At 52.7% G+C, this 51,653-nt stretch carries 74 protein-coding genes, 1 tRNA gene and 1 pseudogene (2 of these 76 running past the window's edge); 37 read left to right on the top strand and 39 right to left on the bottom strand.

From position 1 onward, the window contains the following. The 7 genes from H3L93_RS07235 to tgt form a co-directional block, all read right to left on the bottom strand. On the bottom strand, positions 1–541 hold the 5' portion of the coding sequence (locus tag H3L93_RS07235) for a hypothetical protein (protein ID WP_003794748.1). It extends 323 nt beyond the left edge of the window; the window shows 541 of its 864 coding nt (coding positions 1–541); its start codon is at positions 539–541; its stop codon lies beyond the left edge, outside the window. Between the two features lie 454 nt (positions 542–995). Next, positions 996–1,355, bottom strand: coding sequence for a hypothetical protein (locus H3L93_RS07230; RefSeq protein ID WP_040558156.1), 360 nt, complete (start codon positions 1,353–1,355; stop codon positions 996–998). A 167-nt stretch (positions 1,356–1,522) separates the two neighbouring features. Then, positions 1,523–2,773, bottom strand: coding sequence for a serine hydroxymethyltransferase (gene glyA / locus H3L93_RS07225; protein ID WP_003794755.1), 1,251 nt, complete (start codon positions 2,771–2,773; stop codon positions 1,523–1,525). Between the two features lie 120 nt (positions 2,774–2,893). Beyond that, positions 2,894–3,505: a hypothetical protein gene (locus H3L93_RS07220; protein WP_003794756.1), complete on the bottom strand. Its 612-nt coding sequence runs from the start codon at positions 3,503–3,505 to the stop codon at positions 2,894–2,896. A 104-nt stretch (positions 3,506–3,609) separates the two neighbouring features. Then, positions 3,610–3,861, bottom strand: a complete 252-nt coding sequence (locus H3L93_RS07215) for a hypothetical protein (RefSeq protein WP_003794759.1) — start codon at positions 3,859–3,861, stop codon at positions 3,610–3,612. Positions 3,862–3,922: 61 nt separating this feature from the next. After that, positions 3,923–4,696 (bottom strand): SAM-dependent methyltransferase, encoded by a 774-nt coding sequence (locus tag H3L93_RS07210; protein ID WP_003794761.1) that lies wholly within the window; start codon positions 4,694–4,696, stop codon positions 3,923–3,925. A gap of 126 nt (positions 4,697–4,822) precedes the next feature. Beyond that, the gene (gene tgt / locus H3L93_RS07205; protein WP_003794763.1) at positions 4,823–5,938 is read right to left on the bottom strand and encodes a tRNA guanosine(34) transglycosylase Tgt; all 1,116 of its coding nucleotides are present in this window, start codon (positions 5,936–5,938) and stop codon (positions 4,823–4,825) included. Positions 5,939–6,152: 214 nt separating this feature from the next. Between tgt and thrS the strand changes: the two genes are divergently transcribed. The 6 genes from thrS (at position 6,153) to rpoH (ending at position 11,275) form a co-directional block, all read left to right on the top strand. Continuing rightward, positions 6,153–8,066, top strand: a complete 1,914-nt coding sequence (thrS, locus tag H3L93_RS07200; protein ID WP_003794767.1) for a threonine--tRNA ligase — start codon at positions 6,153–6,155, stop codon at positions 8,064–8,066. Positions 8,067–8,244: 178 nt separating this feature from the next. Further along, positions 8,245–8,766 carry a translation initiation factor IF-3 gene (infC, locus tag H3L93_RS07195; RefSeq protein ID WP_155803001.1) on the top strand — a complete coding sequence of 174 codons (522 nt, stop codon included), beginning with the start codon at positions 8,245–8,247 and terminating at the stop codon, positions 8,764–8,766. Positions 8,767–8,908: 142 nt separating this feature from the next. Then, positions 8,909–9,106, top strand: coding sequence for a 50S ribosomal protein L35 (gene rpmI / locus H3L93_RS07190; protein ID WP_040558375.1), 198 nt, complete (start codon positions 8,909–8,911; stop codon positions 9,104–9,106). Positions 9,107–9,118: 12 nt separating this feature from the next. Continuing rightward, positions 9,119–9,475 carry a 50S ribosomal protein L20 gene (gene rplT, locus H3L93_RS07185; protein ID WP_003794776.1) on the top strand — a complete coding sequence of 119 codons (357 nt, stop codon included), beginning with the start codon at positions 9,119–9,121 and terminating at the stop codon, positions 9,473–9,475. 66 nt (positions 9,476–9,541) lie between these two features. Continuing rightward, positions 9,542–10,258 carry a tRNA adenosine(34) deaminase TadA gene (gene tadA, locus H3L93_RS07180; protein WP_003794779.1) on the top strand — a complete coding sequence of 239 codons (717 nt, stop codon included), beginning with the start codon at positions 9,542–9,544 and terminating at the stop codon, positions 10,256–10,258. A gap of 144 nt (positions 10,259–10,402) precedes the next feature. Next, positions 10,403–11,275: an RNA polymerase sigma factor RpoH gene (gene rpoH, locus H3L93_RS07175; protein WP_003794782.1), complete on the top strand. Its 873-nt coding sequence runs from the start codon at positions 10,403–10,405 to the stop codon at positions 11,273–11,275. A gap of 376 nt (positions 11,276–11,651) precedes the next feature. Here rpoH and H3L93_RS07170 read toward each other — a convergent pair whose 3' ends face one another. The 5 genes from H3L93_RS07170 to H3L93_RS07150 all read right to left on the bottom strand — a co-directional run bounded on the left by H3L93_RS07170 (position 11,652) and on the right by H3L93_RS07150 (position 18,419). Then, positions 11,652–13,274: a sigma-54-dependent transcriptional regulator gene (locus H3L93_RS07170; protein WP_003794786.1), complete on the bottom strand. Its 1,623-nt coding sequence runs from the start codon at positions 13,272–13,274 to the stop codon at positions 11,652–11,654. Next, positions 13,271–14,902, bottom strand: coding sequence for a sensor histidine kinase (locus H3L93_RS07165; protein WP_003794787.1), 1,632 nt, complete (start codon positions 14,900–14,902; stop codon positions 13,271–13,273). The genes H3L93_RS07170 and H3L93_RS07165 overlap by 4 nt, the downstream gene beginning before the upstream one ends. Positions 14,903–15,055: 153 nt before the next feature. After that, positions 15,056–17,353 (bottom strand): DNA topoisomerase IV subunit A, encoded by a 2,298-nt coding sequence (gene parC / locus H3L93_RS07160; protein ID WP_003794790.1) that lies wholly within the window; start codon positions 17,351–17,353, stop codon positions 15,056–15,058. A gap of 114 nt (positions 17,354–17,467) precedes the next feature. Continuing rightward, complete coding sequence (locus tag H3L93_RS07155) at positions 17,468–18,217, bottom strand: class I SAM-dependent methyltransferase (RefSeq protein WP_003794795.1); 750 nt, start codon at positions 18,215–18,217, stop codon at positions 17,468–17,470. 43 nt (positions 18,218–18,260) lie between these two features. Beyond that, the gene (locus tag H3L93_RS07150) at positions 18,261–18,419 is read right to left on the bottom strand and encodes a hypothetical protein (RefSeq protein WP_182077682.1); all 159 of its coding nucleotides are present in this window, start codon (positions 18,417–18,419) and stop codon (positions 18,261–18,263) included. A 231-nt stretch (positions 18,420–18,650) separates the two neighbouring features. Here H3L93_RS07150 and H3L93_RS07145 point away from each other — a divergent pair, with 231 nt between their 5' ends. From H3L93_RS07145 to H3L93_RS07135, 3 genes are all read left to right on the top strand, one after another. Then, positions 18,651–19,451 carry an RNA methyltransferase gene (locus H3L93_RS07145; RefSeq protein WP_003794798.1) on the top strand — a complete coding sequence of 267 codons (801 nt, stop codon included), beginning with the start codon at positions 18,651–18,653 and terminating at the stop codon, positions 19,449–19,451. A gap of 88 nt (positions 19,452–19,539) precedes the next feature. Beyond that, positions 19,540–20,466 (top strand): GTPase Era, encoded by a 927-nt coding sequence (gene era / locus H3L93_RS07140; RefSeq protein WP_003794800.1) that lies wholly within the window; start codon positions 19,540–19,542, stop codon positions 20,464–20,466. Beyond that, positions 20,463–21,614 carry an acyltransferase family protein gene (locus H3L93_RS07135; protein ID WP_003794803.1) on the top strand — a complete coding sequence of 384 codons (1,152 nt, stop codon included), beginning with the start codon at positions 20,463–20,465 and terminating at the stop codon, positions 21,612–21,614. Before era ends, H3L93_RS07135 begins: the two co-directional genes overlap by 4 nt. Positions 21,615–21,697: 83 nt before the next feature. On the opposite strand, the gene H3L93_RS07130 is transcribed toward H3L93_RS07135, so the two are convergent. Then, positions 21,698–22,438 carry an SDR family oxidoreductase gene (locus tag H3L93_RS07130; protein WP_050755541.1) on the bottom strand — a complete coding sequence of 247 codons (741 nt, stop codon included), beginning with the start codon at positions 22,436–22,438 and terminating at the stop codon, positions 21,698–21,700. Between the two features lie 587 nt (positions 22,439–23,025). Here H3L93_RS07130 and H3L93_RS07125 point away from each other — a divergent pair. Genes H3L93_RS07125 through H3L93_RS07115 form a run of 3 tightly spaced genes read left to right on the top strand, consistent with a single transcriptional unit; the run spans position 23,026 to position 26,497 of the window. Beyond that, the gene (locus H3L93_RS07125) at positions 23,026–23,847 is read left to right on the top strand and encodes a uroporphyrinogen-III synthase (protein WP_246313963.1); all 822 of its coding nucleotides are present in this window, start codon (positions 23,026–23,028) and stop codon (positions 23,845–23,847) included. Then, a complete protein-coding gene (locus tag H3L93_RS07120; RefSeq protein WP_003794811.1) occupies positions 23,844–25,307 on the top strand; it encodes a uroporphyrinogen-III C-methyltransferase in 1,464 nt (487 codons plus the stop codon). Before H3L93_RS07125 ends, H3L93_RS07120 begins: the two co-directional genes overlap by 4 nt. Then, positions 25,304–26,497, top strand: coding sequence for a heme biosynthesis HemY N-terminal domain-containing protein (locus H3L93_RS07115; RefSeq protein ID WP_003794814.1), 1,194 nt, complete (start codon positions 25,304–25,306; stop codon positions 26,495–26,497). Before H3L93_RS07120 ends, H3L93_RS07115 begins: the two co-directional genes overlap by 4 nt. On the opposite strand, the gene H3L93_RS07110 is transcribed toward H3L93_RS07115, so the two are convergent. Further along, the gene (locus tag H3L93_RS07110) at positions 26,484–26,681 is read right to left on the bottom strand and encodes a hypothetical protein (RefSeq protein ID WP_003794816.1); all 198 of its coding nucleotides are present in this window, start codon (positions 26,679–26,681) and stop codon (positions 26,484–26,486) included. The two genes, H3L93_RS07115 and H3L93_RS07110, sit on opposite strands and share 14 nt — an antisense overlap. 227 nt (positions 26,682–26,908) lie before the next feature. Here H3L93_RS07110 and H3L93_RS07105 point away from each other — a divergent pair, with 227 nt between their 5' ends. Both H3L93_RS07105 and H3L93_RS07100 read left to right on the top strand, forming a co-directional pair. Then, a complete protein-coding gene (locus H3L93_RS07105) occupies positions 26,909–27,640 on the top strand; it encodes a pseudouridine synthase (protein WP_003794820.1) in 732 nt (243 codons plus the stop codon). Positions 27,641–27,725: 85 nt separating this feature from the next. Continuing rightward, positions 27,726–27,810: transfer RNA gene (locus H3L93_RS07100), tRNA-Leu, on the top strand. A gap of 101 nt (positions 27,811–27,911) precedes the next feature. On the opposite strand, the gene H3L93_RS07095 is transcribed toward H3L93_RS07100, so the two are convergent. From H3L93_RS07095 to recT, 9 genes are all read right to left on the bottom strand, one after another. Then, entirely contained in the window at positions 27,912–28,121 is a 210-nt protein-coding gene (locus H3L93_RS07095; protein ID WP_003794822.1) for a helix-turn-helix transcriptional regulator, read from the bottom strand. Continuing rightward, complete coding sequence (locus H3L93_RS07090; RefSeq protein WP_003794823.1) at positions 28,118–28,324, bottom strand: hypothetical protein; 207 nt, start codon at positions 28,322–28,324, stop codon at positions 28,118–28,120. The genes H3L93_RS07095 and H3L93_RS07090 overlap by 4 nt, the downstream gene beginning before the upstream one ends. 11 nt (positions 28,325–28,335) lie before the next feature. Continuing rightward, the gene (locus H3L93_RS07085) at positions 28,336–28,701 is read right to left on the bottom strand and encodes a DUF551 domain-containing protein (protein WP_003794826.1); all 366 of its coding nucleotides are present in this window, start codon (positions 28,699–28,701) and stop codon (positions 28,336–28,338) included. A gap of 178 nt (positions 28,702–28,879) precedes the next feature. Then, the gene (locus tag H3L93_RS07080; protein WP_003794830.1) at positions 28,880–29,242 is read right to left on the bottom strand and encodes a hypothetical protein; all 363 of its coding nucleotides are present in this window, start codon (positions 29,240–29,242) and stop codon (positions 28,880–28,882) included. Then, a complete protein-coding gene (locus tag H3L93_RS13340; protein ID WP_268884206.1) occupies positions 29,239–29,370 on the bottom strand; it encodes a hypothetical protein in 132 nt (43 codons plus the stop codon). Before H3L93_RS13340 ends, H3L93_RS07080 begins: the two co-directional genes overlap by 4 nt. Beyond that, the gene (locus H3L93_RS07075; RefSeq protein WP_003794832.1) at positions 29,340–29,756 is read right to left on the bottom strand and encodes an HNH endonuclease; all 417 of its coding nucleotides are present in this window, start codon (positions 29,754–29,756) and stop codon (positions 29,340–29,342) included. Before H3L93_RS07075 ends, H3L93_RS13340 begins: the two co-directional genes overlap by 31 nt. Further along, positions 29,753–29,971 carry a hypothetical protein gene (locus H3L93_RS07070; protein WP_003794833.1) on the bottom strand — a complete coding sequence of 73 codons (219 nt, stop codon included), beginning with the start codon at positions 29,969–29,971 and terminating at the stop codon, positions 29,753–29,755. Before H3L93_RS07070 ends, H3L93_RS07075 begins: the two co-directional genes overlap by 4 nt. After that, complete coding sequence (locus H3L93_RS07065) at positions 29,968–30,519, bottom strand: HNH endonuclease (RefSeq protein ID WP_003794836.1); 552 nt, start codon at positions 30,517–30,519, stop codon at positions 29,968–29,970. Before H3L93_RS07065 ends, H3L93_RS07070 begins: the two co-directional genes overlap by 4 nt. Before the next feature lie 43 nt (positions 30,520–30,562). Beyond that, a complete protein-coding gene (recT, locus tag H3L93_RS07060; RefSeq protein WP_003794838.1) occupies positions 30,563–31,513 on the bottom strand; it encodes a recombination protein RecT in 951 nt (316 codons plus the stop codon). Between the two features lie 257 nt (positions 31,514–31,770). On the opposite strand from recT, the gene H3L93_RS07055 reads away from it, so the two are divergent. Next, positions 31,771–32,532 (top strand): KilA-N domain-containing protein, encoded by a 762-nt coding sequence (locus tag H3L93_RS07055; RefSeq protein WP_003794840.1) that lies wholly within the window; start codon positions 31,771–31,773, stop codon positions 32,530–32,532. A 32-nt stretch (positions 32,533–32,564) separates the two neighbouring features. Here H3L93_RS07055 and H3L93_RS07050 read toward each other — a convergent pair whose 3' ends face one another. The 13 genes and pseudogenes from H3L93_RS07050 to H3L93_RS13160 all read right to left on the bottom strand — a co-directional run. After that, complete coding sequence (locus H3L93_RS07050) at positions 32,565–33,461, bottom strand: YqaJ viral recombinase family nuclease (protein WP_003794842.1); 897 nt, start codon at positions 33,459–33,461, stop codon at positions 32,565–32,567. A gap of 9 nt (positions 33,462–33,470) precedes the next feature. Beyond that, positions 33,471–33,710 (bottom strand): hypothetical protein, encoded by a 240-nt coding sequence (locus H3L93_RS07045; protein ID WP_003794845.1) that lies wholly within the window; start codon positions 33,708–33,710, stop codon positions 33,471–33,473. Further along, the gene (locus H3L93_RS07040; RefSeq protein ID WP_003794847.1) at positions 33,703–34,047 is read right to left on the bottom strand and encodes a hypothetical protein; all 345 of its coding nucleotides are present in this window, start codon (positions 34,045–34,047) and stop codon (positions 33,703–33,705) included. Before H3L93_RS07040 ends, H3L93_RS07045 begins: the two co-directional genes overlap by 8 nt. Before the next feature lie 4 nt (positions 34,048–34,051). Beyond that, positions 34,052–34,375, bottom strand: a complete 324-nt coding sequence (locus H3L93_RS07035; RefSeq protein ID WP_003794850.1) for a hypothetical protein — start codon at positions 34,373–34,375, stop codon at positions 34,052–34,054. 1 nt (position 34,376) lies between these two features. Continuing rightward, positions 34,377–34,949 (bottom strand): HNH endonuclease, encoded by a 573-nt coding sequence (locus H3L93_RS07030; RefSeq protein ID WP_003794853.1) that lies wholly within the window; start codon positions 34,947–34,949, stop codon positions 34,377–34,379. Continuing rightward, positions 34,946–35,308, bottom strand: a complete 363-nt coding sequence (locus H3L93_RS07025) for a hypothetical protein (RefSeq protein WP_003794855.1) — start codon at positions 35,306–35,308, stop codon at positions 34,946–34,948. Before H3L93_RS07025 ends, H3L93_RS07030 begins: the two co-directional genes overlap by 4 nt. Then, entirely contained in the window at positions 35,283–35,561 is a 279-nt protein-coding gene (locus H3L93_RS07020) for a hypothetical protein (RefSeq protein WP_003794856.1), read from the bottom strand. Before H3L93_RS07020 ends, H3L93_RS07025 begins: the two co-directional genes overlap by 26 nt. A 10-nt stretch (positions 35,562–35,571) precedes the next feature. Next, the gene (locus H3L93_RS07015) at positions 35,572–35,877 is read right to left on the bottom strand and encodes a hypothetical protein (protein WP_003794858.1); all 306 of its coding nucleotides are present in this window, start codon (positions 35,875–35,877) and stop codon (positions 35,572–35,574) included. A gap of 12 nt (positions 35,878–35,889) precedes the next feature. Beyond that, the gene (locus H3L93_RS07010; RefSeq protein ID WP_003794861.1) at positions 35,890–36,033 is read right to left on the bottom strand and encodes a hypothetical protein; all 144 of its coding nucleotides are present in this window, start codon (positions 36,031–36,033) and stop codon (positions 35,890–35,892) included. Positions 36,034–36,284: 251 nt separating this feature from the next. Next, positions 36,285–37,049: a hypothetical protein gene (locus tag H3L93_RS07005; RefSeq protein ID WP_003794864.1), complete on the bottom strand. Its 765-nt coding sequence runs from the start codon at positions 37,047–37,049 to the stop codon at positions 36,285–36,287. Further along, positions 37,046–37,498: a hypothetical protein gene (locus H3L93_RS07000; RefSeq protein WP_155803007.1), complete on the bottom strand. Its 453-nt coding sequence runs from the start codon at positions 37,496–37,498 to the stop codon at positions 37,046–37,048. Before H3L93_RS07000 ends, H3L93_RS07005 begins: the two co-directional genes overlap by 4 nt. 77 nt (positions 37,499–37,575) lie before the next feature. Then, on the bottom strand, positions 37,576–38,289 hold the full coding sequence (locus tag H3L93_RS06995; RefSeq protein ID WP_040558383.1) for an XRE family transcriptional regulator: 714 nt from the start codon (positions 38,287–38,289) through the stop codon (positions 37,576–37,578). A 117-nt stretch (positions 38,290–38,406) separates the two neighbouring features. Further along, positions 38,407–38,571 (bottom strand): annotated as a pseudogene (locus H3L93_RS13160) (helix-turn-helix domain-containing protein); the annotation flags it as partial. Between the two features lie 123 nt (positions 38,572–38,694). Between H3L93_RS13160 and H3L93_RS06990 the strand changes: the two are divergent. Further along, positions 38,695–38,877 (top strand): Cro/CI family transcriptional regulator, encoded by a 183-nt coding sequence (locus H3L93_RS06990; protein WP_050755542.1) that lies wholly within the window; start codon positions 38,695–38,697, stop codon positions 38,875–38,877. After that, complete coding sequence (locus H3L93_RS06985) at positions 38,874–39,161, top strand: CII family transcriptional regulator (protein WP_003794874.1); 288 nt, start codon at positions 38,874–38,876, stop codon at positions 39,159–39,161. Before H3L93_RS06990 ends, H3L93_RS06985 begins: the two co-directional genes overlap by 4 nt. On the opposite strand, the gene H3L93_RS06980 is transcribed toward H3L93_RS06985, so the two are convergent. Together H3L93_RS06980 and H3L93_RS06975 are read right to left on the bottom strand one after the other, a co-directional pair. Further along, a complete protein-coding gene (locus H3L93_RS06980) occupies positions 39,158–39,631 on the bottom strand; it encodes a hypothetical protein (protein WP_003794876.1) in 474 nt (157 codons plus the stop codon). The genes H3L93_RS06985 and H3L93_RS06980 overlap by 4 nt on opposite strands. Positions 39,632–39,788: 157 nt before the next feature. Next, positions 39,789–39,959, bottom strand: coding sequence for a YegP family protein (locus H3L93_RS06975; RefSeq protein ID WP_003794881.1), 171 nt, complete (start codon positions 39,957–39,959; stop codon positions 39,789–39,791). Between the two features lie 14 nt (positions 39,960–39,973). On the opposite strand from H3L93_RS06975, the gene H3L93_RS06970 reads away from it, so the two are divergent. The 14 genes from H3L93_RS06970 to H3L93_RS06905 all read left to right on the top strand — a co-directional run bounded on the left by H3L93_RS06970 (position 39,974) and on the right by H3L93_RS06905 (position 46,632). Beyond that, positions 39,974–40,177 carry a hypothetical protein gene (locus H3L93_RS06970; RefSeq protein WP_003794882.1) on the top strand — a complete coding sequence of 68 codons (204 nt, stop codon included), beginning with the start codon at positions 39,974–39,976 and terminating at the stop codon, positions 40,175–40,177. A gap of 71 nt (positions 40,178–40,248) precedes the next feature. Further along, positions 40,249–40,941: an antA/AntB antirepressor family protein gene (locus tag H3L93_RS06965; RefSeq protein WP_050755543.1), complete on the top strand. Its 693-nt coding sequence runs from the start codon at positions 40,249–40,251 to the stop codon at positions 40,939–40,941. Continuing rightward, the gene (locus H3L93_RS06960; protein ID WP_003794887.1) at positions 40,938–41,087 is read left to right on the top strand and encodes a hypothetical protein; all 150 of its coding nucleotides are present in this window, start codon (positions 40,938–40,940) and stop codon (positions 41,085–41,087) included. The genes H3L93_RS06965 and H3L93_RS06960 overlap by 4 nt, the downstream gene beginning before the upstream one ends. Beyond that, the gene (locus tag H3L93_RS06955; RefSeq protein WP_040558160.1) at positions 41,080–41,433 is read left to right on the top strand and encodes an HNH endonuclease; all 354 of its coding nucleotides are present in this window, start codon (positions 41,080–41,082) and stop codon (positions 41,431–41,433) included. Before H3L93_RS06960 ends, H3L93_RS06955 begins: the two co-directional genes overlap by 8 nt. A 3-nt stretch (positions 41,434–41,436) precedes the next feature. After that, positions 41,437–42,384 carry a hypothetical protein gene (locus H3L93_RS13155; RefSeq protein WP_003794891.1) on the top strand — a complete coding sequence of 316 codons (948 nt, stop codon included), beginning with the start codon at positions 41,437–41,439 and terminating at the stop codon, positions 42,382–42,384. Next, positions 42,381–43,733 (top strand): replicative DNA helicase, encoded by a 1,353-nt coding sequence (locus tag H3L93_RS06945; protein WP_050755544.1) that lies wholly within the window; start codon positions 42,381–42,383, stop codon positions 43,731–43,733. Before H3L93_RS13155 ends, H3L93_RS06945 begins: the two co-directional genes overlap by 4 nt. Further along, positions 43,723–43,938 carry a hypothetical protein gene (locus H3L93_RS06940; RefSeq protein WP_003794894.1) on the top strand — a complete coding sequence of 72 codons (216 nt, stop codon included), beginning with the start codon at positions 43,723–43,725 and terminating at the stop codon, positions 43,936–43,938. The genes H3L93_RS06945 and H3L93_RS06940 overlap by 11 nt, the downstream gene beginning before the upstream one ends. Then, a complete protein-coding gene (locus H3L93_RS06935) occupies positions 43,929–44,285 on the top strand; it encodes a transcriptional regulator (protein WP_003794895.1) in 357 nt (118 codons plus the stop codon). The genes H3L93_RS06940 and H3L93_RS06935 overlap by 10 nt, the downstream gene beginning before the upstream one ends. A 90-nt stretch (positions 44,286–44,375) precedes the next feature. Beyond that, the gene (locus tag H3L93_RS06930) at positions 44,376–44,741 is read left to right on the top strand and encodes a RusA family crossover junction endodeoxyribonuclease (RefSeq protein ID WP_050755545.1); all 366 of its coding nucleotides are present in this window, start codon (positions 44,376–44,378) and stop codon (positions 44,739–44,741) included. Further along, on the top strand, positions 44,734–45,135 hold the full coding sequence (locus H3L93_RS06925) for a recombination protein NinB (RefSeq protein ID WP_003794899.1): 402 nt from the start codon (positions 44,734–44,736) through the stop codon (positions 45,133–45,135). Before H3L93_RS06930 ends, H3L93_RS06925 begins: the two co-directional genes overlap by 8 nt. Continuing rightward, on the top strand, positions 45,125–45,445 hold the full coding sequence (locus H3L93_RS06920; protein ID WP_155803010.1) for a hypothetical protein: 321 nt from the start codon (positions 45,125–45,127) through the stop codon (positions 45,443–45,445). Before H3L93_RS06925 ends, H3L93_RS06920 begins: the two co-directional genes overlap by 11 nt. Then, positions 45,435–45,923 (top strand): hypothetical protein, encoded by a 489-nt coding sequence (locus H3L93_RS06915; protein ID WP_003794903.1) that lies wholly within the window; start codon positions 45,435–45,437, stop codon positions 45,921–45,923. The genes H3L93_RS06920 and H3L93_RS06915 overlap by 11 nt, the downstream gene beginning before the upstream one ends. 108 nt (positions 45,924–46,031) lie before the next feature. Further along, positions 46,032–46,364 carry a type II toxin-antitoxin system RelE/ParE family toxin gene (locus H3L93_RS06910; protein ID WP_003794905.1) on the top strand — a complete coding sequence of 111 codons (333 nt, stop codon included), beginning with the start codon at positions 46,032–46,034 and terminating at the stop codon, positions 46,362–46,364. Then, on the top strand, positions 46,357–46,632 hold the full coding sequence (locus tag H3L93_RS06905) for a helix-turn-helix domain-containing protein (protein ID WP_003794907.1): 276 nt from the start codon (positions 46,357–46,359) through the stop codon (positions 46,630–46,632). Before H3L93_RS06910 ends, H3L93_RS06905 begins: the two co-directional genes overlap by 8 nt. Positions 46,633–46,662: 30 nt before the next feature. Here H3L93_RS06905 and H3L93_RS06900 read toward each other — a convergent pair whose 3' ends face one another. Beyond that, positions 46,663–46,878 (bottom strand): hypothetical protein, encoded by a 216-nt coding sequence (locus H3L93_RS06900; protein ID WP_003794909.1) that lies wholly within the window; start codon positions 46,876–46,878, stop codon positions 46,663–46,665. Between the two features lie 54 nt (positions 46,879–46,932). Here H3L93_RS06900 and H3L93_RS06895 point away from each other — a divergent pair, with 54 nt between their 5' ends. The 6 genes from H3L93_RS06895 to H3L93_RS06870 form a co-directional block, all read left to right on the top strand. Continuing rightward, complete coding sequence (locus H3L93_RS06895) at positions 46,933–47,634, top strand: adenine nucleotide alpha hydrolase family protein (protein ID WP_040558163.1); 702 nt, start codon at positions 46,933–46,935, stop codon at positions 47,632–47,634. Then, the gene (locus H3L93_RS06890; protein WP_003794913.1) at positions 47,621–48,052 is read left to right on the top strand and encodes a hypothetical protein; all 432 of its coding nucleotides are present in this window, start codon (positions 47,621–47,623) and stop codon (positions 48,050–48,052) included. The genes H3L93_RS06895 and H3L93_RS06890 overlap by 14 nt, the downstream gene beginning before the upstream one ends. 256 nt (positions 48,053–48,308) lie before the next feature. Beyond that, positions 48,309–48,857: an HGGxSTG domain-containing protein gene (locus H3L93_RS06885; RefSeq protein WP_155803015.1), complete on the top strand. Its 549-nt coding sequence runs from the start codon at positions 48,309–48,311 to the stop codon at positions 48,855–48,857. Next, on the top strand, positions 48,838–50,064 hold the full coding sequence (locus H3L93_RS06880; RefSeq protein WP_003794919.1) for a PBSX family phage terminase large subunit: 1,227 nt from the start codon (positions 48,838–48,840) through the stop codon (positions 50,062–50,064). Before H3L93_RS06885 ends, H3L93_RS06880 begins: the two co-directional genes overlap by 20 nt. Then, positions 50,061–51,326, top strand: a complete 1,266-nt coding sequence (locus H3L93_RS06875; protein ID WP_003794920.1) for a phage portal protein — start codon at positions 50,061–50,063, stop codon at positions 51,324–51,326. Before H3L93_RS06880 ends, H3L93_RS06875 begins: the two co-directional genes overlap by 4 nt. A gap of 7 nt (positions 51,327–51,333) precedes the next feature. Beyond that, positions 51,334–51,653: the 5' portion of a phage head morphogenesis protein gene (locus H3L93_RS06870; protein WP_050755547.1), read on the top strand. It continues 451 nt past the right edge of the window; the window shows 320 of its 771 coding nt (coding positions 1–320); the start codon lies at positions 51,334–51,336; the stop codon falls past the right edge of the window.

The following is a 51,653-nucleotide window of genomic DNA, read 5'->3' as shown; positions in this document are numbered from 1 at the left end:
ACAGCTTATCCAGATCGTGGATAAGGGGAACGGGCGATTCGGCAAGCTGGCGGTTGCGCATGGTTTTAAACCAAAAGCCCAGCAGTTGTTGTTTCAGATAAATTTCGTTGATAAAGACTTTAACCGCGTTGGTGTGCAGCTTGCGGGCGTTTTCGGGCAGGATAAGCTCTTTTTTGCGGCGGATTTCATCGGCAGCGGCGTAGATAAACGCGCTGTGCAGCTTTTGTTTCCATTTTTGTTGTTCCAAATCGCCACGGGTGTTGGCTTCGGCGATTTGTTCCAAAATGTTTTCTAAAAAATCGGCAATTTTGACGGTTTCGGCATAGCCGCGCAGTTTTTCCATGCTGTTTTGGATGTTTACGCCCAAAATTTTGACGATTTTGAGCTTGGCGGGAATGCTGGCGACAAATTGCTCAAAGGTTTGCTCATTGGCATCTTGAAAAATAAATTTTTTGGCTTCGGCGTGCCATGTGATGCCCATGCGGCTTAATAGCTGCTGGATAACATTGCTGCGGTCTTGCGGCGAGAGCGTGGCGAACACTTCATGCAGGTGTTGTTGCCAAAAGACATCGAGTTTGGGGTCGATTTGGGTGATTTGGGCGCGGACGGGGTAGGGGATATAGTCAGCGGGATAGGCTATGCGCTGCGTTGGTTGGTTGGCACGATTATGTTCCTAATGGTGAAATCAAGTGATTTTACGGGATGCAAACAAAGATTTACGTTTCAGGCAGCCTGAAAACGGGAAGCCGGCGCATGAAAATTCGGGCATGGCTGCCCGATGGGTTGGTTGGCTGCTGCTTTGAACGTAAACGGATTTTAACAAAAAAGGCAGCCTGAAACGCTTTTTTAACGGTTTCAGGCTGCCTGATGTTTGATTATCACAACAGGGCTGGCAGGCATGATAAATAGATATGGTTGGCAAGGTTTGTGCCGGCGCGGCAAAAGGCAGCCTGAAACGGCTAAATGTGCGTTTCAGGCTGCCTTTTATCTGCGGGTTAATCGCGCCAAGGACTGGGCACGCGGATGTGCGTGTAGCCGCCGCGCTCGGAAGTGCGCTCTTGGTAGCCGAAGCGTTGCTCGGTGCGGTCGTTGCGCTCGAATTGGCGCGATCGTTGCCCCATTTGTTCGCGGTCGCGCTGCATGCGCTGTTCCAAGGTTTGCCCGTGTTCCATGCGCTGATGATGCTCTTGCATGCGCTGTTCTCCCTCGCGGTGCATATCGGCGTGTTCGCGGCGCATTTCGCCTGCGGAATAACGGGCGTGGAAGCCTGCGTTGCTCAAGCCTTCGCTTACCGCGCAGCCTGAAAGCAGGGTGGCGGCGATGCCGATGCTGATGATGTGTTTGCGGGAAATCATGTGTCGCTCCTTGCGGTGAAAAAGGCGGCGTTATACGAGATGGCGCGGGCGGCGTATAGCGGGTTTGTGCAAAAATGGGTGGGCGGCGGGTAAAGAATGGGTTAAGGCAGCCTGAAATTGGGAAAACCCGTTTTCAGGCTGCCTTACTATCTATACGCGCAATTCAATCACGCGCCGTAAACAGGGTTTTTCGCGCACAAGGCTTGGGCTTTGGCTGCCACGGCTGCCAAGTTCGCTTCATCGTTGGGGTTGTCCAACACGTCTGCCAGCAGGTTTGCCAATTCGCGCACATCGGCTTCGGTGAAGCCGCGGGTGGTGATGGCGGCTGCGCCCACGCGGATGCCGCTGGTTACGAAGGGTTTTTCGGGGTCGTTGGGGATGGCGTTTTTGTTGATGGTGATGTGCGCCTTGCCCAAGGCTTCTTCGGCGGCTTTGCCGGTGATGTTTTTGGGGCGCAAATCTACCAAGAAAACATGGCTTTCGGTGCGACCAGACACGATGCGCAAGCCGCGTTTCACCAATTCTTCCGCCATCGCTTGCGCGTTGATTTTCACTTGTTTGGCGTATTGTTTGAACTCGGGTTCTAACGCTTCTTTAAACGCTACGGCTTTGGCGGCGATGACGTGCATCAATGGCCCGCCTTGCAGGCTGGGGAAAATGGCGGAGTTGAGGGCTTTTTCGTGCGTGTTGTCGCGGCACAGGATTACGCCGCCGCGTGGGCCGCGCAGGGTTTTGTGGGTGGTGGTGGTAACGAAATCGGCAAAGGGCACGGGGTTGGGGTATTCGCCGCCAGCCACCAAGCCTGCGTAGTGCGCCATGTCCACGAATAAATACGCGCCCACTTTGTCGGCGATTTCGCGGAATTTTGCCCAGTCAATTTGCAGGGCGTAGGCGGATGCGCCGGCGACAATCATTTTGGGCTTGTGTTCCAGCGCAAGGCGTTCTACTTCGGCGTAGTCCAGCACTTCGTTTTCGTCCAAGCCGTAGGTAATGGCGTTGTAGAGTTTGCCTGAGATGTTCACGCTTGCGCCGTGGGTTAAGTGCCCGCCGTGCGCTAAGCTCATGCCGAGTATGGTGTCGCCCGGTTTGAGCACGCTGGCGTACACGGCTTGGTTGGCTTGGCTGCCCGAATGGGGCTGCACGTTGGCGTATTCTGCGCCGAATAGTTTTTTCACGCGGTCAATGGCGAGCTGCTCGGCAACGTCCACGTGTTCGCAGCCGCCGTAGTAGCGTTTGCCAGGGTAACCTTCGGCGTATTTGTTGGTTAATTGGCTGCCTTGGGCTTCCATCACGGCGCAGCTGACGTAGTTTTCGGATGCGATAAGCTCAATGTGGTCTTGCTGGCGTTCTACTTCGGCGGCGATGGCGGCGGCGAGTTCGGGGTCGTATTTGGCGATGGTAAGGCTTTTGGAATACATGTAATGCGTCCTTTGCTAGGTTGTGGGGAAATGTAAACTGGCAGGAATTGTAACGTAAATTTTTATTAAGGGCAGCCTGAAAACGAGTGAAGCAAATTTCAGGCTGCCTTTGTATGGCGGCTATTCAACCAGCCCAGCAGCCTGAAAAAAGCGGCGATAGGCTTCGGCTTTTTTGGCAAGGCTTAACGGATAGGCGCGCGAGGTGGAGGGCAGGCGGGTGAGTTGCAACTGCCGCTCGCCGCAGGGGTAGGCGATGGTTTCGCCTGTTTTGGGCAGCTTGGTTTTGCCGGGCAGCTTGCCGATGAGCACTTCGGTGGCTTTGCCGCCTGTGGTGCCGATGCGCTGCACCTTGGGCATTTGCGCGAGGATGGCGGGCAAATCCACGCTTTCCACAATCTGCAAAAAATCGTCCGAGGCGTTGCCGTGCCCACGGATGGCTTTGAACACAGTGGGGCAGGAGGCGATGCCGCGTTGCCATAGAAAATCTTTGATTTTGTCGGCATCAAAATGCTTGCCTGAGGCAGCCTGAAAATGGCTGGGGTCGTCAAAAAACACGATGCCATACACGCGCCACATGTCGTTTTGAAAATTGGGATAGTGAAACGCCATGCTGCGTTTGTCGGCGGGCGGGGGGAAGGTGCCCATCAGCATCACCGTGGCGTGCGGCGGCAGAAAGGGCGGGAAGGGGAGGGATTCGATGGCGGGGGTGTTGTCTGTGTTTGCGTGTTCCATTTTCAGGCTGCCTTTGGTTAGGGGTAGAGGGAGACAGCCTGAAAATGGGTTTTAGGGTTTTAGCTTCGCAGAAGCTCGCAAGCTCGCTTTCAGGCTGCCTTTGATTAGGGATGTTGGATTTTGCTGTATTCTCGTTGCAAATCGTCTAATGAAAACAGATAGTCTCGGCTAAAATCGAGCGTATCAAATCCTGCCAAATACTGCAAAAAGGAAAACATGGGCGGGCTAACGGCGGTATCATCGCGCTCAATTTGTTTGATAAGCTGCGCGGCTCGGGTGGCGATGGTTTCTCGGCTTTCGCGCTGGGTAAGCAGTTGCTTGGCTAGATGGTGAATGGTGGCATCAATCGTTGGCATGATGGATTTTGTATGTTTGGGCAGCCTGAAAGTGGTTTTCAGGCTGCCTCTATCTTATTGTTTAACTGGGTTTTCTGCTACACACGGCAATAAACCCCATGCTCTGCGCGGGATCGTTAAACGTGCGGAACATGCGTTTGAACGTTGCGCGGTTTTCCGCTTTCAAGGCGTTGCGGATGATTTTGAACGTGCGCAGCCAGCCTTCATCGTGAATCAAACCTGCGGGCGAGAGCAGCGTCATGCCGCCGCGCAGCGTTTTCAAATCGGCAAAACCGCCTTGTCGGAACAAATCTTGCCAGCCGCCTTCGGTGAGCGGGGTAACTTTCACTTTAATCGTGTCGCGCAGGCGTTCCACCGCCGCTTCGCTATCGGTGTCGCTCACCACCACATCATGCGTGAGCAGCACGCCGCCAGGTTTGAGCACGCGGAAATATTCGGCAATCGCCGCCTGCTTGTTGGCAACGGGCAGCATGGTGAGCATGGCTTCGTTGATGACCACATCAAAGCTGTTGTCGGGGAAGGGCAGCGCGGTGGCGTTGGCGTGTTGCACTTGAATCAGCGACGACAAACCCGCAGCGGCGATGTTGCGCTCGGCTTTTTCCAGCGCGTGGTGATCCAAATCCACGCCGTTGATGTGGCAGCCGAAGCGTTGCGCCAAGCCGATGGCGGTGGTCGCCATATTGCACGCGACTTCAAGCACCTGCGTTTGCGGCGTGAACTGCGCTTGCTCAATCAGCCAATCCGTTGCGCGTCGCCCACCAGGGCGCAGGCGGGTTTTGCCGAGACTGGCGAGAAAGTGATGGCCTGTTTGGCTTTTTTTGTCGCTATCAGACATGATGCTCTCCTGTTTTGTAGTGTGGTTGGGGAAGGGGCAAAGGCAGCCTGAAAATGCTTTTTTATTATGGATAACGTGGTTTGTGGAATGGGTTTTAACTTGGTTTCAGGCTGCCTTGTTGGTAAATCAATCCGTGCCGCGCGCGCGGTTTTCGTGGAACTGCGCCTGCCAATCGGCAAACCGCCCCGCGTCAATTGCATCGCGCATTTCTTGCATAATCACTTGATAAAAATGCAGATTGTGTATGGTGTTGAGTTGTGCGCCCAAAATCTCGCCCACTTTGTGCAGGTGATACAAATAGGCGCGGCTAAAATGGGTGCAGGCGTAGCAGGTGCAGCTTTCGTCTAGCGGGCGTTTGTCGTGGCGATGCTTGGCGTTTTTGATTTTGATGTCGCCAAAGCGGGTGAACAGCCAGCCGTTGCGCGCGTTGCGTGTGGGCATCACGCAGTCAAACATATCCACGCCGTGCGCCACGCCGTAAACCAAATCTTCGGGCGTGCCCACGCCCATCAAATAATGCGGCTTGTTTTCAGGCAGCATCGGCGCAAGCGCGCGCAGCATGCGATACATTTCGGGCTTGGGCTCGCCCACGCTCAAACCGCCGATGGCAATGCCTTTAAAGCCGATGTCTTCCAAACCGCGCAGCGATTCTTCGCGCAAATCTTCATACATCGCGCCTTGAATGATGCCGAACAGGGCGTTGGGGTTGCGCAAATCTTCAAACGCGCGCTTGCTGCGTTCCGCCCAGCGCAGGCTCATTTGCAGCGATTTTTGCGCTTCGGCGTGGCTGGCGTTGCCCTCGGTGCATTCGTCTAACTGCATCACGATGTCGGAATTGAGCACGGTTTGGATTTGCATGGAAATTTCGGGTGATAGGAATAATTTGTCGCCGTTAATCGGGCTTTTGAAGGTGCAGCCTTCTTCGGTGAGCTTGCGCATATCGGATAGCGAAAATACTTGGAAGCCGCCCGAGTCGGTTAAGATGGGTTTGTTCCAGCCGATAAAGTCGTGCAGCCCGCCAAATTGTTCAATCACTTCCAAGCCGGGGCGCAGCCAGAGATGGTAGGTGTTGCCCAGGATGATTTGCGCGTTGATGTCGTGCAGGTTTTGCGGGGTCATGGCTTTTACTGAGCCATATGTGCCCACGGGCATAAACACGGGGGTTTCTATTTTGCCATGGTTGAGTTCTACCGTGGCGCGGCGGGCGTAGCCGTCTTTTTTGTGTAGGGTGAAGTTGAGCATAAAGGTCTTTCTGTGTTTTCAGGCAGCCTGAAAATAAAAGCCACGATTATAACGGTTTTACCCGCAAACCGTATTTTAGGCAGCCTGAAAACCCCGTTTGCCTTGTTTATCAAGCCCATCATCTCTATAATTTCGCGTTTTTGGGCGCGGTTTAGACAGTCTAAAAGCGGTTTAGGCAGCCTGAAAACGTTATATACCCAATTTCGGAGCAACCATGTCTCAACTCAACATCACCCTACCCGACGGCAGCGTCCGCCAATACGAATCCCCCACCACCATCGCCCAAATTGCCGCCGACATCGGCGCAGGGCTGGCAAAAGCCACCGTAGCAGGCAAAGTAAACGGCATTTTGCGCGATGCCAGCGACCCGATTACCGAAGACGCCAGCGTGCAAATCATCACCCCCAAAGACCCCGAAGGCGTAGAAATCATCCGCCACTCTTGTGCGCACTTGGTTGGGCATGCGGTGAAACAACTGTTCCCCAGCGTCAAAATGGTCATCGGTCCTGTGATCGAAGACGGCTTTTACTACGACATTTTCAGCGAAAAACCGTTCACGCCCGAAGACATCGCCGCCATTGAAACGCGCATGAAAGAGCTGATTAACCAAGACTACGATGTCATCAAAAAAATGACGCCGCGCGCCGAAGTGATTGAAATCTTTAAACAACGCGGCGAAGACTACAAACTGCGCCTGATTGACGACATGGCAGACGACATCACCGCCATGGGCATGTATTACCACCAAGAATATGTGGATATGTGCCGCGGGCCGCACGTTCCCAACACCCGTTTCCTCAAAAATTTCAAGCTCACCAAAGTGTCGGGCGCATACTGGCGCGGCGATAGCAACAACGAGCAATTGCAACGCATCTACGGCACAGCATGGGCAAACAAAGACGATCTCAAAGCCTACATCACGCGCATTGAAGAAGCCGAAAAACGCGATCACCGCAAGCTGGGCAAACAGCTAGATCTGTTCCACCTGCAAGACGAAGCCCCCGGCATGGTGTTCTGGCATCCGCGCGGCTGGACGCTGTGGCAAGTCATCGAACAACACATGCGCCGCGAACTCACCGCCGCAGGCTACCAAGAAGTCAAAACCCCGCAAATCATGGATAAAACTTTTTGGGAAAAATCAGGGCATTGGGCAAACTACAAAGACAATATGTTCTTAACATCGTCCGAAAAACGCGACTACGCCGTTAAACCGATGAACTGCCCAGGCCATGTACAAATTTTCAACCACGGCTTGCGTTCCTACAACGATTTGCCCATGCGCCTAGCAGAGTTCGGCTCATGCCACCGTAACGAACCCAGCGGCGCATTGCACGGCCTGATGCGCGTGCGCGGTTTCGTGCAAGACGATGCCCACATTTTCTGCACCGAAGACCAAATCGCCGAAGAAACCCGCGCGTTTAACCAGCTGGTGATGAAAATCTACCGCCAATTTGGCTTCCACGATGTCAGCATCAAACTCTCGCTGCGCCCCGAAAAACGCGCCGGCAGCGACGAAATTTGGGACAAGGCCGAACAAGGCTTGCGCGATGCGCTCACCGCGTGTGGCGTAACATGGCAGGAATTGCCAGGCGAAGGCGCGTTTTACGGGCCCAAAGTGGAATACCACATCAAAGACGCGCTCGGACGCTCATGGCAATGCGGCACGATTCAGCTTGATTTCGTGTTGCCCGAACGACTGGATGCCGAATACGTTACCCGCGACAACAACCGCGCCCGCCCCGTGATGCTGCACCGCGCTATATTGGGCTCGCTGGAACGCTTTATCGGCATCCTGATTGAACAACACGCAGGCTCGTTCCCGCTGTGGCTTGCCCCCGTGCAAATGGTGGTGATGAACATCACCGAAAAACAAGCCGACTACTGCCGCGAAGTGGTTGCCAAACTGCAAGCCGCAGGCTTCCGCGCCGAGTTGGATTTGCGCAACGAAAAAATCGGCTACAAAATCCGCGACAACAGCTCGCAACGCTATCCGTACCAAATCGTAGTGGGCGACAAAGAAATGGAAAACGGGCAAGTTGCCGTGCGCAAAAAAGCCGAAGACTTAGGCAGCCTGAAAGTGGAAGATTTTATTGAACGGCTGCTGGAAGAAATGAAAACCGAGTTTTAAGCGCTTTGAATATTGAGGCAGCCTGAAAAGGCGTTTTTCAGGCTGCTCATGGCGACAAAAATCTTAAACAAACTTCACAAACCCCATACAAAACGTTTAAAATACGCCCTTTCATTCAGCGGGTTGCGCTAGGGCATAGAGGCAGCCTGAAACATCAATTTTTATAGGAGCATTCATCATCGCACAGCAAGAACGCGAAGCACGAATCAACGGCGAAATCACCGCCAAAGAAGTGCGCTTAATCAGTGGCGACGGCGAACAACTTGGCGTTGTGAGCCTAAAAGAAGCCATGTCTATGGCAGAAGAACAAGACGTGGATTTGGTAGAAATTTCCCCCACTGCCAAGCCGCCTGTTTGCAAACTGATGGACTTTGGCAAATACAAATACGAACAATCCAAAAAACGCGACGAAGCCAAGAAAAAGCAGAAGCAAGTCCAAATCAAAGAAATCAAATTCCGCCCCGGCACAGACGATGGCGACTACAACATCAAAATGCGAAAAGTGCGCGAATTTTTAACCGATGGCGATAAAGTCAAAATCACGCTGCGTTTTCGTGGGCGCGAAATGGCGCACCAACAAATCGGCGCGCAGCTTTTGGAACGTGTGAAAGCCGATGTGGCGGAAGAAGCGCAAATCGAATCCTTCCCCAAGCTGGAAGGTCGCCAAATGGTGATGATGCTTGCGCCCAAGAAGAAATAACCGTATAATCCCGCGTTTTCCTGATACACGCCGCGTCAGGAAAATGTTTTTTCTAGCGGCACAAAACCGTGGTTTCGGGTTTTAAGCATTGCTGTATGGCAAACGCCCGATGCCTTATCTTAAAAATGAATGGAGTTTTCCCATGCCTAAAATGAAAACCAAGTCTAGCGCGAAAAAACGCTTCAAAGTACTGGGTAACGGTGGTGTAAAACGCGGTCATGCGTTCAAAAGTCATATCCTGACCAAAAAAACCACTAAAACTAAACGCCAATTGCGCGGCACCGCCATGGTGAACGAACGCGATATGGCTTCCGTTGCTAAAATGTTACCTTACGCTTAAAGGAGTTAAACTATGCCACGCGTAAAACGCGGTGTTACCGCTCGTGCTCGTCATAAAAAAGTGATTGCGTTAGCCAAAGGCTATCGCGGTCGTCGCAAAAATGTCTATCGCATCGCCAAACAGGCGGTGATGAAAGCCGGTCAATACGCATACCGCGACCGTCGCCAACGCAAACGCCAATTCCGCCAATTGTGGATTGCGCGTATCAATGCAGGTGCCCGCTTGAACGGTTTGTCTTACAGCAAATTCATGAACGGCTTGAAACGCGCTGCGATTGAACTGGACCGCAAAGTATTGGCTGATTTGGCTGTGTTTGACAAAGCTGCCTTTGCTCAATTGGTTGAAAAAGCGAAAGCTGCTTTGGCTTAATTTAAATAAGAAAACAAGGAAATCTGTTTGGCAGGTTTCCTTGTTTTTGTTTTCAGGCTGCCTTTTATGAAGCTCACCACGCCGCCGCTTGCGCCCAAAGTTATCCAAGCATTAGCCCGATTGAATGTGCATACCGTGCAGGATGTGCAGGCGATGAATCCTTGCCGTGTTTTTTTGTTGTTGAAGCAATCGGGGTTAAGCGTAACCCGCAGTGTGTTTTGGCAGCTGGTGGCGGTAGGCAGCCTGAAAACGGTGCGGCAGCTTTCGCAGCAGGAGCGCGAATATTGGATGCAACAATTGCGCCAAATGCCGCCCGTTGCGCTGTTTCCGCCGCAAGACGAGATGGAACGATGGATGCGCGCTGCGCTTTTTCAGGCTGCCGAAGCGGCGAAATTGGGCGAAGTGCCTGTGGGCGCGGTGGTGGTGCATCGTGGCGAAATCATTGCGCAGGCGCATAACCGCTGCGTGGCGGATTGCAGCATCAGCCATCATGCGGAGATTCAGGCGCTGGCGGCGGCGGGTCAGGTGCTGGGCAATTATCGCTTGAATGAATGCGATGTGTATGTGTCGTTGGAGCCGTGCGCGATGTGCGCGAGTGCGATGATTCAGGCGCGGGTGGCACGGGTGGTGTTTGCGGCGCATGAGCCCAAAACGGGGGCGGCGGGGAGTGTGTTAAATCTGTTTTCAAACAATCAATTAAATCAACATACTGCCATGTTGGGCGGGCTGTTGGCGGATGAAGCGAAACAGCAGCTGCAAGCGTTTTTCAGGCTGCGGCGTTGAGGCAGCCTGAAAAGTGGGCATGATAAAAATTCTGCTTTTTACGCGGTTTAACGATTTAAAAATTCAATCTATATGGCAAATTAGCGTATAATCTGCCTAAATCCGAGTAAACCAGTATGATTTAAGAGAAGGAAAAATAATTAGATGAACAACGCTTTTGCACTATCGGTTCCAAGCGGTCATGGTAGCTTGGAGCAATATATTCACACGGTAAACAGCATCCCGATGCTGACATTGGAAGAGGAGACTTCGCTGGCGCAACGCCAATTGCGCGGCGATTTGGAAGCGGCAAAACAGCTGATTTTGTCGCATTTGCGCGTGGTGGTGTCGATTGCGCGCGGTTATGATGGCTATGGTTTGAATCAGGCGGATTTGATTCAAGAGGGCAATGTGGGCTTGATGAAGGCGGTGAAACGCTTTGAACCAACGCATGGTGCGCGTTTGTTTTCGTTTGCGGTGCATTGGATTAAGGCGGAAATTCACGAATTTATTTTGCGCAACTGGCGTTTGGTGCGGATTGCCACCACGAAACCGCAGCGCAAGTTGTTTTTCAATTTGCGCAGCATGCGCAAAAGTTTGAGCGCGTTGAGCCCGAAAGAGGCGCAGGATATTGCGGACGATTTGGGCGTGAAGCTCTCGGATGTGCTGGAAATGGAACAGCGCATGACGGGCAATGATGTGGCTTTGTTGGCAGACAACAGCGATGATGACGACAACAATTTCGCGCCGATTGACTGGCTGAGCGATGACAGCAGCGAGCCGAGCCAGCAGTTGGCGAAAAAAGCGCATTATGCGTTGCAAACCGAGGGCTTGCGCAATGCGCTTTCACAGTTGGACGAACGCAGCCGCCGTATTGTGGAAACGCGATGGTTGCAGGATGACGGCGGTTTGACGCTGCATGAGCTGGCGGCGGAATTTGGTGTTTCTGCGGAGCGAATTCGCCAGATTGAGGCGAAGGCGATGCAAAAATTGCGCGCACTGTTGGCGGAAAATGCGGATGATGTGATTGAAGATTGATTGCTTAATACAACATGGGAAACCGATGATGGGGAAAATCATCGGTTTTTTGTTTTGCTTGTGCTTTTCAGGCTGCCCAATGTGTTGAGGCAGCCTGAAAACGGTGTGCGGGTGTTTTGCCAATTCGGGCGGGTTCAGCAAGCATATTGGTGATGAGCCGTTGCGGCCTCATGTTGATTTTGCTTTTCAGGCTGAGCGCTTTGTAAAGGCTCAGAGGCAGCCTGAAATCTGAAATGGAGCGGCGACGGCTCGTTGCCAAATGGCATATTCAACAGGACGGTTGCAAAGATGCTTGCGGGCCGCCGATGTCTCATCGGTCAGTTTTGGCAAAGGTTTCAGGCTGCCTATTGTTGAGATAGGCAGCCTGAAAACCATGTTACGCGCCTAAATCAATGTTTAGCCGTTCTAGGCGATAGCGCATGGAGCGGAAGCTGATGCCGAGTGTTTTGGCGGCTTGCGTGCGGTTGCCTTGGGTGAGACGCAGGGCGTATTCCAAAATTTGGCGTTCGATGTCGTCCAGATAATCTTGGATTTGGGTGGTGCCCATTTGGAAGTTGGGCAAGCCGTTGACGATTTGGTGTTGGCTGGTGCCTTCCAGTTCTACGGCTGCGCTGCCGCCACCAAGCGGGTCGGTGGTGATTTGCAAATCGTCCACGTCTATGGTGTGGTTGCTGGCGAGGGCGACGGCGCGTTCTAGGATGTTTTCTAGTTCGCGGAAGTTGCCGGGGTAGTTGTAGCGCAGCAGGGCTTCGCGGGCGGCGGGGGTCATGTTGATGTCGCCGCTGTGGTGTTTGCGTAAAAGATGGGCGATAAGGTTGGCGAGGTCTTCGTGCATTTCGCGCAGGGCGGGCATGTGCAGCGTTACCACGTTAAGACGGTAGAACAAGTCTTGGCGGAAGGCGCCGCTTTCCACCAGCGCGGGGAGATTTTTGTGGGTGGCGGAAATGATGCGCACGTCCACTTTCACTTCTTGCGCATCGCCAATGCGGCGCACGGCTTTTTCTTGGATGGCGCGCAAGAGTTTGACTTGCATGGCAAGCGGCAGGTCGGCGACTTCGTCCAAGAATAAGGTGCCGCCGTGGGCGTGTTGGAAGAAGCCGAGACGGTCTTGGTCGGCGCCTGTGAAGCTGCCTTTTTTGTAGCCGAAGAATTCGCTTTCCATCAGGTTTTCTGGGATGGCGCCACAGTTTACGGCGATGAACGGGCCGTCTTTGCGCGGCGAGAGTTCGTGGATGCTGCGCGCGGCTTGTTCTTTACCCGAGCCGCTTTCGCCCGAAATGTAAACGGGCACGTTGGCGGGGGCGAGCTTGCGGATAAGGTTGCGCACGGTTTCAATTTGCGGCGACGAGCCGAGCAGGCGCGGCAGGTCGGCTTCCATTTTGAGCTTGCTCTCGTTTACGGGCACGGCGGGTTTGCCGGCGGCGGCTTTGGCGGGGCTGCGCGGCAATTCGCCGGCTGCGTTTTCAGGCTGCCTGATGGTTTCGGGTTGTTTGGCGATGGGTTGGGCGGCGGGTGTTGCGGCAGCCTGAAAATCGTCTTCGTCATCGATATCGATGATAACGGGCGGCGATTGGGGCGGGGCGGCTTGCGGCTCGGGTTCGGCAGCGGCTGGCGGCGCGCTGTTGTCTTCTTGCACCTTGATGGCGGATTTCACCAGCGTGCGCAGTTGCGCCAGCGTGATGGGTTTTTGCAGATAGTCAAATGCGCCTTCTTTTAACGCTTGCACGGCGCTGCCGAACGCGGTAATCACGGCAACGGGCACATCCAGCTGCTGCTGGTTGATGTGTTGCACCACTTCCAAGCCCGAACCGTCGGGCATACGCATATCGGTGAGCACGAGGGAGTATTTGTTGCTGCTCAGTTTGCTTAACGCGGCGCGCACGCCCTCGGCGGTGTCTACGCGCAAGCCCATTTTCATCAGGGTCATTTCCATCAAATCGCGGATGTCGGCTTCGTCGTCAACGACTAATACGGGGCGGTTTAGGTTGTTGGTGCTCATTTGGGGGCTCTCGGTAGGATAAGTTCAAAGGATTTGGCGTGCGGCACATAGCATAGGTCGCCGTTGTTGGCGTGCGCCAGCTCGCGGGCAACGTATAGCCCTAAGCCTGTGCCTTCGGCTTCGGAAGTGTTAAATGGTTCAAATAGATGCTCGCGGATGGTTTCGGATACGCCCGGTCCATCGTCCCACACGCGCAGGCTGATGTTGTTTTTGCCAAACACGCGCAGGCTCACCACGATGCTGCCTTTTTGCTTGCGGCAATGCCGCCATGCGTTGTTGCAGAGGTTCCACATGATTTGTTGCAGGTGGGCGGCATCAAACAGGGCGATGAAGCTGGAACCGTTGGGCACGTCAAGGCGCAGGCAGTTTTTAGCCTCGGGATTGGTGAGGTAAAACTCTTGGATGAAGCTGAGCCAGAATTGGGTGAGGTGGATGCCTTTGGTGTCGATGCGGTCGCTGCGGTTGAGCGAGGTGATGTCTTCCAGCATTTTGTCGATGCGGGTGATGTTTTTTTCGATGATGTCGCTGAGTTTGCGGTACATCGGGTTTGCGTCTTCTTCGGCGGTTTCTTGGATTAGGCCGCTGGCTTGGCGCATGGCAGAGAGCGGGTTGCGGATTTCGTGCGCCAGATTGGCGGTGAGCAAGCCCAGCGCGGTGAGTTTGAGCGTTTGCGCTTCGGCTTGGCGTTCGCGTTCGGCGCGGGCAAACAGCATCAGCAGCTCGGTGTCTTCTTGGATAATGGGGATGGCGCGAACATACATCAGCGTGGAGTTAATCGGCGATAGATTGGAAAAGGATTCTTCGGGTTTGAGCCGCCATGTTTTGACTAGACCGCTTAAAAAGGGGGCAAGCTCGTTACTTTCTAGTTCGGAGAAATATTGCTTGGCTTGGCGGTTGTATGTCCACACCAGGCAATCCTGATCCACCACAATCACGGCTTCTTGAATGCGGTTGAGCACGATTTTGTTTAACGCGCTCAGCCGCTCGAAAGCGGTGCGGTGGGTGCGGATGGAATCGTCGGCGGTTACGAGGTAGCGGGCGGAAAACGAGGTGAGCAGGGGGACGATGTAGCAGGCTACCATCAGCAGGATTTGCCCGGTGAGCAGCGAAAGGTTGCCGCGGATGATGTCCATGCTGAACGGATAGAATTTCCACAGGATGTCGCCGGTAATCAGCAAGGCGGCGTAGCTGCCGTAGAGCAGGGGATAGCGCCCGTAGCTGAGCACGCAGGCGGTGGCGAGAAAGGGCAGGGCGAGGATGCCGAAGCCAGAGGATACGCCGCCGGCAAGGGCAGTGAGTATGCCCATCATGGTGATGTCAAACACCGCGCTGGCGTTGGGCAGCGTGCGGGTTTTGGGTTGCAGCTGCCATTTGGGGTTGGCAAGGCTGAACATGATGATGGCGCCATACACGGTGCACCAGATTTGCAGCCAGCCTTCGTTTTGCACCATGGGGGCATAGGCGGCGAGGGTTTGCTCGGTGCCGCGAATGTTGTGGATAACGGCGAGGAAGATAAGCAGGGAGCAGAAGATGGAAATCCTTGCGATGTTTATCATGTTGATAACGCGCTTGCTTTGCTCGTCCCAGTCGTCGAGGATGCCGATGTCTTTTTCGTTGAGTGCTGCCATAGGGGGCTTTCGGGGTGGGGCTTCGTTTCAGGCTGCCTTTGGGGTTGGAGGGAGGGGGGAACTGTGTTGCGTTGATGCGTTTTTAGTTACGTTCTTCGTTTCAGGCTGCCTCAGGTGTCGAAAAATGTCGTGCTGTTATGCTTTTCAGGCTGCCTACCGCGCTTCAATCGCTTTCAGGCTGCCTGAAATATCCAGCAGCTTGCCTTTGCCGGCGCGTTTGCCGGCAATATCGGCGATGCGCAGCGTTTCTTGGTGGATTGCGCCGCGCTTGCCGATGATGTGCAGCGTGTAGTGTTCGCTGGTGAGCGCGCTGGCAAGGGCAAGCGTGTCGCCGTCTGATAGCTTGATGAGTTGCAAGCCGCGCCCTTTTGCCATGATTTTCATTTCGCTCACGGGGAAGGCGAGCAGGCGTTTGTTGGCACTTGCCAGCACGATGCGGCTATCGGGCGCAATCAGCCAATCATTCGCAATGCGAACGGGCGGCAGGGCGGTTTCGTTATCATCCAGCGTGAGCACGGCTTTGCCTGCTTTTTGGCGCGTGAACAAATCTTCCAGCTTGGCGATAAAGCCGTAGCCGTGGCAGCCTGAAAGCAGATAATAATCATCCGCCGCGCCCGCCAACAGCGCAACCACGCTGGCTTGGCTGGGCAATTCAATCAACGAAGCAATCGGCACGCCGTCGCCGCGCCCTTTGGGGATTTCGGCGGCATCCAGCGTGTAGCTGCGCCCATGCGAATCCCACACCACCACAGGCTGCACGGTGCGCGTTTCCAGCACTTGCTGCAAGGCATCGCCTTCTTTAAACGCAATTTGTGCGGCATCCACGCCATGCCCTGCACGGGCGCGTAGCCAGCCTTGTTGCGACAAAATCAGCGTGATGGGTTCATCGGCGGTGGTTTGCGTGAGCGTGGCGCGTTCGGCGGCTTCCACCAACGTGCGCCGTGCATCGCCAAATTGCTTGGCATCGGCTTGGATTTCTTTGATGATGAGCTTGCGCTTTTCGTTTTCATCGCCCAACAGCGTTTTCAGGCTGCCTGCTTCTTCGCGCAACTCGTTGAGTTCGCGTTCAATTTTAATGCCTTCCAAGCGGGCAAGCTGGCGCAGGCGGATTTCTAAAATGTCTTCGGCTTGGATTTCGGTAAGCTGAAACGCCGCCATCAATTCGGGCTTGGGCTCGTCTGCTTCGCGGATCACTTTAATCACTTGGTCAATATGCAAAAACGCAATCATGCGCCCGTCTAAAATATGGATGCGCTTTTCCACGGCATCCAAGCGGTGCTGCAAGCGGCGCGTTACCGTGGCGGTGCGGTAGTCCAGCCATTCTTGCAAAATGGTTTTCAGGTTTTTTTGCGCGGGGCGATTGTCCAGCCCCATCATCACAAGGTTTACAGAAACATTGCCTTCCATGCTGGTTTGCGCCATCAGCGTGTTGATAAACGTTTCAGGCTGCATTCGGCTGGATTTTGGCTCAAACACAAGGCGTACGGGGTGTTCGCCGTCGCTTTCGTCGCGCACTTTTTCCAGCAAATCCAGCATCAGCTTTTTGGTGTTGAGCTGGTCTTGGTTAAGCTGTTTTTTGCCCGCTTTGGGCTTGGGATTGGTTTGCTCTTCAATTTCTGCCAAGATTTTGGCGGAGGAAGTGTTGGGCGGCAACTCGCTTACAACCACGCGCCATTGCCCACGCGCCAGCTTTTCCACGTCATAACGCGCGCGCACGCGGATGCTGCCTTTGCCTGTTTCGTAAATTTGCGCGATGTCTTTGGCGGGGGTAATGATGTGTGCGCCGCCTGCAAAATCGGGCGCGGGGATGTGGTGATGCAAATCGGCGGTGGTGAGCGCGGGATTTTTCAGCAACGCCACCGCCGCTTGCGCCACTTCGCCCAGATTGTGCGAGGGGATTTCGGTTGCCATGCCCACGGCGATGCCGCTTGCGCCGTTGAGCAGCACCATCGGCAGCCGCGCGGGCAGCGATTCGGGCTCTTCAAACGCACCGTCATAGTTGGGGATAAAGTCCACCGTGCCTTGGTTGATTTCGCTCAATAGCAGCTCGGCAAGCGGGGTTAAACGCGCTTCGGTGTAACGCATCGCCGCCGCGCCGTCGCCATCGCGTGAGCCAAAATTGCCGATGCCGTCAATCAGCGGATAGCGCAGCGTGAAATCTTGCGCCATGCGCACCATCGCTTCGTATGCGGAGCTGTCGCCATGCGGATGATATTTGCCCAAAATCTCGCCGACCACGCGGGCAGATTTAACGGGCTTTGCGCCGTGGGTTAAGCCCATGTCTTTCATGGCGAACAGGATGCGCCGTTGCACGGGTTTTTGCCCGTCTTGCACGGCGGGCAGGGCGCGCCCTTTGACCACGCTCATGGCGTATTCTAGGTAGGCGCGTTCGGCGTATTGGGCGAGATTAAGCGTGTTTTGGCTGGGGTTGAACATCGGTTTTAAGGGCATGAAAAAGTGGCGTATTTTAAACGAAATAAGGGCAGCCTGAAAACTGCGGGGGCGGGTTTCAGGCTGCGTTTGCTTATTCTATTGGCAGGGCTGATTTGGCTTGTGTGGCGCGCATCAACCTGCCCTCGGCAAATAAACATCAAACCGCGTGGATTTGCCCGCATACTGATACGCAGGCTTTTCGCCGCACAAAAACGCGCCCAAGCGCGGGCGTTTCACCACGATGCGTTTTTTGGCAACCGCGCGGGCAGCCTGAAACAGCGCGGCATCGTTGGCGGAAAATGCGCTGAACTCGTTTTCAGGCTGCCCAATCAGCGCGTGGAAATACGCCATTTCTTTTTTAACGGCGGCGGATTTTTGCCGCTCGGGATACATCGGGTCTAAATAAACCACATCGGGCTGGCCCGTTTGCGCGGCAAGCGCGGGCATCAGCTCGGCGGCGTTGCCCTGATGCAGTGTGATGCGTGCGGCGATGGTGGCGATTTCGGGCGACTGCGCGGCGCGGTGCAAACCGTCTTGCAGCAGCGCGAACACGGCGGGATGCTGTTCAAACGTGTGCACGGCAAGGTTCAAACTCGCCAACACAAAGCTGTCGCGCCCCAAGCCGCCCGTTGCGTCCCACACCACGGGGCGCGCGGTATGCTGCACGGCTTTGGCAATCAATTCGCCGCCGCCTTGGGTGCGCCGATGCTGCGCTGCGCCGCCCGCAAAATCCACTTGCACCACGCCTTTTTCGCCTTGTTGGCACAGGCACAAACCGCGCTCGTCGTAGCGCAGGTAAACGGGGTTTTCAGGCTGCCTGATGGCGGTGGCGTGGGCAAGATAATCGGGCAGGGGGAGGGCAGTAACGATGGATAGGGTCATAATCAATCGGGGGAAAGGGTTTTAGCTTCACAACTTCGCTGCGCTACGCAGGCTGTTTATCGGGGGGCAACGGCGCGGGCGATTGCCACGCGGCAAGGCGGGATTTTACACGCAAGATGCGCCCACCAGCGGGCAAAGTGCGTTTCAGGCTGAAACCTTTGTAGAGCCTGCAACCGATGGAGCGTCGGCGGCTCGCCGACATTTGGGTAAACCTGTAATGCTGTGTTTCATCAGTCATTTGGCGGCGAGCCGCCGCTCCATTTTAAATTTCAGGCTGCTGTTTGGGAGTAAGGGTTTTCAGGCTGCCTATTTCAGCCGCATATAATTGCCACGCAACCAGCCAACACGCATCATAAAGTTCACCCGCAACCCATTTTCAGGCTGCCTACTCTTGTATAATAGGCAGCCTGAAAACCATCCTCACACCATCATCATGCCCACGCTCCCCGCCTATCTTGCCAACATCCGTATCGTCCTCTCGCGCACCAGCCACCCCGCCAACATTGGCGCCGCCGCCCGCGCCATGAAAACCATGGGCTTAACCCGGCTCACCCTCGTTGCCCCCAACATCATGGCAACGCCGATGACCCCCGAGCCGCCCGCCTTTATCGCCGAGCAAGCCGCCGATTTCAGGCTACCCGAAGAGAGCTTTGTGCTGTCATCAGGCGCAAGAGACGTGCTGGAACGCGCCAAAATCGTCGCCACGCTGCCCGAAGCGTTAGCAGGCACAACATTAAGCTGCGCCCTCACCAGCCGCCGCCGCGAGCTGACCACGCCGCTGCAAACCCCGCGCCAACTCGCCCCCAGCCTGCTTGCCGCCGCCCAAGTAGGGCAGCAAATCGCGCTGGTGTTTGGCAACGAAACTTATGGGCTCAGCATAGACGAAGTGCAACAATGCAACCGCCTGATGACCATTTCGGGTAACCCCGATTACTTCTCGCTCAACCTTGCCCAAGCCGTGCAAGTGGTGTGCTACGAGCTGTTTAGCCATGTAAACATGGACATGAGCCACCTGATTCCCGAGCGCAATCTCGCCACCGCCGAGCAAGTGGCGGGCATGGTGCAGCATTTGGAAGATACCATGGTGCAACTGGATTTTTTCCGCCGCCGCAACCAAGAGCGCATGATGCGCCGCCTGCATTCGCTGTTTAACCGTGCCGACACCACCACGGAAGACATTGATATTTTGCGTGGATTTTTAAATAGGGTGCAGCAGAAGCTGCCCAAAGAATGACTTTCAGGCTGCCTAATACGTTGAGGCAGCCTGAAAATCGTATTTCTGTTTACCCATCATCAACCCCATTACCCAAGAAAGCCCAGCCATGAACCTAGAAGAATTTTTAGCCAACGAAAAAACCGCCGCCGAAGGCTATCGCTGCGGCTTTATCGCCATTGTGGGGCGGCCCAACGTGGGCAAATCCACGCTGATGAACCACCTGATTGGGCAAAAAATCAGCATCACCAGCAAAAAAGCCCAAACCACGCGCAACCGAGTAACGGGTATCTATACCGACGACACCGCGCAATTTGTTTTCGTGGACACCCCAGGCTTCCAAACCTACCATCGCAACGCCTTGAACGACCGCTTAAATTTAAACGTAACCGAAGCCGTGAGCGGCGTGGACGTGATTGTTTTTGTGGTGGAAGCGCTGCGTTTTTCCGATGCCGACCGCATTGTGCTGAAACAATTGCCCAAAAACACGCCTGTGATGCTGGTGGTAAACAAAATTGACAAAAACAAAGCCAAAGATGCCGCAACGCTTGATGCATTCATCGCCGAAGTGATGCAAGAATTTGATTTTGCAGGCTATGAAGTGGTGAGCGCCAAGCATGGGCTACGCATTGCCAACTTGCTGGCGAAGCTGAAAAGCTATCTGCCCGAAAGCGTGCCGATGTACCCCGAAGACATGATTACCGATAAATCCAGCCGTTTTTTGGCGGCGGAAATCGTGCGCGAAAAGCTGTTTCGCTATCTGGGCGAAGAGCTGCCTTACGCGATGAACGTGGAAGTGGAAAAGTTTGACGCGGGCGAGGGCATTTATCATATTTATGTTGCCGTGTTGGTGGATAAGGAAAACCAAAAGCCGATTGTGATTGGCAAGGGCGGCGAAAAGCTGAAAAAAATCTCCACCGAAGCGCGGCTGGATATGGAAAAGCTGTTTGACTGCAAGATTTTCTTGAAGGTTTGGGTGAAGGTGAAATCGGGGTGGGCGGATGATGTGCGGTTTTTGAATGAGTTGGGGTTATGAGAGAGCCTAGATTAGCGTTGGTTTTATTGACTTTTTTGGTAATGCTATCCATGGCATTGGTGGCATTTTTATTGGCGCGAATGCCGCAAAAAATCAGTGAAAAATTTGATTCCACCCACCGTGATTCACCATTGGATGGTTTGCGCGGCGTGTTGGCAACTTTTGTGTTCGCTCATCATTTTTATTTGCTGCATCGTTGGAGTTTGCAAGGAGAGTGGGCTGTTGCTGATAACTTTGGCTTGCATTGGATGTATTTTGCACAAAACCTTGGCGCGATTCCCGTTAGCCTGTTTTTTATGATTACAGGCTTTCTTTTTCTTAATAAACTCAAACAAAAAGAAATCAATTGGAAAAACTTATACATCGCGCGCATTCGGCGGATTATGCCGTTGTATCTGCTGTCGCTACTGTTTGTGGTGTATGCCAGCTTTAAAGCAGTGGGTGTGGAAAATGTGGCGTTTTGGGATGGTGCAGATTGGCTTTTTCACTGGGCAACTTTTCGCTATCAGCCACTCAATGGCTTTATCAGCTTTGTTTCCAATGCAGGCGTGCAATGGACGTTGCTTTATGAATGGGGGTTTTATTTCAGCCTGCCGTTTATTCATACGGCAATGCACCAATTGCCTGCGAGCAATAAAAAACAATGGGGCGTGATGGCATTATGCGGCGCATTGTTTGTTTGGATTATCACGCAAACCGATACCCACCATTATTGGCAATTTGTGCTCTCCGCTGCGGCGGTGAGTTTAAGCGATGTGTTGTTGCCATGGATACAACAATATAAAAAATGGCTGAATGTGGCAGTGCCGCTTTTGCTATTGGCAACGGCATTTTTATTTCCGCCTTACACACCGCTTAACCGCATTTTGGTGGCATTGCTGTTTGTTATGCTGGCGGGTGGTTACGATTTTGGCGGCATTTTGCGACATCACGGCATGAAAATGTTGGGTGATATGAGTTACAGCATTTATTTAACGCATGGCGTGGTGTTGTATAGCGTGTTTGTGTTGGGCGGTTGGTTTAATTTCCAAGCGCATGGTTTGTTGGTTTATATAGCAACATTCCCGCTGATTTTTGTGCTGGTGTTATTGCTGTCGTGTACTACTTATTTTGGTGTGGAACGTTCATTCTTGCGGAAGCGACAATAGAGTAGGGCATTCATCTACACCACAAAAAAGGCAGCCTGAAAACGGTTCTACCCATTTTCAGGCTGCCTCAATCTATGCAATGGCTATAAGTAAACAATCTCCCCGCTGCGCCCCTTGCTTTGCTCGCTCGCCCACCACACAAAATCAGGCGTAATGTCCGCCATATCCTTGCGCTCCGCCGCCGTTTCCCCGGGGTGGGTTTTGATGCGCTGCGGCGAGTTAATAGACCCCGGCACCAGCACGTTCGCGCGCAAATTGGGGAAACGCTCCCATTCGTCCGCCGCCACCTTGCACAGATAATTCAGCGCCGCCTTGCTCGCGCCAAAGCCGCCCCAATACGCCTGCGGCGCTTCGCCGTGGCTTTCGCCCACAAAAATCACCGAAGCATCGGGCGATTCTTTCAGCAGCGGCAACACCGCCCGCGTTAAAGCCATCGGCGCCACCGTGTTGATGCGATATTGGTTCACCCACTCCGCCACCGTTTGAAAATCCAACGGCGAAAGCGCGTAAAAATAGCTCGCGCAATGAATCACCCCATCCAATTTACCCTGCGTCGCGTCTGCCAACGTGCGCACCAGTTGTTCAAATTCCAGCTCCTCTGCGCCCATCATGTCAAAGCAAATGGCAAACGGCTCGGCATCGCCCGCCGCCATCACTTCGTCATACACTTTTTCCAATTTCTTCTGGCTGCGCCCCAGCAACACCACCGTTGCCCCCGCCGCCGCGCAAGACTTCGCCACTTCCGCGCCCAAGCCCTGCGATGCGCCCGTTACCAATATCACTTTTTTTGCTAATGCGTTGTTTTCCAATGATTCCGTTGTCATTTTAATCTCCTTGTCTCTAAAAAATTCCAGCCGCAACAGCAGCAATATCAGGCAGCCTGCGTAGCGAAGCGGAGTTGCGAAGCTAAAACCCAGCTCCAATTTAGCATAAAATTACGCTTTTTAACATAAACATCTATAATGCCCACCTGCTTTCAGGCTACCTTTTGCCTATTTTTTGCTAGAGCAGGCGTTTCGCCGCCTACCACGAGCAGGGGCAAGCCCCTGCACCCCATGCAGCATTAACCATTCCTTGTCCATTTTCAGGCTGCCTATTGGAGTAGAAACTGTTTAGTGGGATATGAGGCAGCCTAAAACCTTTGCAAAACCCCAACGGCAGCCTGAAATCTAAAAGGGAACAGCGGCAGTTCGCTACCAAATGGCTTATTAACACAGAGCATCGCTGCTTTACCCAAATATCGGCGAGCCGCCAATGCCCCATCGGTTGCAAATTTTTCAAAGGTTTCAGCCTGAAACCCACAACCAATGGCGCTTACAGAAACCTTTGCCAAGCCCGCAACCCAATGGGGCGTCAGCGGCTCGCCAACATTTCCCCAACCCGATTAAACACACCATTTAGCAACTAACCGTTGCTGTTCCATTTTAGTTTTCAGGCTGCCTCACAACCCAATAAACAGCCCCCAATAGGCAGCCTGAAACAGCCACCCAATTCCAATCATCCCACCATGCCCGCCATCCTCCTCATCCGCCCCGAAAACCGCCTCGCCGCCGACATCGCCGCCTGCACCGCCGCAGGCTGGCAAGCCGTCCCCTTTGCCCCCATCCGCATCGCGCCCATCCCCGACACCCTTTTCAGGCTGCCGCAAACCATCGCCCCCGCCCAAGCCCTGTTTTGGGTGAGCCCCACCGCCGCAGAAATCGCCGCACCCCATATAGGCAGCCTGAAAACAAAAATCCCACACATCGCCGTCGGCAGCCAAACCGCCCAAGCCCTGCGCCAACAAGGCTTTGCCAACATCCACGCCCCGCAAAACGGCAACGACAGCGAAGCCGCCCTCGCCTTACCCATCTGGCACACGCTGCCCCAAGGCGGCACCATCGTCATCATCCGTGGGCAGGGCGGGCGCGAACACCTCGCCCAAACCCTGCACCAACGCGGCTTCGCCGTGCAATACGCCGAATGCTACCAACGCATTCCCCAACCGCTCAACTGGCAAACTTTTCAGGCTGCCCAAGCCCAAGCCGCATGGGTAACCTCATCGCAGCTCGCCCAAGAGCTGTTTACGCAATGCCCGCAAGCGTTTACGCAAAATCTCAAATCCTTGCTATACTTCACACAACACATGCGCATCGCCCAAACCCTAACCGCGCTCGGCGCAAGCCACGTTCACACCGTAGCCCGACTCAGCGATGCGCTTCACCATTTTTCATCACGGAGCATTCCCAAATGACCGACAACACACCCAACCGGCAGCCTGAAAACCAAGCTGCCCGCAGCGAACCAGCCATTGAAACCCAAACAACCGAACCCCAAACGCAGCCTGAAAAACCCGCCGAACCCGTTGCCCAATCTGCTCCGCAAAAGCAGCCTGAAAAACAGCCGGCACAACAATCCGTAAAACAGCCCGTAAAACAACCGGAACCCGCGCCGCAACCACAACCCATCGTCATCCAACAAAAAAGCAGCGGCGGGCGCGGCATCGCCACAGGCGCGCTCGTGCTCTCGCTGATTGCACTGGGCGCAAGCGGCTTTTTATTCGTGCAAGGGCAAAACGTGCTCAAACAACAAGAAATGCGTATTGGGCAAGATTTAAACAAAGCCGCGCTGGGCAACAGCGAAAACGCCGCGCTGCTGCAATCCACCCTCGCCAAACAAGCCGAGCTAGACGCACAGTTAAGCAAAATCCTGCAAAACGAAGGCGACACCGCGCAAACGCTAGACGGCATCCACCGCGCCTACGCCGAGCTGCTCAAAGGGCGCGTAAACTGGCTGGTGGACGAAATTGAAGTAACGCTCAACACCGCATCGCAACAGCTTTTGCTATCGGGCAATGTGCCCGTTGCCACCGCCGTGTTGGAAAACGTTGAACAACGCCTCAGCCGCTTTGAGCAGCCTGAATTGCTGCCCATCAAACAAGCCATCAGCCAAGATTTGGCCGCGCTGAAAAACCGCCCCTATCTCAACGTTTCCGCCACCGCCCTGCGCCTAGACCGCTTGGAAAGCGCGGTGGACAGCCTGCCGCTGCTGGTGGACAGCACCATGAACGCCCAAAACGCCGAGCCCGCGCCCACATCCAAAGCAGGCAGCTTCTGGACACGCGCATGGGACAACACCAGCGAGCTGGTGAAAAGCATGGTGGAAGTGCGCAAGCTGGATAACAACGATGCCATGCTCATCGGCTCGGAACAAGTGTTCTACCTGCGCGAAAACCTGCGCATGCGCCTGTTAGACGCGCGGCTTGCCCTGTTGCAACACAACAGCGAAGTCTATCAAAACGACCTTGCCGCCATCGAAGAAACCGTTAAACGCTATTTTGACGTGCAATCGCCCAACACCCAAACATGGCTCAAAGAAGTGGGCGAGCTCAAATCGGTAGAAATCCGCATGATTTCAGACGAATCGCTCAAAGCCAGCCTTGCCGCCGTGCGCGATTATCAAAACAACGTGCGCACCGCGTTGCCTGTGGTGCTGCCTGAAAGCAAGCCTGCCGCGCCTGTTGCGCAAGCGGCATCCGCGCCCAAAGCGGCATCGCAACCCGCGCCCGCAGCTCCAACCCCAACTACGCCAGCCGCATCCGAACCCAAATCCGAAAAAGCAGACAGCAAAGCCGCCAGCCAGCCTGCATCCAAACCATCCGCCTCCGAGCCGGTGGCTAAACCCGCCAGCGAAACCAAAGGAGCCAAAGCATGAAACAGCTCATTTGGATAATCTTCCTATTTCTCTGCGCCATCGGGCTTGCCATGCTCGCCAAAACCTACACCGGCAACGTTTATTTCGTGGTGGAGGGCTATTCGCTGCGGATGAACCTGAACTTCTTCATCATTGCTGCTTTGCTGAGCGTATTCGTGTGGTATTTGCTGATTAAATTGTTGGTGAGCATTTTCGGCACGCCGCACCGGTTAAGCCAATTCGGCGCATCGCGCCGCAGCCGTAAAGCCGTGCAGGAGCTCAACGCCGCAGGCTTGGCATATTTTGAAGGCAAGTTCCAAGAAGCCGCGCAACACGCCGATAAAGTACTGGCAAACAAACAGGCGGGCGACAATCGCATGCTTGCCCTGATGCTTGCCGCGCACGCCGCCGACCAAAGCCACAACACCGAAGCGCGCGACCAATATCTGAACGACATCGCCCAGCTGCCCGGCAAAGCCCAGCTATCGCGCCATTTGCTGCTGGCTGAAAGCGCGCTGAATCAACAAGATTATGACACCGCCAACACCCATCTCACCGCCGCCGCCCAAATCAACCCGCGCCTTACCCGCTTGGCGCGCTTGCAACTGCGCATGGCGTTAGACAAGGGCGACGCGCTGGATATTTTGGACAAAACCGAAAAACTGCACCGCGCGGGTGCGATGAACGAAACCGAAGCGCAACAAACCGCCGAAGTCGCCTACCGCAAACTGCTGGATTTGGCGACCGATGCCGTGGGCATGAAAGCCTGCCTCAAACGCATCCCCGAAACCCTGCGCAACAACGCCCTGAACGTTGCCATCGCCAGAAAATACAACGAGTTGGGTTTATACGACCAAGCCATCGCATGGGTAAACACCCATTACCCCGCCACGCGCGATGCCAACTTGCTGCCGCCATTCGTTGCCAGCGTGCGTTATTTGGACGACCGCCGCCAGCAAAAAGCCATTGACACGGGCGACGCATGGCTCAAAGACAACCCCAAAGACGCACGCCTGCTGATGTATCTGGGCGAACTTGCCGCGCAAAAACAACTGTGGGGCAAAGCCCAAGGCTATCTGGAAGCCAGCCTTTCCCTGCATCCCGCGCCGCAAACGCGCCTGGTGCTGGCAAAAGTGTACGACCATTCATCGCGCCCGGATGCCGCGCAAGAGCAGCGCCGTTTGGCGTTGGACAGCATTAGCGAAGAATAGCGTAAACCGTTTTCGCATCGCCCAACCGCGTTTCAGGCTGCCTATGGAAGATGAGGCAGCCTGAAAACGTTAAACGCATCACACGGCGCAGTAAGGCAGCCTGAAACCTCTGCAAAACCCCAAAGGCAGCCTGAAATCTAAAATGGAACGGTGGCGGCTCGCCGTCAAATGGCTGATTAAACAAAGCATGACTGGTTTGCCAAGATGTCGGCGAGCCGCCGACAGGCTATCGGTTGTAGGTTTTGCAAAGGTTTCAGCCCGAAACGCCGTTTAGCGCAGCAACAACGCACTCTTGCAATAAACAAGCCCGAGTTTGCCACAACCCCAAAGGTAGCCTGAAAACCAGTCCAGCCAAGCAAACACCATTCAACCCCGTTTTCAGGCTGCCTCATCCCGCAAAAAGGAATCCCCATGACCGACCCCGTCCGCCTATCCAAACGCATGGCAGAACTCGGCATCTGCTCACGCCGCGAAGCCGACAGCTACATAGAAAAAGGCTGGGTGCGCGTAAACGGCATCCCCGCCGTGCTCGGGCAAAAAGTCAGCCCCGCCGACCGCATAGACCTCAACAAACAAGCCCACGAACAACAAGCCAACCGCGTAACCATTTTGTTGAACAAACCCGTCGGCTTCGTGAGCGGGCAGCCTGAAAAAGACTACCGCGCCGCCGTTGAGCTCATCACCGCCGAAAACCAATGGGAAGGCGACACCAGCCGCATCGCCTTCCACCCCAGCCACACCCGCAATCTCGCCCCCGCAGGCAGGCTGGACATCGATTCGGTCGGCTTGCTGGTGCTCACCCAAGACGGGCGCATCGCCAAACAGCTCATCGGCGACAACGGCAACAGCGAAAAAGAATACCTTGTGCGCGTGAAAGGCAGCCTGAAAGAGAACGGGCTTGCCCTGCTTAACCACGGATTAAGCTTGGACGGCGAAAAACTGCGCCCCGCCCAAGTAAGCTGGCAAAACCAAGACCAGCTGCGCTTCGTGTTGAAACAAGGAAAAAAACGCCAAATCCGCCGCATGTGCGAACTGGTGGGGCTGCGCGTGGTCGGCTTAAAACGCATCCGCGTCGGGCGCATCAAACTGGGCGCATTGCCGCAGGGAAAATGGCGCTATCTACAAGCGAACGAACGCTTTTAACCGCGCCGCCTACACCCCGTCCCGCCGCCAAAAACCGCTTGCAATTCTGCCGCAAAGCCGTATAATCCGCGCTTTCACACGAAACGCGGATGTGGCGAAATTGGTAGACGCACCAGATTTAGGTTCTGGCGCCGCAAGGTGTGAGAGTTCGAGTCTCTCCATCCGCACCAAGATATTTAATATAAACAATAATTTGCAAGTAGCTTGGTGTAAGTTTGGTGCAAGTATGTTTTTCAGTAAAAGGAGCATCCAAGATGGAATGCTCCTTTTTTCATGTTGCCGCGCGCTTTTCTTTGTTTCGTTCCAGCCATATCATCACTTCACTTCGTTTCCACCAAAATTTACGTTTGGATATGGCGATACGACCGGGGAAATCAGGACGAATAGCATAACGCTCTAAAACAGTTCGCTTGGAAAGGCATAGCATCTTGGCAACGTCTTCCGGCGTCAATAATTCATCGTTGGTCTCGGATTGTTTCATTCTTGCTCCTCGGTTGTTTGTTCATCCAGCCATTGCTGCGCGTCTTGCAGGTTGGGGAATTTTTTTAGCTCGGTGTAGCGAGGCAAACGGCGGTTGGCTCTGTTGGGTTGGTGATTGTAGTCGGGTGGCAAGTGGTTGAGCGTGCAGCCGTGCCAGTTGCCGTCTATCTTGCGGATGCAGTAACGAGTGGCTGGGGATTTCACGGGGTGTCCTTTCAGGCTGCCTTGGGTGGTTCGATCAGGGGTTGCCAGTGTGTAATTGTTTCGACAAGCGCTGCTGTTTCCCAATTCCACCTTTCTTCGTGATATTTTGTCTCAATGCGTGTTGCAAAACCAAATACACCATCCGTCCATACAACCAATACTTCTTTGTTTAATTCAGGCAGCCTGTCCTCCACGCTTATCCATTCGGATTGCGCGGCTTTGGCTTGCCAGCCTTCCCATTTGTACTGTGTACCAAGGCGGCTGTATTCGTCGCCCACTCGTTCCGTTTGCTGGTTGGTTGGATACAGTTCAGCCATCCACGCCTCAAACGCGGCGCGTTCTTTCTCGATTTGTTCGGGTGTCAGTTCGGGTGTCATGTTGTTTTCTTTCGGTCTCAAAAAAAATCTTTAATCCGTTGCCCTATCCAACGCATCACCGGCACAGCCATACTGTTCCAGATTGCTTTGTATCTCGGCGCGTCGGGGCATTGCTCGGCAGGTTTCCCGCGCCACGGATGCGGCTTCAATGCCGCTGCACAGGCTGCCGTGGCGCATTTCAGGCTGCCTTTTCGCGCATGGCGTTGTCGATGGCTTGGCGGGCAGTGCTATTTGCGGCTATTTGCCCTCCTGCGTTAAGCGAGACGGAGAAATAGGCGCAATCTTCATCAGGCAGTTCGTGCACAACATAGGCTTGGTTTTCTATCAGCCAATCCAGCCTCGCGGTGTCGGGGTGGGGGACGCGTTCTATTTCATCAAGTGGAACATCTTGAAAATCGCCAGATTCTTGAAAGCAAACTGCTGCATAATATCCACGCTTCTCATCTCCATAGATGGCAAAGATAATTCCCGCGTTTTCCCACGGTGTTAACGGTTCATCTTTTATGCGCACGCGGTCGCCGAATTTAAATTGTTGGGTCATTTGGGTTCTCCTGTTTCGTGAATGGTTTTGCGCTGCTTGAGTACCAGGGCTTTGAGTTGGGCGCGCATGGGTTTTTGCAGGCGTTTGGGGTATTGGTTCAGGCGGCGGTAGATTTCGATGATTTGCATTGCTTTATCCTGTGGTTGAGCATGGCGCGGGCGATAAAGGCGCGGCGCAGGCTCGGGGGTTGGTGTTTGTAGCCCCATCGGTTTAGGGTTACGGATACGGCGCGGGGGATGGCTATCAGGTTGTCGGGGGCGTCGTTGTAGCGGTCGCCGTCGATGTGCAGGACAACGTATCCGATGGGAAAGGTGCCCAGAACAAGGCGACCGCGCGGTATCCAACCGTTTTCGGTTTTGACTTCGATGCCGTCTCGGGTTTTGCGTTCGCTGCCGACGGGGCGCTCTTTCCAGCATTTGTTGCCTTTTTGAAAGCCGTTGACGGGTTTGGGCATGATGCCTTTGGTGCCTTTGTTCCAAGGGATTTGCCCTTTTTTGAATTGACCAGCGTTCATTCGAGTTTCTCCAATAGCGGGCTGTTGATGCCGCGCCCGACCATTTCGGCGGCGGCAAGGGTGAGACGACCGGTTTCGATGATGTCGCCGCTGACGAGGTGGACGGCGCGGGCGCGTTCGATTTCGGCATTCATGCGTTCGGTGTCTTCTGGGTCGAGCCTTTCGAGGCGGTCGAGTTGGTCGAACAGGGCGTCGGTGAGGCGGGCGATGCTCATAGCTGCTCCTTCAGTTGGCGGTATTTTTCGGCGATGGCGGCTTCTTCGCTGGCGGTGGGTTTGCTTTGTTTTTGGTTTTTCAGGGCAATCAGGCGGTTTACTCGCTCTTGGCCGATTTTATCTTCAAGCCAGCGGGCGGCTTCGGGGACGTCTTTGGAATACCAGTAGTTGTGGCAGTGGTGGCACAGGGCGGCGGCGTTGTCGGGGTCGAAGCGGATGTTGTAGTGGCGGCGGGAAAAGTGGTGGCTGCATTGCAGGCCGGTGCTTTTGGCTTTGTACTGTTTGCCGCAGCGCTCGCACCGGTAGCCTGCGCGGGCGCGGATGTAGTTGGAAAAGGCGGCGTCGGCGGGGGTGCGGGTAAATTCTTCAAACACTTTTTTGCCTTCGTCATTTAGGGCTTTTTCCTGCTTTTTGATGTGGGCGGCGGTTTCAACCAACAGGTCGTACAGGGCGGTCTGCTTGAATTTTTTGGCGTCGCGCTGCCATGTTTTCAGGCTGCTTAGGATTTGCTCGGTGGGGCTTTGGTCTTTAACAGTGATAACGGTCATTGCGGGGTTCCTATGCTTCGGATTTCAGGCTGCCTTTCAGGCATTACAATTTATCCAGCAAATCTTTTTGCTCGGCGGTCAAATCATATTGGGCGATGATTTGGTCGTATTCGGCATCGCCTGTTTTGACTTGTTCGGCGATGGCGTTGAATTCGGCTTCGTTTAGCGTGGGTTTTTCAGGCTGCGCTTCAGGCTCCGCCGGCACGACGTTGTAATCGGCTTCAATGATTTCGCCATAAGCAAAGGCGGCGTTTTGTTGGTCTATGCCTGCTTCGGCTTGTTCGTCCAGCCCGACGGCTTTTTGGATTTCAATCGATACAGGCAGGTATTTAAATAAACGGCGGATAACGGTTTTTTTCGCCATTTCTTCGTAGTGCGTTTGCCACGGTCCGCTGTTGCCTGCTTTGCTTTGGGCGCGGATGGCATCTACTTGGGCGCGGCTCATGACTTCAAACTGGATGCCGCCGTCTTTCAGGCGGGCGACGGCGTAAACGTGGGTTAGGCTGCCTGTGTTGCCGTCTTCGCTGGGCTTGTGGGTTAAATCTTCATGCAAGCCGTATTCGTAGCTGAACTCGTCGTTTTCATATACGGCGCGGGCGGATAGGCTGACGATTTGTCCGCTGCGGCGGGCAAGGTCTATCATGCCGCGATAGCCGATGATGAGTTGCACGTTGGCGCGTCCTTGTTTGTCTTTGCCGTTGCCAAAGGGGATGAGGTAGGCGTGCCCTAGGCTGTTGCTGGGTTCTATGCCGAGTTGGGCGCATTGCATGATTGCGCCTAGGAAACTTTCGGGGCTGCAATTTGCCAAGGCGGGCACGCGGCGCATTTCGGTGGTGGCGATGCGGGCCAGGCGGTCGGCGGTCATGTGTTTGGGTAGGGCCAATGCCATTTGCGCTTTGATTTTGGCATCGCTCATCAGGTCGGCGATGGTGCGCTCGGAAAGCGGTTTGGCTTTTGCGGGGGTGATGGCGTTTTTTAGTGCTTGGGTGGACATGGTGGGTCTCCTGTTGATAAAGGTTAAGGGGTGGGGTATGATGTGGGTTCCTAACAAACTATGAGAGAAAATCACGTTGGCAGACGTGTTTTTTCATTTGCATCACACCCCGAAAGCGGGGCGGCTTGACCTTTTCAGGCTGCCTAAAAGTTTGGGGTTGCGGGTATCGGTAACGACCCGGACGCTACTCATAGTGCGTTAGGACAACCCCGCCCAAATGGGCGATTCCTTAAACTTAAAACTATGAGGTGTTCAACATGAACGTAATCAAATCTTTTGGCGACATCGCCGTTTCATTCCGTAATGACGGATTTCTTAATGCTTCCGCTATTGCTGCCCATTTTGGCAAGCGTGTTCCTGATTTTCTTAAAACAGAACAAAATCAAGAATATATCTCTGATTTGGCGGAGCATTTGTCAAAAACCCTAAAAATCGTCTTTGATAAAAATCAATTAGTTATTGTTAAAAAAGGTTCGCCTGCAAACGGTGGCGGCACTTGGCTACACCCAAAACTTGCTATCCACTTCGCCCGCTGGCTAGACCCCCGCTTTGCTGTTTGGTGCGATGAGCAAATTGAGCAAATCCTTTCAGGCAGCCTGAAACTTTCTTCTCAAACTTCCGCGGACCAGCGCACGCCATTGCGTCAAGCTGTTTCTGCCCTTGTTGGGCTGCGGGGCATCAGTTATTCGGATGCTTACAAAATGGTGCATCAGCGTTTTGGCGTGGCGGCAATCGAGGAAATCCCTGCGGATGTGCTGCCCGCTGCGGTGGAATATGTGCATCGTTTAACTGTGGGCGCATTGCCTGATGATGTGTTGCGTGTGATTGCTTCGCTGTTGCGTCATTTGCCGTATCAGATGGCTTATTTTCGGGCGACTGAAAAGGCGGTGTTTTCGCTGTGTCCTGAATTGGTGTTTAAAACGCATGACCGTTTTCAGGATGGGATTATTCAGGCGCGGCAGTTGGCGGATAAGCTGGGGCTGGATTTTGTGCCTTGGCGTGATATTCGGTTAGTTTAGTTTGCTGGGGCAGTCTTTTCAGGCTGCCTTTTTTATTTCAGGCGCAATACGCGGGTTTCGCTTTGCTTGCTGTATTGCTGATATAAATCGGGGTGGGCTGCCTGAAAGGCTTTGCTGTCAAATCGGTTGCTTTGTTGGGCTTTCCATGTGAATAGGGTGTTGTCGCCTGCTTGCATGGTGGAATATTCGCCGATTTTGATTTTGAGCAAGTCTTCGCGGGCGGCAATTTGTGCTTTGAGTTCTTTTTCCTGTGCTTTGAGTTCTTTGAGCTCGGCGTAGGCGGTTAGGGTGTCGCTGTCGGCTTGGGCGGTGTTGCCGTTGTCGTGTGGATACAGCTTTTGCGCGTCTTCGCCGTTTTGTGGTTCGGGCGGAATGCGGGGGATAACGTGGTTTTGCCAAAAGGCTTGGGCTTTTTCGGCGAGTATGGCAATCAGTTCGTCATCGCGTTTGATGTGGTATTGGCGGTATTGGTTGCCGCCAATCAGCGCGGCTAAATAGGCTTCTTGTACGTTGTAAATCCACATATACCATTGCACTTGGGCGATGTATTCAATCGGCACTTCGTCGGTGTCGTCTACGCCCCATTCGCGGCTTTTGAATGCGCTGCTGGTTTTGATTTCTAGGATGGCTTCTATGGTGTCGCCGTTCATAATGAGCGCGTCGGCGTTGGCGATTGCCCATTGGTGCTGCGGGTGTCGGCGCATTTCAGGCTGCCTGATGACGTTTGCGCCTGTGTCTCGGATAAAGCGGTCGATGATGGGGTTTTCTAGGGCGTGCCCCCAATACAGATGTTCGCCTTGCTGTTCGGGCTGTTCGGTGGTTTTGGATAGGTACACATCTAGGGCGGTTTTGAATTGGGATACGCCGATAATGGCGGCGATGTCGCTGCCGCCGATGCCTTTTTTGCGTTGGGTTAGAAAATTGTTCATGGTTTGCTCCTAGATGTAGCGGTATTGGTTGCCTTGTTTGTCGGTGTGGTGGGTGCGGCAGCGTTTGGCGATGGTGGTGTGGTTGATGCCTGTGTTTTTCGCTGCTTGCATGGCGCTGTCAAAGCGTTGGATTTCGCCGTTGGGGGCGCGGATTTCTACGGTTTTTTTGTAGTGGGGCACTTTGTTGCCCACTGGTTTGAAGGTTTTTTCTAGCTCGGTTGGGGTAAGTAGGCGTGTCCAGCTATTCATGGTCTTGCCCCAATAGATACCTCTCCCAAGATTTAAGTTCGCGCTGCAACTTGGATATATTCGCTCTGGCAATAGCATCGTTTATTTTTTCTTCGTTTTCGTCCAAAAAAGCCAAAAATGCCTTATCTTCTTTTGACAAAAACCAATTTTTTGAATTGATTGCATTTACCCAATCGCCTGCTAACATTTGATGTGGGTTATCAATATTGAGCTCGTCTATTTCTTTGTTTGAGAAACTTTCTTCAAATTTTTCTTCATCATTCACAACAAAAATAAATTTTTTCCCTTTTTCGCCGCCAAGTGTTAGGTAGCGTATTACCTTAATGTAAAAATCCATTTTTTTACTCCGTTTCTTCCAAAACCACGCCTGCGGTGGGGTCTTTGTCCCATGTTTTTTGCAGCATAAGTGCATTGCGTTGCTGCTCGCATTGGTCGCGCAGGCGTTGGATGGGATGGGCGGCGGATGGCTCAAAGTACAAGTCGCTCGGGATGTCGCCCAGCGTGTCGCAGTCGTAGGTTTTGATGACGGGCTGCGGTTTGGGTTGTGTTTCGGGTTTGGTGGCTTGGGCGGCGCTGAATGCGCCCAAGACAAAGCCGAAAATTAGGGCTGCGGTGATGCGGGTTTTCATGGGGGTGGTTTCCTGTTGGGGGTAAAAGTATTTCATTTCAGGCTGCCTGAATGGTTTTAATCAATTGCTGATAGTGTTCGGCGATGGCATCTAGCTCGCTTTGCGGGGGCCTTTTGGTGGCATCGGGTTGTTTTTTGAGCCGTTCTAGTTCGGCGAGTTTGTTTTTGCCGACGGTCTCTTCCAAAAATCGCGCTGCTTTGGTTATGTCTTTGCTAAACCAGTAGTTGTGGCAGTTGTGGCAGAGGGCGAGGGCGTTATCGGGGTGGAAACGGATGTTGTAGTATCGCCGTGAGAAGTTGTGGCTGCATTGCAAGCCGTTGGATTTGGGCGGGTATTGTGTGCCGCAGCGTTGGCAGCGGTAGCCTGCGCGGGCGCGGATGTAGTTGGAAAAGGCTAAATCGGCGGGGGTGCGGGTGAAGTTGCCGACTGCGGGCGCGCCTTTTCGCAGTGCTTCGTTTTCTTTGCGTAGCTTGTTGATGATGTTGATGCTGTCGCTTGCTAGGTCGTAGGTGGCGGTTTGCTTGAACTTTTTGGCATCGCGCTTCCATGTTTTCAGGCTACCTAGGTGGGCTTCTATGGGGTCGGTGTCTTTGAGGGTGATGACGGTCATGGTATTTCTTTCGTTGTGGTAAAAAGTGGGTCGGGGTTTCTGATGCACTCCGTGCCAAAAAGATAGTCAATGGCTAAATTCCAATCTGCTGGCGTGCAGTTGTGCCTGTTGAGTTTGCTTGCTTTACTGGTTAGGCTGCGTTGCCATGCTTGGGTAAAGATGATGCTGGCTTGCGTGTCGTGGCTGGCTTGTGCTTCTCGCCATGCTTGGCGGAATAGCCAAGTAACTTGTGTTCTTTCCGCCTTGCCGAATGCGGCGTTGCTTTTGGGTGCTTTGATTTTAGGCAGCGGCTCGGTGCGCCTGCCGCTGTTAATCAGCAAGGTGGTTTTGCCGTCAAATGGGGTGGTTTGGGGATACATTTTTGTGTTTGAGATGCCATTTAATCCATGCTTTGGCGGCGGTTAAATCGGCGGGTTCTATGCCAAAATCTGCGTGTTCGTAGTGTCCGCTTGTTTGGCGAATGTGTAGCGTGATAGCAAATAGCCCTTTGTTGTCTTGGCATTTTTGCAAGTAGCTGCCGGGGCCGTATTGCTGGCATAGGTTTGCTAGCTTGTGGATTTTTCTGTACGTGTAGGCTAGTGCTTGGCTTAATGCTTGAATTTCTGTGTTCATGGTGCTTTCCTTAAAAGGTGTCGTGGTTGGCTTTGGCGATTTCTAAAATCATTTCCCAAATGTATTGCTCGGTGTCGGCATCACCGTTGCCTGCTTCGGCGGCTGCTAGCTCGGCTAGTTCTTGCTGGCAATCGCCGTAGCGTTCTAGCTCGTAGCGTATTTGGGCGATGGCGGCGGCGCGGTAGTTGCGTTCTATCCTTGCTTGCCATTCGCCGTATAGTTCGCCATGGCGGTTGGTTGGCTCGTCGTAGTAGCTTGGGTCTTGGCAGCTCCAGTAGTTGTCGGCGTAGCCTGTGTTGGCTGGACTTGAATACATGGTGGCGTTCCTTTATGGCATCCCGCGCATAAAGTTGTATTGGGCGCGGGCTTGGTTGCGGGTTTGTTTGGGTTGGGGGTGGTAATCTTGTTTGGGCTGCTTGGGCTGGTCTTTGTACATTTGGTCTAGCTTGGCTAGGGCTTCGGCTAGGGTCATTTTGTTGCTCCGTTGTTTGTTGCGATGAGTGAATAATACCAATGGTTAATAATATTGTAAATACCATTGGTTAATTTATTTGCAATAAATCCACTATCTCCTTGTTTTTAAATAAAACAAAGTTTTCACAAGGCGCAAAAAAACCGCAAACTTTGCTTGCGGTTTTGGTTTTCTTGGTTGATTTGGTTTTGTTGATGGTTAATGATTTATTGACTGATGGTTGATGCAAAAAAACCGCCCGAATGGGGCGGTTAATGAATGATGCGTTGCAGTTGCCAGCTTTCTGTGGTGTTGAGCGTGCGGACGTGGCATGAATCACCTAATACGGTGGCGGCTGCGCCGTATTCACTGGTTTCGTCTCCTTCAAGAATGGCTAGGCGTTTATTGTGGGTGTCTAGGCGTTTCAGGTCGCTGAATTTGCCGTGTGCTTGATAAACGCTTGCCCAATCTATTTTGCCGTCTTTTAGAGCGATGGGTTCAATCAATACGTTGCGCTCGGGGGTGGTTAGTGCAAAAGGGAAAACAAGTTGATGCCCACTGATGCCTGTTGTTTTGTAGTCTTTAACAATGTTTTGGGCGGGAATGTCGCGGCGTAGGGTGCTTTCCACTAGGCTGCGAAAGCGCATTTGGTTGAATTTAGGCAGCCATTTAGGCAGGCGAAATGATAGGGCTAGGGCAAGTTTTGCTGCATCAAATAGGGCAAATTGCAATACTTGCCAGCTTCCTGATGCTTGGATTTCGCCATTTTCGGCAAATTGTGCGTAGTGTACGCCTGCTGTTTGGTTGAGCGATAGTAGCTTTTTTTTGTCCATTTCTGTGCCAAATATGGCTGCTTGCATGATGCTTGCACCATCATCGGACAAAAAGAAACTGTTGGGGCTGGGTTGGAATATAGAAAATGTGATGCACGCGCCATCATCGCCGTAGGTAAAAGGCGAAGCAATCCGCACGGCGTTTTCCCCTGCTTGGATAACTTGCCATGTGGTGAGTGTTTGTAAATGGTCGGAAATCATCATGTGAATAAGTCCAGTTGTTGAGCAAATGGATGAATATAGCCGCCTTGTATGGTAAGGTGGTTTTCCTGCGCGAATAGGGTAATTATGGTTTCTAAACTGCGCTCCGTCAATTCTAACGGCTCGGCATAACCATAGCCGTCTGCTGTCCAAATATGGCGATGCAAGCCTATCAGCGTTTTGCCGAAATAGGGCAGATTCTCGCCTTTTTGATTTCGGTGTGGTTTGTTGTTGTCGTAATCTATGGCTGCTATGCGATTGTTTCCTGCAAACAGCCCTACGGCGATGCTTTCGTCTTGCCATAGGATTGCGCCGTATTTTTCTTCGTAATGAGATGCGCGATATAGGGCGCGGAAATACAAATCTTCGCGCACTTCGTTGTGAATTTTTAATACGCTGGCATATTGCACAAATGATGGAATAAATTTGGCTGGTTTTTGCTGCCATTGCATGGGGCTGGCAGTTTCTTTTGGTATGGCAATAATGGCCTGCGCTTCGCTCGGTGTCATGATTTTTTATTCTCCAAATGTTAATCCAGCACGCTCCACCAAAACACGCGCCCAATGACGCGGATTTCTTCGCCGCTCACTATCTCGTCCTCGTAGTTCTCGTTGTCGCTGCGGATGCGCACTTTGTTGCCTGGTAAGCGATAAAGATATTTTACGCGGAATAAATCGTCGTGTTGAAAGGCGTAGATTTTGCCGTCTCTAATGCGTTCTATGCCTTTATCCACGGCAATAGTGGCGTATTCGGGGATGCGCGGCTCCATGCTGTCGCCTGTGAGCGTGCAGCAGATTACGTTGTCGGGCATGATGCCTTTGCGGTGTAGGGTGGATTTGCCAAAAGGCAGCCTGAAACCGTTGTAGTCGGGGATTTCAAACGAGCCCGCGCCGCCCCTAAGTTCGGTTTCTTTTAAAAACGGCACGAATACATAATCATCTTCGGGCAGTGGGGTGTTGCTGCTCCATAGTATCGGGCGGTGGATGTCGGTTATTTCGTTGATGCGCGGGGTGGTGGACTGCGGATACATCTCGCCTTGACCTGTTTCTAGCCAAATGGCTGATACGCCCAAAACTTCCGCAATTTTCGCAATATTAGTTGAGCCTTGATTTCGTCCAGTTTCGAGCGCAGCAATGGCGGATTGCGATTTGTTGATTGCTTTCCCAAGCTGTTCTTGGCTTATTCCCTTTTGTTCTCTCGCATAAATTAAACGGTCTTTCAGCGTAGAGTGAGAAACTTGCATAGTGGTTGATGCTATGGTTTGCGCCATGCGCCCAATCTCCGCAGCAAGGCGGGGGCTGAAATCTGAAACAGGAACATTAAGTAGTTCCGCAAATCTACTGGCAATAGGTGTGTTTAATGGGTTAATGCCATTCAGATACATATTTACCGCGCCCTGCGATACGTCTAGTTTCTCCGCAAGAATGGCTTGCGTTAAGCCTAATTCTTTCTTTTTTTTGTTAAAAATTCCTTTTAACGCTTCATTTTCTTTTTCACGACCATCCGTCAATTTCGTTTTTTTCATAACAAAAACCCTTTCAAAAACAGAATTATAAACCGTTGGTTTGCTTTCGTGTTTAACCATTGGTATTTACAATAAAAACATGAATGGTTATAATTTGGTTATCTTTTGTTTTTAGGAATGGAAATGCACCTATCTGATTACGTTAAACAAAATGGCGTAAAGAAAACGGCGCAAGAGCTTGGCGTTACTGCGCCTGCTATCACAAAGGCTATTCGTTGCAACAGAAACATTGTTATCAGTGAAGAAGATGGAAAGCTGGTAGCCAAAGAGATACGCCGTTTTCCTACCCCGAAAGCCATCCGATGACTGAATTATCCCCCGCCCAACAAGAAAACGCCCGCAAGAATGAACGCGCAATATTGCACGCGCTTGCGGTGGTATCGCAAAAGCGTGTTGCAGATTTATCGGGCATTTCGGAAACAAGATTAAGCCGCCTGAAAGATGGCGATTTGGAAAAGTATTGCGCGGCTTTGGCTGCGCTGGATTTGAAGTTAGTGCCTGCCGATGCGGCGATTGTTACCCGCGCGGAACGCAAGTTTATGGCGGAAAAGATGGTTGAGCATTATCAGGCGATAGCGGATGAGGATTAAGTTTTTGAGGAGAGAATTTCATGTTTACACATAGGACAAACCAGATATTCGGACGAAATGGTTTCATCGCCAAACGCCGCAAAGCAGCGCGTCTCTTTTTGCAAGATGGATTTTTTGCCATTGCTCATGCAGTTTGTGCAAATGTCGTGCGCGGGAGTGTGGTCGTTTCTCGTTGGTTGGTAGCGATACACAAAGCCACCCATTGGCAATTGGTGCAAAACATAACGCTTAAATTGAGTTTTTTGCTCGCGGATGTTTCGCATTTCTTTTTCCAACTCGGCATGACGATTTGTGATGTCCGCATGGGCATCGCGCAAAGAAAACAGGCTGTTTTGCAAATCAAGGATGATTGAATTGAGTTCAATGGTTTTCTGCTGAATTTGGCTTGTATCTTTGATTTCTTGGATGGCTTTAATGATTTCAAGACTGGATTTGATAGCTGATGTGGCTGATAGAAATTCAGGCAGCATGGTTTTATCCGTGGCAGGTTGTTGTGTGGAAACTCAATCGTAGCACGGATTTGGCAAAGCGGAATAGACGCTTGGCGGCTCGGACAGACGGGCATTTTTAGGAGACTGATATGACTAAAAAGAAAAAAGCCCTACGCAAAAGCATAGGGCTTGCACATCACACTTCAACAACTTGCGTATTGGCGTTTGTGCTTTTGATTAACTCAATCGCATGAAGGCAGTTTTGCTTGGTTGTGTAGCTTTCGCCATACGCGATGATTTCATGGTTGGCGGCTTTTAAATTCCAACGCCATTGACCAGCGGTATCTTTGTAGATTGTGAAATACATAGGGAAACCCTCCAATGAAATTAAAAGAATACCAATTCTCTTACCACTTCGGCGGCAAAAAATGGGCAGTCAATATTTTTGCGGCATCGCCTGATGAAGCTAAGGAAAAAATCAAGGCAGTCGCGCACGCAGAATATGACGGGGAAATTATGGCAAACATTTATATACCCGTCAAAGCAGCTTGGTTTCAACGTTTTATCGCTTGGATAAAGCGGTAAAGAAAAAGCCCACGCGGCAAACGTGGGCAATGACTGAATTACTTACATATTTGATAAACGGAGATTTGATTATGACCGAATTATTTGTACTCGTCAATCGCCCCGTAGCAGGGCAAGCGCAACAAACGGTAAACGCGCGTGAGCTTCATGCGTTTTTGGAAAGCAAACAGGAATTTTCAAACTGGATAAAAAATCGCATTGAAGATTACGGCTTTTTAGACGGCGTGGACTTTTTGACAAATTTATCAAAAACCCAAGGCAGACCGCGCATTGACTACTTTTTGTCGCTAGACATGGCAAAAGAATTAAGCATGGTGGAGCGCAACGCTAAAGGCAAACAGGCGCGGCAATACTTCATTGACTGCGAGAAACGCCTTTCAGGCAGCCTGAAAGTTGATTTTAACGATCCCTTGCAGGCAGCCAAGGCGTTTATTGAAGCGGAAACGGCGCGGCGCGATGCGGAGCGTAAGTTGCAGATTGCGGGCGGGGCTTTAACCCGTTTGGGAGCAGCCAAAGGCTCGCAATGCTTACGCGAAAGCGCGAAGCTGTTGAAGTGGCAGCAAACGCCTTTTATTGATTGGCTGCTGGTTAAAAAGATGCTGTTTCGTGATGCGGGCAAGCAGTTGTGCGTGTATCAGGAATATTTGGGGCGTGGCTGGTTTGAGTATCGGACCGATGAGAAAAACGGGCACGCATTTAAGCAAGTGATGGTTACGCCGCTGGGCTTGCAGAAACTGGCGCAGAAGTTGGAGGTAGTGGCATGAGCAAGCAATGGCTGATTGACCGCGATAAGGCGTTATACACGCTGCGCATGGAAGCGTTGGCAGCGATGCAAACGGAAGATGTGAGCCGCGCCCAGGCAGTGTTTGATGAATGGAAACGAGTGGTAAAGGATATAGGCGATGAGTAAAAAAACATCAACACAAAAGAAAATAAAGGTAGCCGAAAAATGTAATTGGCGATGCGCTTACTGTGGCTGCGAACTTGATTTGGAAACAATGTGTATAGACCATTTTTTACCAAAAGCAAAAGGTGGCAGTAATCATTTGGAAAATTTAATGCCGAGTTGCAGAAGCTGCAATAGCACCAAAGGAACAAGCGATTTAGAAACGTTTAGGCTTCGTGTTGCCGTCCACAAAAAAACAAATGGAATTAAATTTACAGCAGACCAAATAAATTTTCTTAAAGAAAAAAACGTATTAACGGTGTTGAAAGTTGAACCTGAATTATTTTTCTTTGAACAGAAGCAGGGGTAAAAAATGGCAATTATCCGAGCAAAACGCGATAGAAATTTCACAGTAATTGATAACTGTGTTTTTGCTGACAAACAGTTAAGTTTCGCTGCAATCGGTTTGTTGTGCTATTTGTTGAGTAAGCCTGATAACTGGGCTGTTTCAGCGCAGCATTTGACTACTGTAACGGAAGATACAGCAAAGGAAAGCGGGATAAATGCTGTACATAATTTACTTAAAGAGTTGCGCGAAGTAGGTTTTTTAGTGATGAAAAAACAAAAGACTGGCGAAGCGGATTATTTTGTTTTTGATGTGCCACAAACCAAAAAGCCTAATCAGGAAAAGCCTAATCAGGAAAAGCCTAATCAGGAAAAGCCTAATCAGGAAAAGCCTAATCAGGAAAAGCCTAATCAGGAAAAGCCTGACGTATTAATAAATACTGAATCTAAACAAGAACTGAATAATAACAATACCCCCTTACCCCCAAGCGCTGCCGACGAAAATTGCGCTGACGCGCTTGTTGCCGCTAACGCGACAACGGGGGGCGGCGATTTGGAAAGTCTTGCAGACATTGCAGACCAACCCTCTAACCCTGCAAGCCTTGCTGAAAATGATGCAGCGGCACACTCTGGCAGCCCGAAGAGAAAGGCGATAGCCCCAGTCCCCGTGCAGCAAGTCTTGCAGACCTACAACGAAGTTTTGGGCGGCAGGTTGCCCAATGCGCAATTGCTGAACGACAAGCGTAAGCGCGTGATTGCGGGGCGTTGGAAAGAGATGCTGAACAGCAAAGACCCCAGTGGCAAGGTGCGTTTTACCGACACGGCTTCGGGCTTGGCATGGTTTGCTAAATTCTTTGCCAAGGTTGCCATGAATCCGCATTGGTTGGGTGAAAACGATAGGGGCTGGCGGGCGGATTTGGATTGGATTTTGAAGCCCGATAATTTCTTGCGAATTTTGGAATGGAGACCGAAATGAATTTTGCCAGCATGGAAGCGGAACAATCGCTGTTAGGCGGTTTGCTGCTGGAAAACGCCGCCTTTGCCAAGATAGGCAGCCTGAAAGCCGAGATGTTTGCCAACCACCAACACAAAATCTTGTTTGACACGCTATCGGCGATGCTGGCGAACCATGAGCCTGCCGACATCGTTACCGTGGGCGAGAAGCTGGAACAGCGCGGCGCATTGGAGACCGTGGGAGGCATGGATTACCTGGTCACCCTTGCGCAACACACGCCGTCGGCTGCCAACATTGCCCGCTATGCGCAGATTGTGCGCGACCGCTACGGTATGCGCGAACTGCTGGGCGCAGGGCAACAAATCGCCGAGATGCGAAACGATGATTTGACGTTGCCCGAGATGCAAGCCAAGGCGGTTGAACTGGTTGCCCAAGCATCGCGGGCGACGCAAGGGGCAAGCAAAGTGAAATTTGCGGGCGAGATTGTGCAAGACCTCATCGCCTACTACGACCAGATTATGCAGATGCCCAACGGCGCGATGCTGGGCTTTTCCACAGGTTTGAAAGCCTTGGATGCCACCACACAGGGCTTGCGGCGCGGCGATTTGAGCGTGATTGGTGGGCGACCCAGCATGGGTAAATCCATTCTTGCCGAAAACATCGCCCGCCACAACGCCAAGAAGGGCTTGGCGGTGCGCATCCAAAGCTACGAGATGGGAGCAAAGGATTTGGCGATTCGCGGCTGCGCGGCGGATAAGGAAGTGGATTACGGCAACGCGCGGCGCGGGCGGATGACGGCAGGCGAAGTGGATTTGCTGAACGACTACATCAACGAGCTTTCAGGCTGGAATTTAAGCGTGGACAGCGAAAGCCTGAACATCGACGAACTGGTCGCCGAGTGCCGCATCCAAAAACAGCAGCACGGTTTGGATTTGCTGGTGGTGGACCACATCCACTTAATGCCCTTGCAAGACGTGCGCAACGAAGTGCGCGAGTTGGACGAAATCACGGCGAAACTGAAACGGCTGGCCATTGAGTTAGACATCCATGTGATTGCCGTGGCGCAGTTGAACCGTGGCAAAGAGAAAGCGTTGGAAACGCGCCCCACCATGTCGGATATTCGCGGCAGCGGCGGCATTGAGCAAAACGCCAATCTGGTGATTTTTCCTTATCGCCCCGCTTACTACGACAACAGCGAAAACCCCACCAAAGCGGAATTGATTTTGGCGAAAAACCGCGACGGGATGCGTGGCACGCTGCACATCGGCTTTCGCGGCGAGTATCAGAAATTTACCAACGATTTTGACCCGCTGGCTGCACCGCAGAATTTGGATGAACAGGCACAAAGGGAGAGTGTTTATGACATCTGAAACTTGTCTCAACTGCCAACACGCCGACTTTCGCGCCGCAGCGGATTACTGGGGCTGGAAATCGGCATCGGTGGTGTGCAAAAAGGGGGAAGCGTGGCGGTTTATCCCGTGTCACAGCGAATGCAGCAATGGGCGTTTTCAGGCTGCCGATGGCGAAGTTGTCGCCAAGCGGCGGGCGTATGTGGAGAAGTTGGGATGGGACTAAATGCTATGTATCGCCAACGCGCGGCGCAGGACGATTTTATGTGGCGGTTTCGCGCCTTGCTGGGCGAAAAGGGCTTAATCGCCAACCCCAACGCTACAAAGATTTATGCCGCAGCGAGCGACGTGTTAAGCGCGTGGCAGCGCAGCAATTCGCAAGTGCTGGTGAGCGTCATCGCGGTGCAGGATTGGTTAAACGGCGAGCGGCTGCCCAAATGGGGGACGGTGCAGGCATTGGCGGATTGGTTGGATTGCGAAGTGGGGGATTTGTTGGATAGGCGGTTTTGGGATTGTTGCAAAGGGTTTGTGAACTGTGGGCATGATGACCACGGTTGGAATTTCCCGATTTGAAATCGGGAAACTGGCAGATTGAAAAATGGCAGCCTGAAAGCAGTATTTAAGGATTATTTAAATACTGAACACGGCGCAGGAAAAACAAAAATGAAACAGAACAAAATCATCCTTCCTTACCCTAACCCCGTCCTAATGCCCAACCGCAAACACGGACGGCATTGGGCAAGCGTGCAACAGGCAAAAGTGAAAGCCCGCCAAGAAGCCTTTTTGCTTTCAGGCAGCCTGAATTACACAGGCGGCGGCTTGAAAATCACGTTTTACACGCCAGACGCAAGAAAACGTGATTTGGACAACCTACTCGCCGCCATGAAGCCCGCTTTGGACGGCATGGCAAAAGCAATCGGCGTAGACGATGCGCAGTTTCGCCCGCTGCTGATTGACAAGGTTAAGGCGGAAAGCAGAAAGGATGCGCGGGTGGAGATTGAATTGATGGGGCAGCCTGAAAATGAATGAACGCAAATTCCGCTGCCAAGTGTCCAATCAACGCCCTTTGTTTGAAAACCTATACAAAAACATTGTTCCCGAGCTACTGGCGGCGCACGGCGATTTGGAAATCACAATACGCCCCTACAAAGCCAAGCGCAGCTACGAGCAAAACCGCCGCTTGTGGAGCTTGTACAGCCAAATTGCCGAGCAGGTTTGGCTGGATGGGCGGCGATACGATGCGGACACATGGCACGAATATTTTAAGCAGCAATTTATCGGCTGCGATGAGCGGGTGTTGCCCAGCGGCGAAATCCAAAAAATCGGATTATCAACAACCAAGCTGAACACGCAACAGATGGCGGATTACCAAACGCGGATTGAAGCATGGGCAGCAGAGCAAGGAGTGATTTTTGAATACTGATAAAGATTTTCAGGCATGGGTGCGGCGGCAGCCGAGTTGTATTTCAGGCTGCTTTTCGGAATGGGTGGATGGAGAAGGGCGCTGCGAGTTTGCCCATGTGCGCCGTGTGTCGCGCGGCAGCGGCGTGGGAATCAAACCAGCGTTTTCGGGGGTGCCGCTGACGCACGCGGAACATGCCATGCAGCATCAGCACGGCGAAGCGTATGTGTTGGCAGCCAATGGAATTATTGCCGAGGATGCGGCGGCTTGGTTTGAAGCGAAAGCGGATGAGTATTGGGAACGTTGGAGAAAGGAACGGAATGTATCGTAATTTGGATGAGTGCCTATCGCAGGTGTACAAAATCAGCAGCGTGATGATTGAGCCACGCGGTAACACGGCAAGCGTGATTAGCCATATTCAGGGCGATTGCCCCAGCAGTAGCGGTTTAACACAGGCGGAATGGCACGCCAACGCGGCGATGATACGCTCGCAGGTTTCAGGCTGCCTGAATAGCCCGTTGTTGGTTGCCGTGGTGGAATGCGAATACGGCAAATTGGACGGCTTACTGATTATTGCTGGCGTGCTGGTGGCGGAAAAGATTTGCGATGATGTGTATCTGGCAGCGGATATGTTGCGCCATATTTACAGCGAGATGCCTAAGCGGGTGGCGATTATGGATAAATACGGTTTGCACGATATGACGTTTCAGCGCAAGCGGGACCGTATTCGCAAGCATTTGGCGGCTTGGGAACAGGAAGCGAGATTTAAGCTGCAAACGTGCTTTAAAGAGCGAAAAATCATTGATTAGGTGTGAGTTTTTAAGTATAATTTTGCTATATTTCGGAGAAAGTTGCGTTTAGGCGGCTTTCTCCTTTTTTAGTTGCAGAATTATATCGGTTTTGATATAATTCATTCCATGAAAACACTAACTTTTCTTGGCGATTCTTTGGATTGCATACGCGATTTTCCTGACGGCATGAAGCAGGCGGCCGGGTATCAGTTGCACCGTGTCCAATGCGGCGAGATGCCGAATGATTTTAAAATTATGACAACGGTAGGCAGCGGCGTGGTGGAAATCCGCTTAAAAGACGAAACGGGCATTTACCGCGTGATGTATGTCGCAAAATTTGGCGATGCGGTGTATGTGCTGCATGCGTTTCAAAAGAAAACGCAGCGCACCGCCAAGCCTGATTTGGATGTTGCCAAAAGACGCTATCTTGCCTTGATACAGGAGTTAAATCATGGATAAAACTTACACTTCCGCTTTTGATGCTTTGTGCGACACGCCAATTGAAGCGGCGAATTTGAAATTGCGCGCGGATTTGATGATGCACATTTCGGACATCATCAAGCAAAACGGCTGGACGCAGAAGCAGGCGGCGAGCCGTTGCGGTTTGACGCAGCCGCGCATTAACGATTTATTGAACGGGCGCATTGATAAATTTTCATTGGACGCGCTGGTGAATATTAATGCGCAACTGGGGCAGGCGTTGTCGTTTCAGTTTGCCGTTGCTTGATTTATGAAGCCACCTTGGAGGGTGGTTTTTTCATGCCTTGATGATGACTTTGTACGCTTGGATTTGCTCTTGGAGTTTGATGTTTTCGGCTTTGAGTTGCAGGTAGGCGATGGCGTATTGGGGAATGCCGTGGGTATTCCAACGGCTGATGTTACGCGGGGCGATTTGGAAGATGCGGGCTAGCTCGGCGCGTGTGAGGTTGGTTTGCGCGAGCAGGTTGTCTAATGTTGTTTTGTGGTCTTGCATAATGGATAATATATCTATATAATGCTAGGCATATTAACACATTTTGGAGGTGCTATGGCGGCATTATCGGGCATTGAGACTATCAAGCAGGTTGCCAAGATGCAGCGCAAGACTTTGCTGGCGTTTAGCGGCGGCAAGGATGCGGTGGCGGCTTATCTGGCTATTCGCGAGCATTTTGATGAGGTTATCCCTTATTATTTGTATCTGGTCCCGGGCTTGGAGTTTGTGGATGCGCAGTTGGATATGTATGAGCGGCAGTTTGGTTTTAAAATCACTCAACTGCCGCATCCGTCGCTGTATCGTTGGCTCAATAGCTTTATGTGCCAACCGCCGCAGAATTGTGCGGTGATTGAGGATGCAGGATTGCCTGATTTTGACTATACCGACATCCAAGCTGCGATGGTGGGCAAGTTCGGCTTGCCGAAGGATACTTTGGTTGCCGATGGTGTGCGGGCGGCGGATAGCCCGATGCGCCGTATTGCGATACAGTCACATGGGAGCATCTCTTACAATCTGCTTAAATATCATCCGATTTGGGACTGGAAAAAGGCGGACTTGGTAGCGTGCTTTAAAAAGCATAATGTGCAGCTTGGGAGTGATTACAAGGTGTTTGGGCGCTCGTTTGATGGTTTGGACTTGCGCTTTTTGCTGCCGATTAAAAAGCATTATCCGCGGGACTATCAGCGGATTTTGGAGCTAATCCCGATGGCGGATTTGGAGATTTTTAGATGGGAGTGCGCAAATGGCAAACACTGATGATTTAAAACAGCAAATTGCTGATAAAAAGGCGGAGGCGAAAGCCAAAGTGAACCAGTGGAAGCGCAAGCAGAAGCCGCTGGTGCAGATGCCTGAATTAACTGGCGATGCAGAAGTGGATAGCAAAGCTGATTTGGATGCGGTTAAAAAGGGGTTCCGCGACCGCCTGAAAGCGGAGAATAGGCGTAAGGTGGATGCGACCGATAGCGAGCATTGGTTTTGCGTTTGCTTTCAGAGCCGCGCGCAATCGGAGGCGTTTCTGCGCGAGATTGGTTGGCGTAAGTTTGGCGATAAGTATTTGGATGGAGTGAAAATTGCTAAGATGATGGGTATTGAGTTGCCTGATGATGTTGTGCCTTATGTGGATGAGCCGAGGATTGATAAGGTTTGGGCATCGTTTGTTGATGCTGATGATTAAGCTGTGATGATTGCCGCCCGTAGTTTGGGCGGTTTTTTTGTTGGTTTTTGGATGGCCGCCGATGGGTATATCTGCGGCTTTTTTTGTATGCCGATAGGTTTTTTGAGAGGAGCGCGTTATGCGTAAAGTCCCTGTTGCGGGTAAGCCGCATATTTACAATGTGAAACGTGGTGGCGGGCGTGGAAAGGCGAATGCGAACCAAAGTCGCCGCTCCGGGTCTTGATTTGAAACATAATCCCATGCAATAGGTGTTTGAATGGCTAAACTTTGTGGGGCAAAGACCCGTTCGGGCGAGCCTTGCCGTTCCAAAGCGATGCCTAATGGCAGGTGCCGAATGCACGGCGGGACAAATAAAGGCGCGCCCAAAGGCAGCCAAGCCAAAGCGGGCGCGCTTTATTCCAATTACTACACGGACGATGAAAAGCTGCTGGCGGAGGAGTTGGAGCTTGAAAGTATTGATGCGGAATTGCGTTTGTGCAAAATCCGTTTGAATCGGGCTTTGAAACTGGAAGCGGAGCAGGCGGCAGAAGCGCTGGAGTTGGAGCGTATTGTGGAAACGCCTGCGATAGTGGGCGGTGTGCCGATTACGGATGACCCTGATGTGCCGCCTGTGCAGCAAAAGACGTTTGTGCGTAAGGATTATGAGCCGATTATCCAGCGGCTGTTAGGGCGGATTGAGTCGCTGACGCTGACGCGGCAGAAGCTGATTAACGGGATGAAGTTGGATATTACCAGTTCGGACGGCAGCATGACCCCTACGGTGATTGAACTGGTGGCGGTGGGCGATGATGAGAGTACAGGTTAAGCTGCCGCCTAAAATCAAAAGGATTTTCAGGCTGCCGCGCGGGGCGTTGCGTTTTCGCGGGTCGTGGGGCGGGCGTGGGTCGGGCAAGTCGTTTAACTTTGCCAAGATGGCGGCGATATGGGGCCTTGTTGAGCCGCTGCGTTTTTTGTGTACGCGGGAATTTCAGAATTCCATCAAGGAGTCGTTTTACGCGGAGTTGAAGGCGGCGATTGCATCCGAACCGTGGTTGGAAGTGGCTTACGATGTGGGCGTGGACTATATACGCGGGCGCAACGGTACGGAGTTTCTGTTTAAAGGGCTGCGCAACAATATCCAGTCGGTGAAGTCGTTGGCGAAAATTGATGTGTGCATCGTGGAAGAAGCGGAAGACATCTCGGAAGCGGCGTGGGAAGTGTTGGAGCCGACCATTCGTGCGCCGAAGTCGGAAATTTGGGTGATTTGGAATCCAAAGCAGGAAAACAGCGCGACGGATAGGCGTTTTCGTAAAAATCCGCCGCCACGTTCGTGCATTATGGAGATGAATTACGGCGACAATCCGTTTTTCCCACCTGAATTGGAAGAGTTGCGGCGGCATCAGCAGCAAACGCTTGACCCTGCCCGCTATGCGTGGATTTGGGAAGGCGCGTATTACGAGCAGAGCGAGGCGCAGGTGTTTCGCGGCAAGTATGAGATTGCGGAGTTTGTGCCGGGCGAAAATTGGGACGGCGCATATTTCGGCTTGGACTTTGGCTTTTCACAAGACCCTACGGCAGCGGTGCAATGTTGGATACACGACAACAAACTGTATATTGAGCGTGAAGCAGGCGGCGTGGGCATTGAATTGGACGACACTGCGGCGGTATTGCAGGCAGCGATGCCTGATATTGGGCGCTATGTGGTGCGGGCGGATAGTGCGCGACCTGAAAGCATCAGTTATTTGCGGCGGCATGGTTTGCCTCGCATCGTGGGTGCCGTTAAGGGCAAGGGCAGCGTGGAAGACGGTATTGAATTTATCAAGTCGTTTGAGAAAGTGGTTATCCACCCGCGTTGCGAGAACACGGCGCAGGAGTTTCGGCTGTATAGCTACAAGATTGACCGTTTGAGCGGGGATGTGTTGCCTGTGCTGTTGGATGAGCATAACCATTACATTGACGCGGTGCGTTATGCCATTGAGCCGCTGATTGGCAGTATGGACGCGATGAAACGATTTAAGGCTTTGTCATTATGAGTAAGCAGTTTAGGGTGGATGGTTTTTTGCAGGCGGTGTTGGGCGGTAAATCGCCGGCGCGGGTTACTTCGGTTTCCGCGCCTTTTTTGTATGCGCAGGGCGGTATTTTTCGCCGCGTGGTGGATTTGCCCGCTGATAAGGCATTATCAGGTGGATTTGAGATTGAGGGTGATGCGGACAATCTGCTGGCATCTGAGCTTGACCGTTTGAATGTGTTTGAAACGGCGGCTTATGCGTTGAAGCTGGCGCGTTTGTTTGGCGGCGCGTGCGTTGTTCCGTTGGTGGCAGACGGCAAAGGGTTGAACGAGCCGTTGGATGTGTCGCGCGATGTGGAAGTGGTGGAATTGCGGGTGTTCGGCATCAATCAGGTGTCGGTGGAAGGGGCGCTGTATGGCGATGCCACGCAAAAGAATTTCGGCGAGCCGGAGTTTTACCGTATTTCGTCGCGCGAAAAGCAGTTTGTGGTACATGAAAGCCGTGTGTTTCCGATTCACGGTTTCAGGCTGCCTGAAATGCTGAAAGACACGCGCATTTATTGGCAAGGTGGCAATGCGGTTGACTGTGCTTACAAGGCTATTTTGGATTGGGAAACCACGCGCGAGCGCACCAAGCAGATTTTAGACCGCAAGCAGCAGCCTGTTTACGCCATGAAGGGCTTGGCTGATTTGATTGATGGTGGCATGGAGAATTCGGTGCAGCAGCGCATTCAGGCGGTGGATGCTTCGCGCGGGGTACTGAACACGGTGGCGGTGGATGGCGAGGATAGCTACACCGTAAACGATATGAATGTGAGCGGGCTGACTGACATCATCGGCAAGTTTGAGCAAGTGATTTCGGCGGAGACGGGTATTCCGCTGGCGCAGTTGTTTGGGCAATCGGCGAGTGGGCTATCTGCCACGGGTGAAGGCGATTTGCGCAATTTCCATGAATTGGTGGAAGCGGAGCGGGTGCGTGTGGGCAATATGTTGGAGCGGCTGATTGCGCTGTTGGTATTGCAAAACGGCATCAAGGGCAAAATCCCTGATGGCTGGCGCATTAAGTGGTCGCCGTTGTATGTGCCAACAGCACGCGAGCAGGCGGACATGGCGAAACTGGCAGTAGATACGCTGAAAACCGAAGTTGATGCGGTGGCGCAGGCGGTGTCTATTGGTGCAGTAAGCGAGACGCAGGCGGCGGATTATTTCGCCCAGCGAGAGCAATTTGGTTTGAAACGTGAGGTACACGATGGCGCAGATGCCCAAGACTACGCGGCGAAAACCTAAGCGCTGGTTGTATCCGCACGCCACGGAGCGCGAATATGAGCGGCTGCTGCTGGTTTTTGCCGATAGCATTGCGGCGGAAATTGAGCGGCAACTGCCTTTGTTGGATTTGCGCCAAGACGCGCTGGATGACATCCCTGAAAGCAGCGGTTGGTATGAGCGGCTGCGGCGGTGGGTAGTGGGCATTGCCGATGTGTTTAGGCAGCCTGAAAAAACGATTGCGGGGGCGTTGGGCTTATTGCGCGAAGTGAATCGTTTTAACGCGCGGCAGTTTCAAGCGGTGGTGCGCTCGGTGTTTGCGGTGGATGTGTTCGCGCATGAGCCGTGGTT

Origin of the sequence: Kingella oralis, assembly GCF_014054985.1 — a bacterium.
Classification (GTDB): domain Bacteria; phylum Pseudomonadota; class Gammaproteobacteria; order Burkholderiales; family Neisseriaceae; genus Kingella_B; species Kingella_B oralis.
The sequence above is the reverse complement of the archived record's forward strand: the minus strand, read 5'-3'. Positions and strand labels throughout refer to the sequence as shown.

Coding starts and splice junctions, on each gene's coding strand:
- H3L93_RS07230 (WP_040558156.1), bottom strand. CDS start 1,355: ATGATTTCCCGCAAACACATCATCAGCATCGGCATCGCCGCCACCCTG.
- glyA (WP_003794755.1), bottom strand. CDS start 2,773: ATGTATTCCAAAAGCCTTACCATCGCCAAATACGACCCCGAACTCGCC.
- H3L93_RS07220 (WP_003794756.1), bottom strand. CDS start 3,505: ATGGAACACGCAAACACAGACAACACCCCCGCCATCGAATCCCTCCCC.
- H3L93_RS07215 (WP_003794759.1), bottom strand. CDS start 3,861: ATGCCAACGATTGATGCCACCATTCACCATCTAGCCAAGCAACTGCTT.
- H3L93_RS07210 (WP_003794761.1), bottom strand. CDS start 4,696: ATGTCTGATAGCGACAAAAAAAGCCAAACAGGCCATCACTTTCTCGCC.
- tgt (WP_003794763.1), bottom strand. CDS start 5,938: ATGCTCAACTTCACCCTACACAAAAAAGACGGCTACGCCCGCCGCGCC.
- thrS (WP_003794767.1), top strand. CDS start 6,153: ATGTCTCAACTCAACATCACCCTACCCGACGGCAGCGTCCGCCAATAC.
- rpmI (WP_040558375.1), top strand. CDS start 8,909: ATGCCTAAAATGAAAACCAAGTCTAGCGCGAAAAAACGCTTCAAAGTA.
- rplT (WP_003794776.1), top strand. CDS start 9,119: ATGCCACGCGTAAAACGCGGTGTTACCGCTCGTGCTCGTCATAAAAAA.
- tadA (WP_003794779.1), top strand. CDS start 9,542: ATGAAGCTCACCACGCCGCCGCTTGCGCCCAAAGTTATCCAAGCATTA.
- rpoH (WP_003794782.1), top strand. CDS start 10,403: ATGAACAACGCTTTTGCACTATCGGTTCCAAGCGGTCATGGTAGCTTG.
- H3L93_RS07170 (WP_003794786.1), bottom strand. CDS start 13,274: ATGAGCACCAACAACCTAAACCGCCCCGTATTAGTCGTTGACGACGAA.
- H3L93_RS07165 (WP_003794787.1), bottom strand. CDS start 14,902: ATGGCAGCACTCAACGAAAAAGACATCGGCATCCTCGACGACTGGGAC.
- parC (WP_003794790.1), bottom strand. CDS start 17,353: ATGCCCTTAAAACCGATGTTCAACCCCAGCCAAAACACGCTTAATCTC.
- H3L93_RS07155 (WP_003794795.1), bottom strand. CDS start 18,217: ATGACCCTATCCATCGTTACTGCCCTCCCCCTGCCCGATTATCTTGCC.
- H3L93_RS07150 (WP_182077682.1), bottom strand. CDS start 18,419: ATGTCGGCGAGCCGCCGACGCTCCATCGGTTGCAGGCTCTACAAAGGT.
- H3L93_RS07145 (WP_003794798.1), top strand. CDS start 18,651: ATGCCCACGCTCCCCGCCTATCTTGCCAACATCCGTATCGTCCTCTCG.
- era (WP_003794800.1), top strand. CDS start 19,540: ATGAACCTAGAAGAATTTTTAGCCAACGAAAAAACCGCCGCCGAAGGC.
- H3L93_RS07135 (WP_003794803.1), top strand. CDS start 20,463: ATGAGAGAGCCTAGATTAGCGTTGGTTTTATTGACTTTTTTGGTAATG.
- H3L93_RS07130 (WP_050755541.1), bottom strand. CDS start 22,438: ATGACAACGGAATCATTGGAAAACAACGCATTAGCAAAAAAAGTGATA.
- H3L93_RS07120 (WP_003794811.1), top strand. CDS start 23,844: ATGACCGACAACACACCCAACCGGCAGCCTGAAAACCAAGCTGCCCGC.
- H3L93_RS07115 (WP_003794814.1), top strand. CDS start 25,304: ATGAAACAGCTCATTTGGATAATCTTCCTATTTCTCTGCGCCATCGGG.
- H3L93_RS07105 (WP_003794820.1), top strand. CDS start 26,909: ATGACCGACCCCGTCCGCCTATCCAAACGCATGGCAGAACTCGGCATC.
- H3L93_RS07095 (WP_003794822.1), bottom strand. CDS start 28,121: ATGAAACAATCCGAGACCAACGATGAATTATTGACGCCGGAAGACGTT.
- H3L93_RS07085 (WP_003794826.1), bottom strand. CDS start 28,701: ATGACACCCGAACTGACACCCGAACAAATCGAGAAAGAACGCGCCGCG.
- H3L93_RS07080 (WP_003794830.1), bottom strand. CDS start 29,242: ATGACCCAACAATTTAAATTCGGCGACCGCGTGCGCATAAAAGATGAA.
- H3L93_RS13340 (WP_268884206.1), bottom strand. CDS start 29,370: ATGCAAATCATCGAAATCTACCGCCGCCTGAACCAATACCCCAAACGC.
- H3L93_RS07075 (WP_003794832.1), bottom strand. CDS start 29,756: ATGAACGCTGGTCAATTCAAAAAAGGGCAAATCCCTTGGAACAAAGGC.
- H3L93_RS07070 (WP_003794833.1), bottom strand. CDS start 29,971: ATGAGCATCGCCCGCCTCACCGACGCCCTGTTCGACCAACTCGACCGC.
- H3L93_RS07065 (WP_003794836.1), bottom strand. CDS start 30,519: ATGACCGTTATCACTGTTAAAGACCAAAGCCCCACCGAGCAAATCCTA.
- recT (WP_003794838.1), bottom strand. CDS start 31,513: ATGTCCACCCAAGCACTAAAAAACGCCATCACCCCCGCAAAAGCCAAA.
- H3L93_RS07055 (WP_003794840.1), top strand. CDS start 31,771: ATGAACGTAATCAAATCTTTTGGCGACATCGCCGTTTCATTCCGTAAT.
- H3L93_RS07050 (WP_003794842.1), bottom strand. CDS start 33,461: ATGAACAATTTTCTAACCCAACGCAAAAAAGGCATCGGCGGCAGCGAC.
- H3L93_RS07045 (WP_003794845.1), bottom strand. CDS start 33,710: ATGAATAGCTGGACACGCCTACTTACCCCAACCGAGCTAGAAAAAACC.
- H3L93_RS07040 (WP_003794847.1), bottom strand. CDS start 34,047: ATGGATTTTTACATTAAGGTAATACGCTACCTAACACTTGGCGGCGAA.
- H3L93_RS07035 (WP_003794850.1), bottom strand. CDS start 34,375: ATGAAATACTTTTACCCCCAACAGGAAACCACCCCCATGAAAACCCGC.
- H3L93_RS07030 (WP_003794853.1), bottom strand. CDS start 34,949: ATGACCGTCATCACCCTCAAAGACACCGACCCCATAGAAGCCCACCTA.
- H3L93_RS07025 (WP_003794855.1), bottom strand. CDS start 35,308: ATGTATCCCCAAACCACCCCATTTGACGGCAAAACCACCTTGCTGATT.
- H3L93_RS07020 (WP_003794856.1), bottom strand. CDS start 35,561: ATGAACACAGAAATTCAAGCATTAAGCCAAGCACTAGCCTACACGTAC.
- H3L93_RS07015 (WP_003794858.1), bottom strand. CDS start 35,877: ATGTATTCAAGTCCAGCCAACACAGGCTACGCCGACAACTACTGGAGC.
- H3L93_RS07010 (WP_003794861.1), bottom strand. CDS start 36,033: ATGACCCTAGCCGAAGCCCTAGCCAAGCTAGACCAAATGTACAAAGAC.
- H3L93_RS07005 (WP_003794864.1), bottom strand. CDS start 37,049: ATGATGATTTCCGACCATTTACAAACACTCACCACATGGCAAGTTATC.
- H3L93_RS07000 (WP_155803007.1), bottom strand. CDS start 37,498: ATGCAATGGCAGCAAAAACCAGCCAAATTTATTCCATCATTTGTGCAA.
- H3L93_RS06995 (WP_040558383.1), bottom strand. CDS start 38,289: ATGCAAGTTTCTCACTCTACGCTGAAAGACCGTTTAATTTATGCGAGA.
- H3L93_RS06990 (WP_050755542.1), top strand. CDS start 38,695: ATGCACCTATCTGATTACGTTAAACAAAATGGCGTAAAGAAAACGGCG.
- H3L93_RS06985 (WP_003794874.1), top strand. CDS start 38,874: ATGACTGAATTATCCCCCGCCCAACAAGAAAACGCCCGCAAGAATGAA.
- H3L93_RS06980 (WP_003794876.1), bottom strand. CDS start 39,631: ATGCTGCCTGAATTTCTATCAGCCACATCAGCTATCAAATCCAGTCTT.
- H3L93_RS06975 (WP_003794881.1), bottom strand. CDS start 39,959: ATGTATTTCACAATCTACAAAGATACCGCTGGTCAATGGCGTTGGAAT.
- H3L93_RS06970 (WP_003794882.1), top strand. CDS start 39,974: ATGAAATTAAAAGAATACCAATTCTCTTACCACTTCGGCGGCAAAAAA.
- H3L93_RS06965 (WP_050755543.1), top strand. CDS start 40,249: ATGACCGAATTATTTGTACTCGTCAATCGCCCCGTAGCAGGGCAAGCG.
- H3L93_RS06960 (WP_003794887.1), top strand. CDS start 40,938: ATGAGCAAGCAATGGCTGATTGACCGCGATAAGGCGTTATACACGCTG.
- H3L93_RS06955 (WP_040558160.1), top strand. CDS start 41,080: ATGAGTAAAAAAACATCAACACAAAAGAAAATAAAGGTAGCCGAAAAA.
- H3L93_RS13155 (WP_003794891.1), top strand. CDS start 41,437: ATGGCAATTATCCGAGCAAAACGCGATAGAAATTTCACAGTAATTGAT.
- H3L93_RS06945 (WP_050755544.1), top strand. CDS start 42,381: ATGAATTTTGCCAGCATGGAAGCGGAACAATCGCTGTTAGGCGGTTTG.
- H3L93_RS06940 (WP_003794894.1), top strand. CDS start 43,723: ATGACATCTGAAACTTGTCTCAACTGCCAACACGCCGACTTTCGCGCC.
- H3L93_RS06935 (WP_003794895.1), top strand. CDS start 43,929: ATGGGACTAAATGCTATGTATCGCCAACGCGCGGCGCAGGACGATTTT.
- H3L93_RS06930 (WP_050755545.1), top strand. CDS start 44,376: ATGAAACAGAACAAAATCATCCTTCCTTACCCTAACCCCGTCCTAATG.
- H3L93_RS06925 (WP_003794899.1), top strand. CDS start 44,734: ATGAATGAACGCAAATTCCGCTGCCAAGTGTCCAATCAACGCCCTTTG.
- H3L93_RS06915 (WP_003794903.1), top strand. CDS start 45,435: ATGTATCGTAATTTGGATGAGTGCCTATCGCAGGTGTACAAAATCAGC.
- H3L93_RS06910 (WP_003794905.1), top strand. CDS start 46,032: ATGAAAACACTAACTTTTCTTGGCGATTCTTTGGATTGCATACGCGAT.
- H3L93_RS06905 (WP_003794907.1), top strand. CDS start 46,357: ATGGATAAAACTTACACTTCCGCTTTTGATGCTTTGTGCGACACGCCA.
- H3L93_RS06900 (WP_003794909.1), bottom strand. CDS start 46,878: ATGCAAGACCACAAAACAACATTAGACAACCTGCTCGCGCAAACCAAC.
- H3L93_RS06895 (WP_040558163.1), top strand. CDS start 46,933: ATGGCGGCATTATCGGGCATTGAGACTATCAAGCAGGTTGCCAAGATG.
- H3L93_RS06890 (WP_003794913.1), top strand. CDS start 47,621: ATGGCAAACACTGATGATTTAAAACAGCAAATTGCTGATAAAAAGGCG.
- H3L93_RS06885 (WP_155803015.1), top strand. CDS start 48,309: ATGGCTAAACTTTGTGGGGCAAAGACCCGTTCGGGCGAGCCTTGCCGT.
- H3L93_RS06880 (WP_003794919.1), top strand. CDS start 48,838: ATGATGAGAGTACAGGTTAAGCTGCCGCCTAAAATCAAAAGGATTTTC.
- H3L93_RS06875 (WP_003794920.1), top strand. CDS start 50,061: ATGAGTAAGCAGTTTAGGGTGGATGGTTTTTTGCAGGCGGTGTTGGGC.